Genomic DNA, 56530 nt, shown 5'->3' on the forward strand with positions numbered 1-56530 from the left:
TCGTCCCCCCCCCTCACCCCCCAAAGCTCCAGCCACCATGCTCCCCCCCTTCCCCCCCCCCCCCCCCCCCCCCCCGGCGGTGGCCGGCGGTCAGGAGGTGCCGAGGGCCGCCTCCTCCCGGTCGAGGTCCTGCTGCAGGCGGCGGCGGGTGGTGTCGCTGATGCGGTGCTCCTCGTAGAGGCGGTGCAGTTCCGTGCTCTGGACGGCGATGACCTCGTGCCTCAGCTGGCGGTAGGCGGCGTCGGCCGTGGTGCCGTCGGACGCCTCGGGGGTGCGGTCGAGGCGGGCGGTGAGGCCGCGGCGGACGCGGTCGACGGCGGTGTCGGGCATCGCCTCCAGGGTGGCGAGGTGCTCGACGTGGTCGAGGGCGGCGTGGTTGAGGGCGTCACGGGCGTCGTCCTCCTCACGGGCGGTGTGCTCGGGTTCCAGGGCGAGTCCGGAACGGTTGACCACGGCAGCCAGCGTGAGGCCCTGGACGACCAGGGTGAACACCACCACGGCGGTCGTCAGCACCAGCACCAACGGCCTCCCGGCGAGCGGCGTGCCGTCGTCGGTGACCAACGGGATGGACAGCGCGGCGGCCAGCGGCATGACACCCCGGGTCCCGGCCCAGGTGACCACCCCGGCCACGCGCCAGGACAACCGGCCGCTGGTGGGCTTGACCGCGCGGGTCAGCGGCAGCGTCGACAGCACCCGCACCGCGATCAGCACGGCCGCCAGGACCAGCGCCTGGAGCGGCCACCAGCCGGTGCCAGCCGGGAGGTCCCGCACCAGCGTCGGCAACTCCAGACCGACGATGCTGAAGACGACGCTCTCCAGCAGGAACACCACCACCGCGTAGACGGCGTACAGCTGCAGCCGGATGTGCGCGTCGGTGAGCCGGTGGCCGGAACGGCCGAGCAGCACACCCGCGACCACTACCGAGGTCACGCCGGAGGTGTGCACGGACTCGGCCAGCACGTACGCCGCGTACGGGGTGACCAGCGCGATCACCGTCTCCAGCACGGGGTCGGTGGTCCGGCGGCGGACCAGCCACACCAACCCGGCAACGGCGGCGCCGACCAGGCTCCCGCCGCCGCCGAGCAGCAGGAACTCCCCACCCGCCGCCGGCACGCTCACCGCGGCACCGACGGCCACGGCGATGCCGACGGCCACCTTGAACAGCACGAGCGAGGTGGCGTCGTTGAACAGGCTCTCCGCCTGCACGAGGACCTGGACCCGCCCCGGCAGCGCCAGTCGGCGCCCGAGCGCGGTGACGGCCACCGGATCGGTGCTGGACAGCACCGCCCCCAGCACGAAGGCCATCGCGGGCGGCAGACCCGCGACGGCGACGGCTGCGAAGCCGACAGCGGCCGCGGAGGCGAAGACCAGCCCGAAGGAGAGGATCGTGACCGGGCGCCACACCGTGCGCAGGTCCCGCAGGGACAGCTCCTCGGCGGAGGCGTACAGCAGGGGCGGCAGGACGACCATGGCGATCGTCTCCGGCGGGACGTGCAGTGCGGGGACGCCGGGTATCAGCGCCACCCCGACACCCGCCAGAACGAGCAACGAGGGCGCCGGCATGCGCAGGCGCCGGGCGAAGGTGGCCACGGTCGTGGCCAGAACCACCAGGACGAGAACGATCCCCACAACGCGCATCGGTGGAAAAGACCCCATCACGACGAACGGGGTCACTGCCGCCGATCGCTGCAGTCGTCCCCCGAGCCGACCAGGCTTCCCGGCACACCTGTGGTCATCTTATCGGGCCATTAGCGGAGAACGGCAGGGCATATTCGCGTGTCACCAGGAGGGCAGCCGACACGAGCAGCGCGTGACCACCCCAGCCTCATGCGGGGGCGACCATGGAAGGAACAGGTGGCCTCCCCTTGGGCCCGGCCCGGTGAAAGCAATCGGGCCGCACCGGCAGCCCTGCCGGGTGGCCGGAAAGGACGGCGGCGGTGCCTCGCGGTCGGTTGCGGGTCTACCTCGGGGCCGCTCCCGGGGTCGGCAAGACGTACGACATGCTCGCCGAAGGGCAGCGCCGTGCCGCGCGCGGCACCGATGTCGTGATCGCCTACGTCGAGGACTACGGCAGGCCGCTCACCCGCGCGATGGCCGAGGGCCTGGAGACCATGCCCCGCCGCGCGATGTCGTACCGGAACTGCGCCTTCACCGAGATGGACCTGGACGCGGTGCTGGCACGCCGCCCGCAGGTCGCCCTGGTCGACGAGCTGGCACACACCAACGTCCCCGGCTGCCGGCACGAGAAGCGCTGGCAGGACGTCGAGGAGCTGCTGAAGGCCGGGACCGACGTCATCACCACGGTCAACATCCAGCACCTGGAGTCGCTGAACGACGTGGTGGAGCAGATCACCGGCATCAGGCAACAGGAGACCGTCCCGGACGACGTGGTGCGCCGTGCCGACCAGATCGAGGTGGTCGACATGTCCGCCGAGGCCCTGCGGCGGCGGATGGCGCACGGCAACATCTACCCGCCCGAGAGGATCGACGCAGCGCTCGCGAACTTCTTCCGCGCTGGGAACCTCACCGCGCTGCGGGAGATCGCCCTGCTCTGGGCGGCCGACCGGGTCGAGGAGGCCCTGCTGCGCTACCGCGCGGACCACGGCATCCAGCAGCCGTGGAGCACCAGGGAGCGCGTCCTGGTCGCACTGTCCGGCGGCGCCGAGGGCGACACCCTGATCCGGCGCGCCAAGCGCACCGCGTCCCGCGGCGCCGGCGGCGAGTTCCTGGCCGTCCACGTCGCCCGCGACGACGGGCTGACCGGCGCCTCCCCGCGACTGCTGGCCCACCAGCGCACCCTGGTGGAGAGCCTCGGCGGCAGCTGGCACTCGGTCTCCGGAGGCGACCCGGCACAGGCGGTCCTGGCGTTCGCCCGGCAGGTCAACGCCACCCAGATCGTCATCGGCGCCACCCGCCGCAGCCGCCTCAAAGGCCTGTTCGCCCGCGGCACTGGGGAGACCATCATCGAGGGCTCCGGCGACGACATCGACGTCTACGTCGTCACCCACTCCGAAGCCGCCCACGGCCACCTCCTGCACCGCCGTCGACCGCCCGCGAGCGATGGCTGACCGGTCCTCGGAGGGTCGTGACCGCTGCCTCGACCGGCGCGCGCCGGGCAGTGCTCCGCCGGGCGGTCGACGCACAGGCAGAGGCGGTGCACCATGCCCGGCTGCGCCGGGAGCGAGCAGGCCAATGGCGGGGCGCACGGCGCGGGGAGCGGTATGGCCGACGCGATCCGTGGTCTCCATGACAGCCGTACCGCCCGGCGTACCCGTCGGCGTCGCCGTGCGTCCCTCCCCCTGTTTTCACTGGCCGCCGAACCATCCCGGAGGAACCCGCCGGGGCCGGGGTTCGGCAAACGGTTCGCCGCCAGGCCCCACGCCCGAGCGGCGAACCGTTTCCGCGCAGATCACGCTAGGTGCGACCGAGTCTCCGTCCGCCCGCCCTGACACGTCCTTGACGCGCTCGACGCCCGTCTTGACGAGGCCTTGGCGGTCGGTCCTGCCCGGCAGACCGCCGTGCCGTGATCCTCTACGGGCGTCGCGTCGCAGATGAGGCGCCCCGCCGGCCGAACGTCCCCGTCTTCAGCGGGTGATCATCCACTGCTGCTCCCTCTCCTCCTCAGCCGCTGACCACGCCCGTCCCTTCCAGCAGCACGCTGTACGCGGCCTCCGCGGCCCGTCCTGGGGAGAAGTCCGACGGGTGTGCGCGAGGAAGGAGTCCGTCGACCCGCTGTACACGATCCGGCCCTGGCTCAGGACGGTGACATGGTCGGCCTCCTCGGCGAGGTCTGCGACGTCATGAGTGGGCAGCAGCACCCGCACCTCAGCGGCCACCTCGGCCAGCAGGTCGCGGGAGACCCACCGCTGCCGCGGGTCCATGCCGGCGGCCGGCTCGTCGAGCAGCAGGACGCGCGCGTCGTGGACCAGCGCGGCGGCCACGCCGACCCGGCGCAGCTGCCCGCCGGACAGCTCGCTCGTCCTCGTCCCGGCCTGGGGGGCGACCGAGTACACGCCGGTGATCACCGCTTGGGAGGCGCTCACCGTCGCCACCGTGGCCACGGACGATACGCCGATCATGCACGCCGACCACCGGCAGCGAACACCGCTCGTCCCCGACCCGGTCCCGGCGCGCCGCAGCAGACAGAGAGTGTTGCAGTCGTTCGGCGACGTACGCGACCTTCCCGCGTTCTTCTCTGCCGGGCTCGCGTACGGAGCCCGCATGCGCCGCATACGGGCTCCGTCAAGAACCACCGCCCAGGAACCGTCTCCCCGTAACCTCGACCCCGAACGGGCACGACAACCGCACACGGGGGCACGGATAGCCGGCTTCGGTCAACATCGAGTTCCTCGCCGATCTCTCCCGGGACCGCGAGGGGCCGCGGCGACGAACTGGCACAACACCGTCATCGGCGGTGCCGGCATGGGCGGCGGCAAGGCGGGCGTCGCCGGTACCGCAACCGCCGTCGGGGGCGTCTTCGGCATGCGCGGATGGGCGGCCCGGAATTGACCAGCGCCACGCCCGCCCCCTCGCTCTGGCTCACCCTCCCGCCCGAGCGGTGGGACAACGTCCGAAAGGGGTTCGGGTGACCGGATTCACCGGCGGCCGGGGGTCCATCCCGCTGATGGTCGCCCTCACGCTCGGCGCGCCCTGCGCGGCCCTCGGGCTCGGCCTCGCGTACACCTACTGGGGCTGGCCGGCCACGCTGGGGATCGGGCTGCTGGCCGTGGTGGCGCTGACCGTCGGCACTGGCAAGCTGGCCAGCAGCACCGAGCGTGGCTGCTGGGCGGTGGTCCTCGTCCTGGCAACCGTGGTCTTCACCGCCGGAATGGTGACCGTCGTCCGCGACGACCTGCTGCTGACCCTCTCCGGCACCACGGTGACGGCTCGTGTGGTGGAGAAGGAACGGATTCCCGCCGACCGTGACTACCAGTTCCGGCACACGCTGAAGACCCGCGACGGCTCCCTCGTGCCCGGCGGGCAGCTCACCGCGAACGGTGAGAGGTTCCGGACCGGTGAGGAGGTGACCGTCCGAATTGACCCGCGCGGCCGGGCGAGGCCCCGGCTGCCCGAGGAGATCGACATCGGCAGCGACGTCGCATGGGGAGTCACCGGGGCTGCAGCCACCGTGCTCGCCATCCTGTACACGGGTTTCACGGCCCGCCCGCCGGGGCGGGCGCGGGTTCGGTTCCGCGAACGCTCCCGCACCGCCCGCCGGCGCGTCCGGCAGCGAGGGCCGCTCCGCCTCGCCACCGTCCTCGGCCTCCTGTCCGCACTCTGGCTGCTGGCCTTCGTCCTCGCCGACGCCCACGTCGGCGGTGCTCTCACCATCCCGCTGGGCACCGGGTACCTGCTTGCCGTCGTGGCCTGCGTCGCCTGGCTCCCGGAGAAGGAGGACGCAAACTTCCGCCTCGCCATCGTGCTGGTCGCCGCCCTCTTCGCGGGAGCCGGCCCATTCGTGGCCGCGAAGTTCTGACCGAACGTCATGGTGGCGCGGGTGGGGGAAGGCGGCCGGGCCGACTTCCCCCACCCGCCTACTCGCCCAGGCGCCCACGCGCCCAGCCGAGGCCGGCCTCGACGGCAACTGAGACGTGTCCTATGACGCAGCTGGTCAACCCCGCCGGGCGGTCTCGCCGCGTCAAGGACAGGCCCGTCGGTCCGTCAGAAAGCTGTCAAGGACGGGCGGCGTCACGCCAAGCCCCCGTCAAGATGCACGGGGAGTGCGGAGATCCGGTGCTTGGCTGTGCGGCGTCCCCCTGCCGCCCGATCCCCGCCGCCCCCTCACCCGGGCGGCCCGGAAGGTCTGACCACCGATGCGCCGTTCGGCCCTCACCCCACCGGACACCACCGACACCCAGGACGGGTTCCGCGACGTAGCCCCCACCCGGGAGCCTCGGCATCCGGGCCATGGAGCCGGTTCACCGAGGGGCGGCGGGCGCCGGCTGATCGATACCGGCCAACTGATCGAGGCGCTGCCGGCCGCGCTGCGCAAACTCCACCCCCGCACCATGGCGAGGAACCCGGTGATGCTCGTGGTCGAGACCGGCTCGGCGGCCACCACGCTGAGTGCGGTCCTCCACCCGGGTGTGTTCGCCTGGGTGATCAGCTTCTGGCTCTGGCTCACCGTGCTCTTCGCCAACCTGGCCGAGGCGGTGGCGGAGAGCCGGGGCAAGGCCCAGGCCGAGTCGCTGCGCCGGGCTCAGGCGGGCACCACCGCCCGCCGCCTGCTGCACTGGCGGGTCGGCATCCCCGACCACCGCCACGAGACCATCCCCGCCGAGCAGTTGCTGCTGCACGACATCGTGCTGGTGTCTGCGGGTGAGGTGATCCCCGGCGACGGCGAGGTGGTCGAGGGCGTGGCCTCGGTGGACGAGTCGGCGATCACCGGCGAGTCCGCGCCCGTGATCCGCGAGTCCGGCGGCGACCGCACCGGCGTCACCGGCGGCACCCGCGTCCTCTCCGACCACCTCGTGGTCCGCATCACCGCCCGGCCCGGGCAGAGCTTCATCGACCGGATGATCGCGCTGGTCGAGGGCGCGGACCGGCAGAAGACGCCGAACGAGATCGCCCTGAACATCCTGCTCGCCTCGCTGACCATCGTCTTCATTCTGTCCGTGGCCTGCCTCCAGCCGATGGCGATCTACGCCCACTCGCCGCAGACCACCATCGTGCTGGTGGCGCTGATGGTCGCCCTCATCCCGACCACCATCGGCGCGCTGCTCTCCGCGATCGGCATCGCCGGCATGGACCGCCTCGTCCAGCGCAACGTGGTCGCGCTCTCCGGCCGCGCCGTCGAAGCGGCCGGCGACGTCGACGTCCTGCTCCTCGACAAGACCGGCACCATCACCCACGGCAACCGCCGGGCCACCGCCCTGCACCCGCTGCCCGACGCCACCGTCGAACAGCTCGCCGAGGCGGCGCAGTTGGCCTCCGCCGCCGACGAGACCCCCGAGGGCCGCTCGATCACCGAGCTCACCGACCGCCAGTACTGGGTGCCGCCGCGCGCACCGGGCGAGTTGGGCGAGGTGACGTCCGTCCCGTTCACCGCGCAGAGCCGGATGAGCGGCGTCGACCTGCGCTGGCCCGACGGCACGAGCTGCCTGGTCCGCAAGGGCGCGGCGAGCTCGGTCGCGCACTGGGTGGTGCGCTCCGGCGGACGGCTGCCGATGGAGGCCAAGGGCATCGTCGACCGGATCTCCGCCGCCGGCGGCACCCCGCTGCTGGTCGCCGTCCACGACCGGCACGGCGCCCGGGCACTGGGCGTGATCGAGCTCAAGGACGTGGTCAAGGAGGGCATCGCCGAGCGCTTCGCCGAGCTGCGCCGGATGGGCATCCGCACCGTCATGGTCACCGGCGACAACCCGCTCACCGCGAGGGCCATCGCCGCCGAGGCCGGCGTCGACGACATCCTGGCCGAGGCCACCCCCGAGGACAAGCTCGCCTACCTCAAACGGGAGCAGGCCGCCGGCAACATGGTCGCGATGACGGGCGACGGCACCAACGACGCCCCCGCCCTCGCCCAGGCCGACGTCGGCGTCGCCATGAACACCGGCACCCCGGCCGCCAAGGAGGCCGGCAACATGGTCGACCTCGACTCCAACCCGACCAAGCTGATCGAGATCATCCGGGTCGGCAAGCAGCTCCTGATCACCCGCGGCGCGCTGACCACCTTCTCGATCACCAACGACGTGGCCAAGTTCTTCGCGATCATCCCCGCGATGTTCGCGAACGCCTATCCCGGACTGCGGCACCTCAACATCATGGAACTGCACAGCCCGACCTCGGCCATCGCCTCCGCGATCATCTTCAACGCCCTGATCATCGTCGCGCTGATCCCGCTCGCCCTGCGCGGCGTCCGCTACCAGCCCGCCAACGCCACCGACCTGCTCCGCCGCAACCTCCGGGTCTACGGGCTCGGCGGCCTGATCCTGCCGTTCCTCGGCATCAAGGCGATCGACCTGCTGATCCAGTTCGTCCCCGGCCTGGGCTGAGCCACCTGCGCCCGGCCCGCCCCCTCACAGAAGATGGCATGACCATTCCATGTGAGACCCTGATGCGGAACCCTCTGTCTTTGGAAGGGCGGACTTGAAAGGCTGATCTCCTCAACGCCCTTCACACTGAAGGGAATTTCATGGCATCCCGTGCTGCTTCCCGCATCGTCGCCGCCGCTCTGGGCGCCGTGACGACCGCCGCCCTGCTCGCCACCGGCGCCGCACCGGCCGGCGCCGCCACACCCGCCGCGCAACCGTCGGTGCCACCGGCCTCGCCGGCCAACGGCGGCGGCTTCCACGCCGTCCCCGCCGGCCGGAGCCTCACCGAGGAAAGCGAGAGCGCGGCCGCCCGGGCCGCCGAGGTCCACCTCCGCACCCCGGCCGACGCGCTCTGCACCGACACCTGGACGCATGCGGTCTCGACCGTCCAGGTCGCCGCATACATGAGGAGCTCGCCGGAAACCGCCCCGAGGAACGCATCGCCCTCCTGGTCAACCCCACCGCGGGCGATGGCAAGGTACTCGCCTTGTACGAGTCGTGGGGGTATGAAGCCATCAACGAGGTTCAGCCGAACCCGGACGCGCCTCCGCTGGTGGCCATGGTCCGAAAGTGCGTCGTCTCAGCGAGCGAACGAGCCCGCCATCAGCCTTCCACGCCCTGGACACGGAGCCTCAGGGCGCGTTCATGCGTTGGCGTGCCTTATCGCGCGAACTGCGTCGGGACATCCGGTGAGTTCGTCGACCTGCAAAGCTGCGGCAAGGTGGGGGCAGAAGTCCACGGTGCGGCCGCGCTTCGACGCCCCCGTGTGCCTCATCGGCCGTCAAGCTCCGCGCGGCGGGCAGGCCTCCGAGATCGGTTGCGCGGGCCCGGCCAGGCGGCGTAGGGCGACTGTCCTCCGATCCCCGGGGATCGGGGCGAGGAGCGTGGCGGTGCGGTCCGGGCCGGCCTCGCAGGCGGTCGCGATGATGGCGATCACCGAGCCAGCCTCGGCCCGCAGAACCACCGGCTCGATCCGGACGCCGGCCGGGTAGCCCCGGGAGGCCTGCTCGAAGGCCGCGTCGAGCCGCTCCCAGGCCGCCTGCTGCCAGAGCTTCACCGGCGGCGGACACGGGTGAGCGCGATAGGCGAGCCCACCACCTACCGGTGTCCAGGTGATCACCAGGACGAGCACGGCATCGCGGCGCACCGCCTTTCCACCACGCGGTGCAGGGCCGCCAGATTGCCCAGCGATGGCCGCAGAAGCGGCGCTTCGCCGACTTGAGCTCGCCTACCGGGCCGGGCCGGCCGGCTGGAGCGCCGGGCGGAGCGCGGCGGTCACCGCCCGCACCGAGCCGAGCAGCGTCTCCGCGGACGACCATCCGCCCGAGCCCCAGAGCAGCAGGTCCATGCCCTGGACCCGCCAGCTGAACGGCTCGGGCGCCGCCAGCAGCTCACGGACGGCGGCCTCCGTCAGCACGGCCCGGAGGTGGTACGGATCGGACGCGTAGGTCTCGTGGCCGCTGTCGAACCGTGCCACACCAGTGGCGAACCGGCCGTCGGGCACCGGCTCGGCGACCCGCGTCGAGTGGAACGCGCGGCCGTGCCGTACCTCGACCTGGGCGAGCGGCACGGGTAGCGAGACCAGGATGACTCCGTAGACGTGGGCCGAGCCGTTGTACAGGCAGCTGTAGCCGGTCGAGGTCAGCGTCAGGCCGTCGAGCGCACCGGTCACCTGGTCGGTCAATCGCTGCGAGGTGCCGTAGTGGAACGGCGGCCCGGCGAGCGCGAGCGGAATTCCCTCCATCGTGAGTTCGGTTCGGCTCCGGAAGCCATGATGCGCGGTCAGATCGGCGGCGGTCGCCGCGCTGCGGCGCCGGTCCCGGAACGCATCGATGCGCGGTGCGCCGAGCACCAGGGTGACCAGGCAGACGAAGAACACGATCGGGATGATGACGCCCATGGCGCCCTCCACTGGTTGAGGCCGTGTCGACAGCGCCCGCCGATGCCCGGCGGGGCACGCTCGACCGTGACGCCGACCAGACTTCCCGGCACACCACTACTGACGGTACCGGTCCGACGCCGAAGCGCAAGGGGGTGGGTCCCGCATTCGGCGCCCCGGCGCGACCCGGCGGTCGCGCGGGAATTCTTGACGCTCTCCTGACATTCGATCACGGAACCGCCTGCCGCGCCGGAAGCGTTCACCGAGCCGTGCCCCTTCCTTCCCACGATCGTCTTGATGCTCCGTCAGGCCACATGGTGGTGTGCGGCGACGACGGTCTCACCCACCGCCTCGCGTTCGAGCTCGCCATCCGGTGCGGCGAGCACGTCACGGTCGTCGTGCCCTCACTGCACGACGGCCACGGCCTCCAACTCGCCGCGCTGGCCGGCGACCCGCACGGGTCGGTACGGCTGATCGAGGCCCGTCGGCCGGACGACGCGACGCTCCTCGACGCCGGCGTCCGGCGGGCCTCCGCACTCGCCCTCGCCTACGGCGACGACCAGACGAACATCCACGCCGCGCTGAGCGCCCGCCGCCTCAACCCGGAGATCCGGCTGGTGATCCGGATGTTCAACCGCCAACTCGGCCGCCATGTCGAGAAGCTCCTCGACCGCGCGACGCAGGCACGCGACCCCGGCCTCGGCCGGTCCGCGGTGGACGTGTCCACCACGGTGCTCTCCGACATCGGCACCGCCGCTCCCGAGCTCGTCGCCGCCGCCTTCGACGGCTCGACGAACGTCATCGCCGCCGACGGCCTGCTGCTGCACCCCGCGGACCGGCCGGCCGGCACGCCGCCCCGCCTCACCGACCTCTGCGTCCTCGCCGTCATGTCCGGCGGAGCCGCCGACGACCCCGCCAGCGAGGACAGCGCCGAGTACCCCGGCGAGGGCGGCACCCAACTGCTGCCCGACGACCGCACGGTGGACCGTTCCCGTGCGGTTCGCGGCATGGTCGTCCTGGAGGCGATCACCGAGAACACCGAGCGGGACCAGTCCCCCGAGGGCGTGCCGGGCCGCCCCGGCCGGCTTCGGACAGCCCTGAACGGCCTCCTGGAGCGGCTCCCGCTGGACATCCTGTTCTCCCGCAAGGTGCGGAGGATCCTGGGTGCCATGGTGCTGCTCGTCCTGGTCATGGCCGGGATCACCTGGACGGTGCTGGGCGGCTCCGGCCTGCACGCCGCCTATCTGACCCTGCTGGACGTCTTCACGATGGGCGACCCGGCAACCGAGGCACCCGTCGGACGCCAGCTCATGCAGCTGTCGGCGGGCCTGGCCGGCGTGCTGTTCCTCCCCGTGCTGCTCGCCGCCATCCTCGACGCCATGGGCGCGTTCCGCGCGGCGTCCACCGCGCTCCGGCCGCCGCGCGAGCTCTCGGACCATGTGGTCGTGGTCGGCCTGGGCAAGGTGGGCACCCGTGTGCTCGGCGAGCTCCACGGCCGCAAGGTCCGCGCGGTGTGCATCGACCGCGACCCCGAGGCACGCGGCGTGGCCCTCGCCCGCAGCCTCAAGGTCCCGACGATCATCGCCGACGTCACCGAGCCCGGCGTGCTGGAGGACGCCGGCATCCGGCGCAGCCGGGCCATGCTGGCCCTCACCAGCAACGACTCCACCAACCTCGAGGCCGTCCTGGCCGCACGCGAGACCAGGCCGGACCTCCGGGCGGTGATGCGGCTCTTCGACGACGAGTTCGCCGCCACCGTCTACCGGACGCTGCGCGACTCGTATCCGACCGCTCTCACCCGCAGCCGCAGTGTGTCGTCGCTGTCGGCATCGGCCTTCGCGGCCGCCATGATGGGCCGTACCGTCCTCGGCGTGATGCCCGTCGAGCGCGGCGTGCTGCTGTTCACCGCCGTCGACGTCCGCGACCACCCCGAACTGGTCGGCCACACCGTCGCGAGCGCCTTCCGCGCCGGCCAGTGGCGGGTCATCGCCCGGGACACCACCGCCCCTGCGGAGCGTCGCCCGGACATCGCCTCCGCGTCCTCCACCACCTCCTACGGCTCGCTGCGGATCTTCCCGTCCGCACTGGACTGGCACCTGCGCCCTGGCTACGTGCTGCGCCCCGAGGACCGCGTGGTCCTCGCCACCACCCGGGCGGGACTGCGGGTCCTGCTCGCCCGCGATCAGCGCCGAGCAGAGGGTGAGGAGCGCGTCTGACAACGATGACTGTCAGACGTGCTCGGCGGGACTGGCCTGCCGCGCCGCGCCTGCTGCGCCGGCCACCAGAAGGTGCGACAAGCGCCGATATGCAGCCTCAGCCGCAGGTCACCGGATGCGGAGCGGCCGCCAGGTCACCTCGCCAACTGCCCCTCCAGCAGAACGGCTGCCACGGCCTTCCGGCCCCGGCGGCGGGCACGGACGGCCGCCAGCGCGCAGGCGAGCAGCACCACGGCGGCCAGCAGCCCGGAGAACGCCAGCCCCGACGGACCAGGCCGGTCGGTCCAGGCCCACCGCAGGAGGTTCGTGGTCCAGGCCGCGACCACTCCACCCGCGAGCCAGACGAGCCGGCGCAGGTTCCGGCCTTCGTCCGGCGCAGTCCACGGGAGCCCGCCCTCGGCGCGCGGGACCGGCCCGGTGCCGGGCGGCCAGCCCGGCGGGGTCCACCACGTGGCCTCGTCGGGCCGGTCCGTCCAGGGGACCGGGGCCGATGCGTCCAGGCGCAGGTCGGGGCGGCGCATCCAGTCGCCCCGCCGCCGTGCCTGCGGCTCCGGGTCGAGGACCAGCACGACCCGCGCGGCGGAACGGAACACCGCCGGTCGGTACTCGGCCGGTCGGTACCCGTACAGGTACGCGACCCAGAGTTCGCGGGCGAGCTCGGTGCCGCGACCGGCAGTCGGCACGACCACCCGGGGGCTGCCGTCGAGCAGGCCGGCCAACTGCGTGTAGTCCATGCTCTCCGTCCGCCTCGGTTTCCCGCCATCGAACCAGCAACCCCCTTGCCACGGTGACCCTTTGACGGCATCCTGACGCCGCGCCGCTACTCGGCGCCGGTGCCGGTCAGTTGCCGGTGGAGGCCCCAGAGGTCCAGCTGCGCCCACTGCCCGGTGACCCGGCCGTCCCGTACGTTGACGATGCGGATGGCGTGGAAGGAGACCCTGCGCCCGGTAGACGGGACACCGAGGAACTCCCCCACGTGGGTGGCCTCGACGCGGAACCGGATCGTGACGGCGTCCTGCCCTTCCACCACCTCTTCCTCGTGCATCTCCAGGTCCTCCCACGGCCTGACCATGTTCTTCTCGTAGTGGGCGAGGGCGACCTGGAAGTCGGTGAGCCAGCCGGTCAGGCCAAGGCACTTCTCGTTCCACCGGTCGGCGTCGATCAGCCTGGTCGCGCCCTCGATGTCGCCGGCCAGCAGGCAGTCGTTCCAGGCCCGGTAGACGGCGAGCGGTGCGGCGTTCACCGGGCGCCTCCGGCGAGGAAGGCCGCCGACTGCCGCCATATCTTTCCGTTGTCGAGCACCATCGTTCCTATCGATTCCTTTGTTTCGCCGCCGATATTCATGACCGACCGGTAGAAAATCGTGTCAACCCGCTCGGTGTACTGCACGAGTTCCACGAGTTCCGGCCGCAGAGCGAGATAGGCTGAGAAGGCCGCACGGATTTCCCGAGCCCCGACGAAAATCCTGTCGAACCGCACGAGGACCGCGTCCGAGGTGTAGTTCGCCAGGAGCGCGTCGATATCGCCGCCGGTCAGGGCCGCCAACTGCCCGTCGAACAGGGCACGTGCGGGGGTCGTTTCCGGTGGGGTCATTCGAGGTCCTCTCTTGTGGTCGGATTTCGGGCCACGGGAATGCGCACCGTCATCCAGGTAGCGCCGGGCACCGAGCTCGCGGTGAGCGATCCGCGGTGCCGCTGGGTGACGATGCGGTACGACAGGTGCAGCCCCAGCCCCGTCCCCTTGCCGACGTCCTTGGTGGTGTAGAAGGGCTCGAAGATCCGGGTGAGCGAGTCGGCGGGAATTCCGCAGCCGGTGTCGCCGATCTCGACGGTCAGGCAGCTGGCCTGGGAACGGGTGCGCAGCGTGAGCGTTCCCTTGCCGTCCATGGCGTCCACCGCGTTGTCGATCAGGTTGGTCCACACCTGGTTGAGCTCGGTCGGGTAGCCGACCGCGTCCGGGAGGTCCGGCGCGTAGTCACGGACGATCCGGATGCCGGCTAGCTTCGGCCTCAGCATGGTGAGAGTGGCCTCCAGGCCGTCCACGACGGGGAACCTCCCCTCCGGAGCGCCGCCGAGGTTGGCGTAGTCCCGGGTCGCGGCCACCAGCACCGAGATGCGCGGGCCCGCCGTCCGCAGCTCGTCCGTCAGTGCGCGGGCCTCCACGAGCGCGGACAGCTGGCCGAGGGCTGCCGGGAGGACGGCCGGGCACATGCCGGAGACCCGATCGGCCAGCCAGTCGCCGCCGTGCCCCCGCTCGGCCAGGGCCAGGGCGAGCGGGGCGGGCATCGGCGCACGCCGCTGCTCGGCCCAGTCGGCCAGCTCGTCCTCCAGGTCGGCGAGTGCGACGGGATCGGTTTCGGTCGTGAGAGGCGTCCGGCGGATCTCCGTCGCGAGGCTGCGGAGGGCGTCCGCCTCCCGCTCGTCTGCCGTGGCACCCCAGCGCTGTGCGGCGTCGGCGAGCCGGTCGATCACCGGGCCGAGGTCCTGCGCGGCGCGGGCCACGGCCGCGGCCGGGTTGTTGAGCTCGTGGGCCAGGCCTGCCGCGAGTGTCCCCAGGGCCATCACGGTGGCCCTGCCCCTGGCCTGGACCTCGGAGGCGGTGATCCGCCAGGCGAGGACGGGCAGCAGCACCCGGGCGACGCTCGGGCAGCGCGCCAGCATGTCGAGGAAGACGTGCTTCGGGTAGCCGAGAACGGCCGTGCGGCCGACTGCAGTGGCGGTGGCCACGTAGTTGCCGCCGGTCAGCAGCGGCAGTTCCCCGGTGAACCGGTGGGCCGCCGAGGGTTTGCCGTCGTGCTCGCCGCCGGTGCCCGGGCCGGCCCGGTGCCGGGTGAGCAACTCCTCGCGGCCGTCCACCACCTTGGTGACGGCCAGCTCTCCGTCGAGCAGCACGTGGAAGTGGGTCGCGGCATCGCCGTCGCGGAAAAGGACCTCGCCGTCGCCGAGCACCCGCTCCTCGGTCACCGAGGTGAGCCAGCCCAGCTGGCCGTCCGTCAACTCCGCGAAGAGTTCGATCTCCCGGAGCCGCTCGCCGCACGGCACGGCGGCGCCGCTCACCGGGACCCGATCAGCGGTCGCCGCTGCTGCGGCAGCGCCCGCCGCGGGAGCCTGGCCAGGACCGAGATCGCGTGCGCTATGGAGACGAGCGTGGCGTGGTGGTGCCAGCCGCGGAAGGAGCGCCCGGCGAAGTCGCGGATGCCCACCCCGTCGCAGACGTCCCGGAGGTCCCGGGAAACTCGCCTGGTCAGCTTGGCGATCCGGAACAGGGCCGAGGACGAGAGGTGGTCGAGGTTGGAGAGCCAGAACTCGCTGGGCCGCGGGTTGGCCGGGTCCGTCCAGGCGCCCACCAGGAAGAGCGGCGGCACCCCCGTCCCGCGTCCGGTACGGATCGCGGCCATGGGCAGCCCGACGCGCACGCCGACCACCCTGGCCACCCGGTGCCGGGCGTGCCCGCCGTCGCGCCACTCCACGGCTCCGCCCAGCTCCTTCACTCCCTCGACCAGCTGATTCGCAGGCAGCCAGCGCCCCTCTCCGGCGGGCAGCCGGAGGTCGGCGGGGGCCACCGGGAGGGAGCCGTCGACGCGCAGCACGAACGGAATCCGGCGCGGGGTGAACGCTCGGAAGACCTCGGCGAGGTCGCTCTCGCCGACCGCCATCACGACGGGTCGCGGGGTGAGCCGCCAGCCCTCGACCATCGAGACGACCGAGCCCACCGCGCACTGCACCGGGGTCTGCGATCTGACGTGGTCGGGGATCGCGGCTCGTCTTCGCTGTTCCGGGCCGGCCACCCAGGTGGCGGGCAGCGCGAGCTGCCAGTCCACCGGGCAGCTGGCGTCCTCCGACGCCAGCCAGACACCGGTGCTCTGCTGGCAGTTGGTCACGCGTCCGAGACCGGAGACGAACTGGCGCTCGACGCCGACCGAGTGCTTTCCGGCCTTGGGCACGGCAAGCGGTTCGACGATCCAGGCGAGCGGCTGGAGTTCGCGCTCTATGAACCGGGCCAGGGACTGGCGTACCGGCTTCCACTCCCACGGGGAAGTGGTGATGAACTGTTGGAGGCTCTGCATCGCGCTGCCGTCGGCGGCCTCGGCGATGCCCTTCATCGTCTTGCGGCCCTCTGCCCGGAGCAGCCCGCGGACGTAGAGCTCGCCCCAGCGCCGCTGATCACTGCGCGGCATCGAAGAGAGCAGCTGCCTGCACAACCGGTCCACCTGGTCCTGAGAAAGGTACTGCGGATTGAGGCCTTCGATTCCGGCTTCCACCACTCATCCCTTCTCGCAGCAACGCACGAATACCTTGCCCGGCGGCGCTTTCGCCATTCCGGGCATGGCAGAGCACGGGAAACAACCGTTCTGTGGCGCGTTTCCCCAAGGCGAACTGCACTGCTACGTTCGCCCGACATTAGACCAGACTGCCGCGGCCGGCCTGGCCTTTGGCCGACGATTTAGCGAGTTTCATATGCGGCGCACCGCCGACGGGCCGGTGCTGTGAAACGTGCGACTGAAACGCATTGTTGGCACAGCGTACGGACCGTTTTCTCTTCACCGGCCAACCGGAAAAGCCGTACAGAAAAATGCGCCTGCCGCCCGCCGGAACGGTGACGGCCGCCGTTCTGTCGACGGCGGGCACGGCCGCCCTGACCGCGGCCACTGCAATGGATGCCCTGGGTGGGGGTCTCCTAACCTCCGAGTTTCAGTTGGGGTTTGGCCGAGTCGGGTTGATCGTCGGGGCGGTGGTGCGTGACCTGTTCGCGGCGGGGTGGGCATGGCGAGGGCCCGACGCGCGGTCGGGTCTCCTTGAGTCAGGAACGCTTTGGCGCCGCCCCCGCGCTGTCAGCGCGGATGAGGATCAGGGGCCGTGGCGGTGGGCGTCGGGGATCTGCGCGAGGGCCTCGTCGATGACCGTGATGTGGTCGGCGGCGGTATCGCTCCAGCGTTGCCCGGTCGCAGGAGACCGGCCAGGGCCTCACCGGTGTGGTCGAGGAAGCAGAGTATCGGGTGGTAGCCGAAGCCGCGCTCGTAGGTGGCGGCGGCCTCCTCCTTCTCCGAGTGGCAGGTGACCGGGGTCGCGTCGATGTCCAGGACCAGGCCCGGCAGTTCGCTTCCTCCGGCAAGGGCCGGCGGTATCCCGTCCCTGGTCTCGACGCCTGCGACCAGGCGACCTCGCGGGCCCTGGCGCGGGCGGCCCGCAGCGCGTTCAGGGCTTTGGTGTCGATGCCGGCCAGAACGTGCCAGGCGGTGGGAGTGGAGGCGACGGGGCCGAACACCTGGTGCTGGTGCGCACCCGGGCCAGCACCGGGACTGCCTCGCCGGCGTCGGCGAGCATCACCGCCAGGTCGACGGCGACGCGGCCGGGGGCGCGCCCGGTCCCGCGTGGTCTGAGACGGCGGAGGGCGTCGGTGAAGACGCTGGTGAGCGTGGTGGCATCGGCCAGATCCGCCAGCAGGCGCGGTCCGGCGTGACTGACGACCCCGCGCCCGTCGGCGGTGACGACGAGCTTGGGGCTGGACCGCGCAGGTTAAGAGAACGTCAGCAGTGCCGTCACCCCGACCGCGTCCGGCCGGCACCCGGATAAGGTGATCAACTCCTGTAGTGACAGAGGACGAAGTTGAGGAAGATGCTGTTTTCAATCTCACAGTCTGGTTGGCAGCTGATCGCAGTCGCGGCAACGGTGTTCTTCGTGATCGGTTTGCGGGCGCTGATCCCCACGGGGGCAGGCCTCCCGGACGAAGTGCGGAGCGCCGTCGAGCAGCGGAACAAGGCGGGCAGGTGGGTGCTCTACGTGATGGCTCCCCTGCTCGCCACCGCCGTCCTGGCCACGAGCCTGGGTCGGCCCGGTGCGGCGCTGCCGATCCTGTTCCTGTACAGCATCGCGCTCGCCTCCGTCCCGGTCGCCGTGCTCCCGTTCCGAAGCTGGATGCCCAAGTACTACATCGCCCAGCATGAGAACCCGGGCGCCGAACTCAAGCCCGGCGGACTCATGATGGCTTGGTGCGTCGGTGTGCCGACGGTCGCAGTCCTGGCGTCCGTCATCGCGTTGATGACGACGGAGTACGGCATGCAGGCCAACTGAGCCCCACGGCGTGCTTTCCTGGTGGTACGACGAAGACCTTGGACAAGCCTCGTCGTCCCAGTTCAGAAGGCACTTTCGCGTTCCCGACCACGATTCGGTCCAGCCCCAGCTGAAACGCGCAGGCTAACCCTGTCCCTGCTACCGGCGGTCCCCACCGCGATGACCGGTCCGCCGATCTCTCGGCGTGCCGTCCGGGCGCCGTTCATTCTCGCGACAGCACCGCCTCCTCCAGGTCGAGTTCGTGCATCACCCGCCGCAGGACCTCGTCGTCGAGCTCCCCGTCCCGGCACAGTTGCACGAAGACGCCGCGCTCGGCGGCGAGCATCTCCCGGCGCAGCCGCCGGTACGCGGCGGTCGGCGGCTCCGCCTCCACCCCTACCCCGTCCGCCCGCAGCCGCTCCCAGGCGGTGGAACAGCGGTGCTCGGCCAACTCTCGGAGCCTGTCAAGCACATGCCCGGGCGGCGCCTCCCTGCCGCTGGTGACCAGCTCCTCCATCCGGGCCCAGGCCGTCCGGGCCGCGGTCTCCTGCGCCACCGCCTCCGCGAGGTCGTCCTGGTGCGCCTGTCGCTCGTCGCGCAGACCGAGCCGGCGGACGACGGCGGGGAAACCGAGGCCCTGGACCAGCAGGGTGGACAGGACGACGGAGAAGGCGAGGAAGAGGACGAGGTCCCGCCGGGGCATCGACGGCGGGACGGCGAAGGCGGCGGCGAGCGAGACCACTCCGCGGGTGCCGGCCCAGCAGATCGCGGCGGGGAACCGCCAAGGCGGCGAAGGATCGCGTTTCCTGAGCCGCGCCGACAGGCGACGGGGTAGGTACGTCGCCGGGAAGACCCAGGCGATCCGTGCCAGCAGCAGGGTGGCGAAGACGGTGCCGGCGTACCAGCCCAGAGCGAGCGGGTCGGTGGTGTGGAGGGAGTGCAGCACCGGTCGCAGCTGAAGGCCGATCAGCGCGAAGGAGACCGCCTCCAACAGGCAGCCGGAGAGTTTCCAGGTCGCCCTCTCCTGCAGCCGGGACTCGTGCGAGGCCCCGGTGGCGTGGTGGCCGAGGTACAGCCCGGCGGCGAGCACCGCCAGGACGCCCGAGGCGTGAATGGACTCGGCGATCGCGTAGGCCCCGAACGGCACGAGCAGGGACACCGCGTTCTCCGAGACGGCGTCGGACAGCCAGCAGCGCAGCCGGCGGACGGGCGGCGCGAGGAGCAGGCCGACCGCAACCCCGCCGAGGGAGGCGAACACGAACTCGCCGGCGCCTTCGAGGACGGTGGTGGTACCGCCCAGGGCGATCGCGATGGTCAGCCGGAAGACCGCCATGCCGGTGGCGTCGTTGACGATGCTCTCCGCCACCAGGATGGTGACGATCCGGCGCGGCAGTCCCAGCCGCCGGGCGATGGACACCGCGGCGACCGCGTCGGTGGGCGCGAGGATCGCGCCGAGGACGAAGGCCACGGCCCATGGCATGCCGGGGATCACCGCATGGGCCACCAGGCCGACGACGAGCGTGGTGAACAGGACCAGGCCGACCGAGAGCAGGCCGATCGGGCGCGCGTTGGCCCGGAGGTTCAGGAAGGAGCTCTCCACGGCGTCGGAGTACACCAACGGCGGGACGAACACGAGCAGGGCGAGTTCGGGATCGAGGTGGTAATCCGGCATGCCGGGAAGGAAGGAGACCAGCAGCCCGACGACGACCAGGGCGATCGGCGCCGAGACTCCGGCGCGGCGAGCCATGGCGGACACCAGGGTCGCACCGACGACCAGGAGCAGGACTTCAGCCATCCTGGCCTCCTGCCGCCTCCGGGCGCAACCAGAGTGCGCCGAGCGGCGGGAGCACGATCGCGGCGCTGGCGGGGTGGCCCTGCCAGACGAGTTCCTCGGCCCGTACGCCGCCGAGGTTGCCCACGCCGCTGCCGCCGTAGCAGCAGGCGTCGGTGTTGAGCACCTCGCGCCAGCCGCCGGGCCGGGGGAAGGCGAGCCGGAAGGGCCTGCGGACGACCGGCGAGAAGTTGTACACGCAGACCAGCGGTTCGCCGGCGGCATCGTGGCGGACGAAGGAGAGGACGTTCTCCGCCGCGGCGTCGGGGTCGATCCAGCGGAAGCCGTCGGGCCCGCTGTCCCGTTCCCAGAGCTCCGCCGTCCCGCGGTACAGCCGGTTCAGGTCGCGGACCAGGTCGCGGACCCCGCGGTGGCCGCCGGCCTCTTCCAGGAGGGCCCAGTCGAGCGAGCCGTCGTGCCACCACTCGGCAGGCTGGGCGAACTCCTGGCCCATGAAGAGAAGCTTCTTGCCCGGGTGGGCCCACAGGAAGGCCAGGTAGGCGCGCAGGTCCGCGAACCGCTGCCAGCGGTCACCGGGCATCTTCCCGAGCAGCGAGCCCTTTCCGTACACCACTTCGTCGTGGCTGATCGGCAGCAGGTAGTTCTCCGCGTGGGCGTACATCATCGGGAAGGTCATGTTGGTGTGGTGGTGCCGCCGGTGCACCGGGTCCTGGCGCAGGTAGGCCAGGGTGTCGTGCATCCAGCCCATGTTCCACTTCAGGCCGAAGCCGAGGCCACCGGCGTCGGTGGGGCGGGTGACGCCGTCCCAGGCGGTGGACTCCTCGGCGATGGTGACCACGCCGGGGCAGCGGCGGTAGACGGTGGCGTTGAGCTCCTGGAGGAAGGAGATGGCGTCCAGGTTCTCCCGGCCGCCATGGGCGTTGGGCAGCCACTGGCCGTCCGGGCGGGAGTAGTCGAGGTAGAGCATGGAGGCCACCGCGTCGACCCGCAGGCCGTCCACGTGGAACTCCTCGCACCAGTAGAGCGCGTTGGCGACGAGGAAATTGCGCACCTCGGGGCGGCCGTAGTCGAAGACCAGCGTCCCCCAGTCGGGGTGCTCGCCCCGGCGGGGGTCCGGGTGCTCGTAGAGCGGTGTGCCGTCGAACCGCGCCAGCGCCCAGTCGTCCCTGGGGAAGTGGGCGGGCACCCAGTCGACGATCACGCCGATGCCGTGCCGGTGCAGGGTGTCGACCAGGTACCGGAAGTCGTCCGGGGTACCGAAGCGGGCGGTCGGGGCGTAGTAGGAGGAAACCTGGTAGCCCCAGGAGCCGCCGAAGGGATGCTCGGCGACGGGCAGGAACTCGACGTGGGTGAAGCCCAGGTCCTTGACGTACGCGGACAGCTCGTCGGCCAGCTGCCGGTACGTCAGACCAGGGCGCCAGGAGCCGAGGTGGACTTCGTAGATACTCATCGGCGCCTCGTGCGCCGCAGGGGCGGTACGGCCGGCCATCCAGGCGTCGTCTGTCCAGCGGTGGCGGGACGAGTGGATCCGTGACGCCGTCCCGGGCGGGCACTCGGCGGCGAAGGCGAACGGGTCCGCCTTCTGCCGCCACGTGTTGTCCGGGCCGAGGATCTCGTACTTGTAGAGGTCGCCCTCGCCCGCCCCCGGGGCGAAGAGCTCCCACACCCCGGAGCGCCGCCGCATCTCGTGCCCGCGGCCGTCCCAGCCGTTGAAGTCGCCGATCACCCGCACCCCTCGGGCGTTGGGTGCCCACACGGCGAACGAGGTGCCCCCGGCGCTGGGGTGGGCCCCCAACACCTGCCAGAGCTGCTCGTGCCGTCCCTCACCGATCAGGTGGAGGTGGAGGTCGAGCTCTCCGATGGCCGGGCCAGCAACGGTCACGGCGCCTTCCTCGTCAGCGGGCGGATCGTGAAGATGTGCGCGACCTGGTCCGTGTGCGGGTCGAGCCGTATGTAGTTCTCGCGCTCCCAGCGGTACGAGGCGCCGCTCAGCTCGTCGCGGACGTCGAAGGCGGCGTCCGGCGCCAGGCCGAGCTCGGGCAGGTCGAGGGAGACGATGCCCTCCTGGGGCCGGTGCGGGTCGAGGTTGAGCACGACCAGCACCGTGTCCGCGCCCAGCCGCTTGGAGAAGGTCACGACCGACCGGTTGTCGCAGGAGTGGAAGCGCAGGTTGCGCAGGTGGTGCAGGGCGGGGTGCTCCTCACGGATCCGGTTGAGCGCGGTGATCAGCGGAGTGAGCGGCGCGGCCGACCAGTCCCGCGGCCGGTACTGGTACTTCTCGGAGTTGGCGTACTCCTCGCTGCGCGGCCCGGTGGCCTCCGCCTCGCAGAGCTCGTAGCCGGCGTAGACGCCCCAGGAGGGGCCGGCCGTCGCGGCCAGCACCGCTCGGACCGAGAAGGCCGCCCGACCGCCCTGCTGGAGGTAACCGGACAGGATGTCAGGGGTGTTGACGAAGAGGTTGGGCCTCAGGTACGCCGCCGACTCCTCACCGCCGAGGCCGGCCAGCTCGCCCAGGTACGTCTCCACCTCCTCGCGGGTGTTGCGCCAGGTGAAGTAGGTGTAGGACTGGTGGAAGCCGATCCGGGCCAGCGTGTGCAGCATCGCCGGGCGGGTGAACGCCTCGGCGAGGAAGAGCACGTCCGGGTCGGTGGCGTGGACGTCGGCGAGCAGCCGCTCCCAGAACCCCACCGGCTTGGTGTGCGGGTTGTCCACCCGGAAGATCCGCACGCCCAGGGCCATCCAGTGGCGGAGCACCCGCAGGCACGCGGCGTGGACACCGTCCGGGTCGGCGTCGAAGTCGATCGGGTGGATGTCCTGGTACTTCTTGGGCGGGTTCTCCGCGTACGCGATGCTGCCGTCCGCGCGGTGCCGGAACCACTCCGGATGCTCGCGCACCCAGGGGTGCTCCGGTGAGCACTGCAGCGCGAAGTCGAGGGCGACCTCCAGCCCGAGACCGTGTGCCGTGCGGACGAAGTGGCGGAAGTCCTCCTCGGTGCCCAGGTCCGGGTGCACGGTGTCGTGGCCGCCGGCCGGTGAGCCGATCGCCCAGGGTGAGCCGGGGTCGTGCGGGCCGGCGGCCAGTGTGTTGCCCGGGCCCTTGCGGTGACTGGTGCCGACCGGGTGGACGGGCGGCAGGTACACCACGTGGAAGCCCATCGCGGCGATCGCGGGGAGCCGCCGCGCGGCCGTGCGGAAGGTGCCCGAGCTGGGCGGCCGTTTGCCGGCCGGGTCGAGGACGGCGCCCTCGGAGCGGGGGAAGAACTCGTACCAGGAGCCGTACAGTGCGCGCTCGCGCTCCACGCGGATCGGAAACTCCGGCCCTGTGGTGAGGAGTTCACGCAGTGGACTGGCTTCCTGCGGTTCGGCGGCGAGCGCCTCCGCCAGCCGCTCGTGCGCCGGGCGGGTGGTGTCCCGGACGGCCGCCGCCGCCCACGCGAGGAGGGTCTGCGCGGGGGTGCCGACGGCGAGCGGTCCGAGTGCAGCCCGGGCCAGCAGACGGGCGCCCTCCTCCAGGGTCAGGTCGACGTCGGTGCCGGCCGCGACCTTCACCGGGGCCTCGTGCCGCCAGGTGGCCAGCGGGTCGCTCCAGGCCTCGACCCGGAAGGTCCACTCCCCCAGCTGGTCGAGCACCACCTTCGCCACGTACAGGTCGGTGCCGCGCACCCTCTCGGCCATCGGAATCCCGGGGCGCTCCCTTCCGTCCGGTCCGGTGAGCACCACCTGGGCCCCGAGCGCCCCGTGACCCTCGCGGAAGACCGTCGCGGAGATCTCGAATGGCTCTCCCGGCACGGCCCGGGCGGGCCGGCGGCCCTGATCGACCGTGGGCCGTACGTCGGTGATCGGGATGCGTCCGACAGAGGAGGGGAGTTGGTGCGGGCGCAGCTCCTTGGAGAGCATGCTCAGCTCGATCGTCATCGGCTCAGGACCTTCCCTTCGCGGATACGTAGACGTCATGGACCTGTTGGGCGACCGCCGCCCAGGAGAAGTGCTCCGCCGCGCGGCGGCGTCCGGATCGGCCCATCCGGCGGGCGCGCTCAGGGTCCGCCAGCAGCTCGTTGATCCGCAGTGCGAGGTTCTCGGCGAACACCTCGTCGTCCGCGAGCGGCACCAGCAGTCCGGTCTCCCCGTCGGTGACCACCTCCGGGATACCGCCCACGGCGGTGGCGACCACCGGGGTCTCGCAGGCCATCGCTTCCAGGTTGACGATGCCCATCGGCTCGTACACCGAGGGGCAGGCGAACACGTCGGCGCGGGACAGTAGTTGGCGCACAGCCACGCGGGTCATCGGCTCCTCGACGTGCACCAGGTCGACTCCGCGCTCCCGGACCTCCCGGGCCAGCGTGGCGAACTCCGCGGCGATCTCGGCGCTGTCGGGCGTGCTCACGCACATCACCAGCTGGGTACCGGGGGCTAGGTGCGGCGCCGCGCGCAGCAGGTGGAGCAGGCCCTTCTGGCGGGTCAGACGGGCCACGCAGGCGACGGTGGGCCGGTCGGTGCGGATACCCAGCCGGGTCAGCTCGCCGGTGGCGGACACCGGGGCGAACTCGTCGGTGTCGATGCCGTTGTGGATCACCACCACCCGGCCGGCGTCGAGCTCCGGGTAGCAGCGCAGTACGTCGTCCCTCATCGCACCGGAGACGGCGATCACCCGGTCCGCGCCGAGTAGGGCCGTCCGCTCGCAGAACGAGGAGAGCGCGTAGCCGCCGCCGAGCTGCTCGGCCTTCCAGGGGCGCAGCGGTTCCAGGCTGTGCGCGGTGACCACGTGCGGGAGCCCGTACAGCAGCTTGGCGACGTGGCCGGCCAGGTTGGCGTACCAGGTGTGGCTGTGCACCAGGTCGGACCCGCGGGCGGCCGCGGCCATGGCCAGGTCCACGCCCATCGCCTGCAGCGCCGCGTTGGCGCCGGCCAGCTCGCGGGGCGGCCGGTGGCCCAGGACGTCGGGCGACTGCCGCGGCCCGTCGAAGCAGTGGACCCGGAGGTCGACGGACTTCCCGAGCTGCCCGGCCAGTTGCTCGACGTGCACGCCCGCGCCGCCGTAGACGTACGGCGGGTACTCGCGGCTGAACAGGTCGACGCGCATCACGCCGCCCTTCCGTTCGAGGGCTGCCCGCCCAGCCAGTGCAGCAGGTCCTTCAGGCCGGAGAGACTGGCGCCGGCCGGTATGCAGGCCTCGCTTCTGATGTCGAGCCGGGGGAATACGTTCACCCCGCGCAGATGCGCCCCGGCGCGGACCCGCACCTCGTCACCCAGCGCGCAGAACTCCTCCAGCACCACCGGCCGTTCGAGCGTGGAACGGATGTCGACCATCGCGCCGAGGAAGGCGTCGGAGATCCGCGCGCCGGGCCCGATGATGCTGTGGTCGCCGCAGGCGACGCCGCGCAGCGAGCTGCCCTCGCCGAGGTCCACCCCGTCGCCGATGTCGGATTCGGCGAGGACCACGCCTGGGCCGATCTCCACGTCCCGGCCGATCCGCACGTTCGGCCCGATCAGGACGGTGCCGTCGGCGACCTTCTCCGCCAGCGTGCGGCCGGTGGTCTCGTCCTTCAGGTGCAGGCTGCTCTCGTGGATCCGGGCGCCGGCGAACGGGTTGACCGGCGGGTCGATCCGGCCGCTGAGCACCGGGTACTCGTCGCGGAGCACCTCCCGCAGGGTGGTCAGGTAGTCCCGGGGGCTGCCCAGGTCGCCGAACTTGGCGATGGGGTAGGAGGCGACCCGGTGGCCTTGGCCGACCAGGTACGGCAGCAGGTCGCCGCCCCAGTCCAGGCTGCGGCGGGCGAGCGCGGAGAGGGCCGGCTCGCGGGCGATCATCCGCAGCCGGTCGCAGTCGACCAGGTACATTCCGGCGTTGGTCTCGACCTCGCCGCCGATCAGCCGGGTGGTGTCCAGGTCCGGCTTCTCCAGGAAGCCCGCCACCCGGCCGTTCCCGCCGCGCAGCACCACCCCGTACTTGCCCGCCGCCTCCTGCGCCGGGCGGAGCACGGAGGCGAGGGTGACCACGGCGTCGTTCTGCCGGTGGGCGCGGATCATCCCCGCGAGGTCGAAGTCGAAGACCGAGTCGGAGGGGAAGACCAGCGCGAGGCCGCCGAGGTCCCAGTACTCCAGGCAGCGCAGAGTGGCCTCTCCGGAGCCGGTGTTGCTGCTGTCGAAGCGGGTCCGGGAGTACCGGACGGACACCCCGAGCTGCTCTCCGTGCTCCAGGATGGCCTTGGTCTGGGCGCGGTTCTCGCCGCCGTTGGCCGCCACGAAGAACCGGTCGACGCCTTGGCTCTGCAGGATCTCGACCGCCCACTCGATCAGGCTGCGGCCGGCCAGGCACATCGCGGCCTTGCTGCGCAGGTAGTCCGAGGAGTTCAGGGTCAGCGGCCGGGCCCGCACCCCCTGGCCTCCGACCAGGGCGATCGCGGACAGGCTCTCCATCGTTGCCGTCACCTCCGGCGTACCAGGGAAGGAATGATCTTGCGGAAACGTTCCATCAGCGGGTGATCGGGGTGGGCGTCGGCGAACAACCGGGCGCCGGCGACCTTGGCCAGCTCGGGCGTGTAGGGGAGCACGGTCTCCGCCGCCGATCCGTACGCCGCCTCGGCTCGCTCCCGGGACGCCTCCTCGGCCACGCCCGGCGGGACCATGTTGACCACCAGGGCCCGGCGCGGGCAGCTGAGCTGGTTGGCGAACTCGATGGTCTCGCCCGCACCGGTGAGGTCGAGCCGGCAGGACCTGGTCACCACGACCAGGGTGTCGGCACTGGCCACGGCGGTCACCGTCTCGTTGTTGATGCCCGCGTGTGTGTCCAGCAACAGGACGTCGAGGCGCAGCGCCTCGACGAGGCGGTCGAAGCCCTCACGGAGCAACCCGACGTCGTACCCCTGGGCGATGATCTCGTGGATCCCGGAGGCCTCGGCCCGGGCGGGCACCAGGAAGAGCTCGCCGCCGGGCGCCGTGGGCAGTGGCACCGCCGCGTCCTCGACCTCGCACCGGCCGATCAGGTAGTCGGCGAGAGTGTGTCCCGGCGCTTCGGCGTTGCCGAACAGCACGTGCGCCGCGGGTGACTGGATGTCGGTGTCCACCAGGGCCACCCGGTGCCCCTCGTCGGCCGTCAGCCTGGCGAGGTTGGCCGCGATGGTGGACCGCCCGGTGCCTCCTCGGTGCGAGTGCATTGCGATGATCTGTGCCATCTGTTCCCGTCCGATCGTCCTCGTGGTCCACGTGCGCCGTGCGCGTGCGCCGCCTGAGGCTGGTCAGCCAAGTACGGCCGTCCGGTGGACGGCCATCATGGTGATGTCGTCGTGCTGTTCGGCGGTGCCGCTGTGCTCGCGGAGCGCCGACTCCATCCGCTCCAGCAGCGCCCTGCCCGACGGCGCGGGCTCGCGCAACAGCTCCAGGACGCGCTCGTCGCCGAAGAACTCGCCCCCCGCGTTGCGCGCCTCGGGTACGCCGTCGGTGTAGACGAACAACGTGTCCCCCGGCCGGAGCTGCGCGTAGCCCAGCGCGAAGGCGCAGTCGGGGATGACGCCGACAGCCGGCCCGGTGGGCTCCAGCGGTGTCGGCTCGCCACCCTCCCGGGGGACCAGCATCGGCGGGTTGTGGCCGCCGTTGATGTAGACCAGGCTGCCGGTGGCCGGGTCCAGGACGCTGAAGAACATCGTCGCGAAGTAGCCCTGGCCGCTGTGGTTGCGGGTGAGGTAGCCGTTGGTCCCCACGACCGCGTTCATCAGCGGGGTGGCACCGACGACCGGAATCACATGCGCCGGGTCGGCCGCGCCCGGTGGCGAGTGCTGGGCGGTCATCAGACTCTGCAGGCCGCTGTGCTCGGCCGTGTGGCGCAGCAGACTGCGGATCAGGGCCATGAAGAGCGCGGCCCCGACACCCTTGTCGCAGACGTCGGCCACCACCAGGGCCAGCCTGCGCCGGTTGACCAGCTCGAACACGTCGTAGAAGTCGCCGGCCACCTTGCGGGCGGGCTGGAAGCGCACATCGAGATCCCAGCCGTCAGGCGTCGGCAGGCCCTCGGGCAGGAAGCCCTCCTGGATCTCCCGGCCGATCTTCAGCTCCCGTTCGTAGCTGAGCAGTTCCGCCTGTGCCTCGACCTCTTCCATGGAGCGGCCCAGCCTGGCCCGCTCGTAGCAGCTGCGCAGCCGGGCCCGCACCAGCGGCGGGAGGAACGGCGGGACGAGATAGTCGTGGCCGAGCCTGACGTGCTGCTCGATGTCGGCGAACCCGCTCTCTGCGTAGACCACCACGATCGGGGTCGGGCCGTTCTCGGCGAGCCTTCGGCTGAGCTCCCGCACGGAGCGCGGCGGCATCGCCGCCGGTGCCAGCAGGACCTCGGCGGACAGCCGGCCGTCGAGGGTCTCGTCCGGGGTGCGCACCTCGGCGGCCACGTCCTCGCTCGCGAGGGCGGCCAGCAGGTCCGGGGGCGGATTGCGCTCCTGGTCCACCAGGAGCGCTGTCACAGAGGGCATGTCGGCCTCATTCGGGTCGGGGGCGGTGTCGCCGGATCACGAGGGTGGAGGTGTTGTGACCGTCGGCGTAGCGGTGGCTGAAGTCGTCCAGCGAGGTGAGGGCGAGGTGGATCCCCAGCTCTCCGATGGGCCGCTGCGCGAGCGGGACATCGGGCTGGGGCGGCCGGCAGCCCGCGCTGGGATCGAAGGGCGGTGCGTCGTCCTCCATCCGGATCCAGACGGTCTCCTCATCCACCCCGCCCGCGAGCCGTAACTCCCCCTCGGCGCCCCGGTAGCCGTGCATCACCACGTTGGTGGCGAGCTCGTCGGCGGCCAGGCGCAGCCGGTATGCGGCCTCGGTGGAGAGCCCCGCCCGTGCGGCGAGGTCCCGGCAGAAGTGCGCGACGTCCTCGAGGGAGGTCAGCGCGGCAGAGATGCGCAGCGCGTTCATCCGCGTGGCCCGTCCGCTCTCACTCGTCGACGAGCGTGACGCTGCGGTCGAAGCCGGCCTGCCGGATGGTCCGGGCCACCGGGGCGCTGGGGCCGGCCACGGTGATCCGGACGTCGTCGCCCATCTTCTGCCGGGCGAAGACCAGGGAGCGCAGGCCGGCGCTGGCCATGTAGGTCAACTCCTTGGCCTGGATGACGACATGGGTGACACCCGCGGCGGCCGCCTGCTCGATGGTGTCGTGGAAGGCGGGCGCGCTGGCGGCGTCCAGCTCGCCGACCAGGCTGATGGTCGCGGTGTCGGTGGACGTGGTGACCGAGACGGTGAGGGCCATGACGTGGGTTCTCCGGCTTCTTCGGGGTTCAGCGGGCGAGCAGGATCACCGTCGAACGCGGGGCGATCCGGTAGTGCCGCGGGTCCGCCAGGGGCGGCTCCGCGCCGGGCTGGTGGATGTCGCACGGGGTGTCGGCGGTGGTGTCCGCGACGAGGTGCCAGGCCGCACCGGGCTGCGGCTCCGGCAGTTCGAGGTCGTGGGCCTCCCAGTGGGAGTTCATGGCGCAGTAGATCTGCTCGTCGCCCGAGCGCATAACCGCCAGCAGTCGGCTGTCGGCTGACCAGTCCGGCTCCCAGGCCCGCGTGCCGTGCCAACTCACGTCGTTGCCGGGGTGGTCGGCGCCGCGCAGCAGCGGGTGGGCGTGCCGGAAGGCGATCAGGGAGCGGACGAACCGGTGCAGCTCCGCGCCGGTGTCGTTCGGGCTCCAGTCCAGCCAGGAGAGCTCGTTGTCCTGGCAGTAGGTGTTGTTGTTGCCCTGCTGGGTGCGGGCCAGCTCGTCGCCTGCGAGCAGCATGGGCACGCCTTGGCTGGTGAGCAGGATCGCCAGGGCGTTCTTCATCTGCCGCATCCGCAGCCGCAGGATCTCCTGGTCCGAGGTCTGGCCTTCCGTGCCGCAGTTCCAGCTGTTGTTGTCATTGGCCCCGTCGGCGTTGCCCTCGCCGTTGGCCTCGTTGTGCTTGTCGTTGTACGAGACCAGGTCGTGGAGGGTGAAGCCGTCGTGGGCGGTGACGAAGTTGACCGAGGCGGTCGTCCCGCGGCCGGTGTAGAGGTCGGGCGAGCCGACCAGCCGGGTGGCCAGCTCGCCGGCGGTGTCCGGGTCGCCCTTGAGGAACCGGCGGACGGCGTCCCGGTACTTGCCGTTCCACTCCGCCCAGCGCCCGTAGTCGGGGAAGGTGCCCACCTCGTACAGGCCGGCGGCGTCCCAGGCCTCGGCGATCAGCTTGCAGTGGCGCAGGACGGGGTCGTGGGCGAGCTGTTCCAGTAGCGGCGGGTTGGCCAGCGGGGTGCCGTCGGGGGCCCGGTCGAGGATGGCCGCCAGGTCGAAGCGGAAGCCGTCGACGTGGTACTCGGACACCCAGTGGCGCAGGCAGTTGAGGATGAAGTCGCGCACCACGGGGTGGTTGCAGTTGACGGTGTTCCCGGTGCCGCTGAAGTTGTAGTAGTCCCCGGCCGGGGTGAGCATGTAGTACGTCGCGTTGTCCAGACCGCGGAAGGCGATGGTCGGGCCCTGCTCGTTGCCCTCGGCGGTGTGGTTGAACACCACGTCGAGGACGACCTCGATGCCGGCCGCGTGCAGGTCCCTGACCAGGGTCCTGAACTCGTCGGCCTGCATGCCGAACCGCCCGGTCGCGGCGTAGCCGGCCTTCGGGGCGAAGAACCCGACGGTGTTGTAGCCCCAGTAGTCGAGCAGCGGCTCGCCGGTTCCGGGGTTGCTGCGCGGGTTGTCCTGCTCGTCGAACTCGAAGACGGGCATCAGCTCGACGCAGTTGACCCCGAGCTCCTTCAGGTACGGGATCTTCTCCCGCAGCCCCGCATAGGTGCCGGGTGCGGACACCCCCGAGGACGGGTGGCGGGTGAAGCCGCGGACGTGCAGCTCGTAGACGACCAGGTCCTCGGTGGGGATGCGCAGCGGTGCGTCGTCCCCCCAGTCGAAGTCGTCGAAGGCCAGCCGCGAGCGGTACGGGCAGGGGCGGTCCCGGTCGGCCGGGGTGCCCCACTCGTCGCGCCCGGAGATCATCCGAGCGTACGGGTCGGTGAGCACCCGGCTCGCGTCGAAGCGGTCGCCGCGCTCCGGGTCGAAGGGTCCGTCGGCGCGGAAGCCGTACTCCACGCTCTCGTCGTCCAGGCCGAAGACGGTCATCGCGAAGACGCTGCCGATCCGGAACGCCGGCGGGAACTCCAGTTCGGCCAGCGGCTGCCGCGCGCCGGGCGCGAACAGGACCAGCCACATCCGGGTGGCCTTCTCCGAGTACACCGAGAAGTTGATCCCGCCCGGCACGGGCGTGGCCCCGAAGGGCAGCGGGCGGCCGGCCCGGACGCCGTAGCCCGCGATGGTGTGCGTGGGGAAGGCGTCGATGCGCTCGGTCATGCTCATCCGCGTTCCGTCCCGAGAACCGAGGCAGCGCTCTCCCGCACGTCGAAGAAGTCCAGGAAGCCGGTGGAGGCCATCACGAACCGGACCTCCTCCGCCAGCCCGACCAGGACCGGGCTGGTGGACTCGCGCAGCGCCCTGCGGTGGACGAGCAGCAGCGTGCGCAGTCCGGCGCTGGAGATGTAGGGCACCCCGCTCAGGTCGATGACGGTGGTGCCGCTGCGCCCGATGAGGGGCAGGAGGCGTTTCTGGAGCTCGCCGGAGGTCACGCTGGTGATCTCCCCTTCCAGTTCCACGACGGTGACGCCGTCCTGCTCGCGGGAGCGGACCTCGACCGTCATGACCGGCTCCTGGCCACCGGTTCGAGGCGGACCCGTACCTTGACCCGCGGCCCGCCCTGCGGGAGGCGCACGGTGAGCGCCTCGGCGTCGTAGTCCAGGTACGGGGTGCCGTCGAGCTCCACCTCGGAGATCCGCACGGCGCCGGCCGGCAGCAGGTCGGGCGAGACGCGCAACAGCCCGTCCCGGAGGCCGGCCGGGTCCGGCTTGAACCAGAAGTCCATCGGGCGGCCGTTGATCAGCAGGTTGTTGTAGACCGCGGCGAGGTAGCACAGCTCGGCGGAGTGGTACATGCTCATCGAGTGGCTGCCCTTGAGCCGCTCGGTGCCGAGCAGGTAGGGCAGGCCGCTCGCGAGCACGTTGAAGTAGACGGCGCCCTCGTCGTGGTCGAGGAAGAACGCGTTGTAGAACGCCTCCGCGTGCCGAGCGTCGCGCAGGAACTCCGTGCGGCCGGTGTACCCGTGCAGGATCAGGTAGGCGAGGATCGCCTGCTCCTGCTGCCACCAGGCCTTGCGGTCGTGCCAGGTGAAGCGGTGGGACTCCTCGCCCTCCCGACGGACCCGCTCGACGACGTCGTACCAGCCGCCGCGCTGCCGGTCACTGCCGGCCTCCGGCATCAGCTCGCCGATGCCGGCCGCCGCCTCCAGGTACTCGGGCTTCGGGCGCAGCGCGTGCATGCGCATCAGGTTCCACGCGATCTTGAGGTTGTGGCCGACCACCGCGCGGTCCTGCTGCCAGCCGTGGGTGGTGTCGTGCGACCAGTCGTGGTGGAAACGCTCCTGGACGAAGGGGCTGTTCTTGCCGTCGGGGCTGTTCTTGCTGCCGACGAAGTGCTCGACGATGGTGTCGAAGGTGTACTCCAGCATCTCGGCGTACCTGGCGTCGCCGGTGGCCAGGTAGAGGTTGATCAGGTACGCCGGGGCGTGGTCGCCGACCGAGTTCCAGTTCTTGCGGGCCTTGTTGGGGCCGAGCGACTCGTGATCGGCGCGGAACAGGATCGGGTCGATGTGCGAGAAGTAGCCGCCGTGCTCCGGGTCGAGGAAGAACTTCTCGAACAGCCGCAGGGTGGCGTCCGCATCGCGCCTGATCCGCGGGTCGCCCGTCACCCGGTAGGTCTGGATCGGGCCGGCGAGCGCGTAGATCTGCTCGTACATCGGGATCGCGTCGTAGTCGTCGGAGAACTCCGAGGTGAAGAGCTTCTTCTCGGTCTCCCCGTCCACGCTGAGCCCGTGGTACCAGTAGACGACGTCCTCCTCCGGGTCCACGACCCGCAGGTGCTCGCGCAGGTACTCGGTCCCGCGCTCCGCGACCTCCAGGTACTCCTCGTTGCCGGTCAGCATGAAGGCGGAGGCCATGCCGTAGACCAGTCGGGAGATGGTGTCCGTCTCCTGGACGTGGCTGGCCGTCTTGTCACCGCCGAGGCGCAGCTGGGTGCGGTACCGGGTGTAGTCCACCGGACCGTCGCCGAACTGGGCGCGGCGGTAGAAGCCCGCGATGGACTCCAGCTGGCGGATCCACCAGTCGGTCTCCTCGAAGCGGTACGCGTCCGGCCGGCGGCCGAGGAAGATCAGCCGCTTCGCCTCGATCCGGGTCGTGCCGCCCTCGGGGTAGAAGACCGCGTAGGCGAAGAGGAACCGGCCCGGCGCGAGCATCTCGTCGAGGTGGCCGCCGGCGTCGGCGTACGGCTCCTCCAGGTTGTGCAGGAGCTCCGCGGCGGGCTCGCCGGCGACGGAGACTTCGAACTCCCGACCGTCCGCGGTGGCCAGCCGGACGAGGCTGGTGTGCCGGTCGTAGGCCGTGACGTAACCGGCGATGGTGTCGGAGAACGTGAAGTTCACCGTGTCAGACATGAATTGACTTCCATTCACTAGAACCTGTGGCCTCCTGATCCCGGTATCCCTGGCCGACCTCGACGACGACGCCGTCCGGGTCGCGCAGCCAGACCGCCCGCCAGCCGTCCAGGACCTCGTCGAAGGCCAGCGGCCCGAGGGTCACGTCGGCCGCCTCGCCCATCTCGGCGAGCAGCAGGTCGACGCTGTCGGCCCGGAAGGCGAGGTGCCGCACTGCGCCGGGTGTCGTCGGGCCGTCGGCCTGACTCTGCCCGGCCGACTCGTCGCCGGCCGGGAAGAGTTCGAGGTAGGCGTCGCCGTTGCGCAGGAAGACGATCTCCCCGTCCCCGACCGGGACCGTCCGGGCCCGGCGGAAGCCGAACCAGCGGGTGTAGAACTCCTCGGTTGCCCGCTGGTCGCGGCAGTTGAGGCCGACGTGCGCCCAGCGCATCACCGCGCCCGCCGCTCGACGAGCTCCTCGATGAGGGTGCGGGCGAAGAGGTGGTGGTGTTCCCCGGTGCGTGCGGTGAGCAGGTCCCCGTCGAGGACGACATCCTGGTCCACGTACTCGGCGCCCATGTTACGGACGTCACCGATCAGGTTGTTGTGGCAGACGACCTTGCGGCCGTTGACCACCTGGGGGACGGAGGAGAGCAGCCACATGCCGTGGCAGATGATCCCCTTGACCACACCGGGCTCGGCGAAGGCCCATCGCAGCAACCTGGCGGCGGGGGCCAGGCCGTCGACGTCCTCGGTGTAGCGCAGCCGGTCCGCCACCATGCCGGAGGGCACGATGATCGCGGCGTACGCGCGCGGGTCGATACCCTCGAAGCTGCGATCGACGGTGAACGGCGCGCGGTGCTCGTGACCGGTGAAGGTCATCTCGCGCTGCCCCCAGAGCCGGGTCACGAAGTCGACCCGGGCGCCCTCCTCGGCGAACCGGTGCCGGTAGTAGAAGATCTCGGGCTCGTAGAAGTCGCTCTCCATCAGCACCGCGATCCGGGCCCCGGAGAGCGGTCCTTCCCTGACCGCGACGTCAGACATGGCTCACTTCCTGGATCAGGTCGGCCGCCCGCTCGGCGATCATCACGACGGCGGCATGGGGGTTTCCGGAGGGCACGGCCGGCATCACGCCGGCGTCCACCACCCGCAGCCCGCGCACCCCGTGGACGCGAAGCCGCGGGTCCACCACCGACAGGTCGTCGGTGCCCATCCGGCAGGAGCCGGCCTGGTGGTGGTAGCTGTCGGCGGTGCGCCGGACGAATGTGCGCAGCTCCTCGTCCGTCGTGATCGCCGGGCCGGGCCGGAACTCCTGCTTGTGCCAGGGCGAGAAGGCCGAGGTGTTGATGATCTCCCGGGCCAGCTTCACGCCCTGGACCAGCCGTTCCAGGTCTGAGCGGTCGCCGAGGTAGTTGGGGTTGACGAGCGGCTGGGCCAGCGCGTCCGCCTGGGCGAGCCTGACCCAGCCTCGCGAGGCCGGGCGTACCACGCCGGGCAGGACGCTCACCGTGTCCGGGTGCTCCTCGCCCGCCGCACTGTCGAAGGGCGCGTGCACGAAAGCGAGTTGCAGGTCCGGCGCGGGCAGCCCCGGGGCGGAGGAGAGGAACAGCACGCTCTCCGAGAGGTTCTGCCGGGCGGCCGGCACGGGGGTGCGCGACTCGCACATCACCGCGGTGAGTACGTGGTTGTGGAAGTTCTCCCCCACCCCGGGCAGAGCCGCGTTGACGGTAATGCCGAAGGCCCTCAGGTGGTCGGGGTTGCCGATGCCGGAGAGCAGGAGCAGCTTGGGCGATTCGATCGCGCCCGCCGCGACGATCACCTCACGGCCGGCATGGACCTGGTGGATGCCCGTACGGACCGGCTCGCCCTGCGTGTCTCGCACCGGCCGCCCCTTGAGGCCGGCCGGTTCCGGTCGTTGGAGGTACTCCACTCCGACGCAGCTGCCGCCGATCACGACGAGCCTGAGAGCCTGGGCGTTGCTGCGCAGCGTGAGATTGGGCCGCGCCAGTGCCGGTTCCAGATAGGAGGCGAGCGCTCCCCGGCGGCGGCCGTCGGCGATGTCCAGGCGGTGCCAGCCCACGCCGTGCACCGGGCCCGCGGGAAAGCCGGCCACGCGGGGGTGGCCGAGCTCGACGCAGGCGTCGATGAAGGCGCCGGAGGCCGGGTTGGGCTCGTTCAGGCCCGCGTCGGTGACCGGCCGCTCGGTCTCCATCCGCTCGAAGTAGGGCCGGACGTCTTGGTAGGACCAGCCGGCCGCTCCCTGGTAGGCCCAGTTGTCGAAGTCCGAGGCGTGGCCGCGGACGTGCATCATCAGGTTGAGGTTGCTCGTCCCTCCGGGCGCTTTGCCGCGCGGCTCCCGCGTCACCCGCCAGTCCAGGCCCCGCTGCGGAACGCTCCGGTACCGCCAGTCGATCCGACTGCCGAGCAGCCGCATCCACGCGGTCGGATCGTCCACCTCGGCCGGGATCCGGCCGGCGCCGGCCTCCAGCACCAGGACGCGGACGTCCGGGTCCTCGGTCAGCCGGTGGGCCAGCACGCTGCCGGCCGTGCCCGCGCCGACGATCACGTAGTCGAATTCCTCCCTCATCACACCCCCTGGCTTTGCGAGAGCACCTGGAACGGCGCCGTGTCGTGGAAGTTGGCCATGTAGGTGATCCGGCCGTTCCTGATGCGGAAGTAGTTCATGACCTCCGCCTCGATCGGCTTGCCGGAGGAGCTGCGGGCCGAGATGTGGGAGACCACCGCCGCCTCCTCACCGTCGGCATCGCCGTCGCCGTCGACCAGGAAGTACCGGGGCAGGTTCTCGAAGGAGGCGTACATCTCCCCCATGCCGGTCATCATCGAGCGAAGCCTTTCGCGCCCCTCGACGCGGCCGGCGAGCTGCTCGTCCATCACCATGTCCTCGGCGAACAGGTCGCACCAGCTGTCCCAGTCACCGTCGTTGGCGTGGACGTAGTAACTGGCCAGCACCTCACGGGTCTTCATCGTCTCTCTCCCCGGTCACAGGGCGGCGGAGCCTGGCATGGGCTCCAGCGCGTTGCAGGTGTAGGTCCTGATCAGCGGGGCCGAGCCGCTCTCGCCGGCCACCACGATCCACGTTTGATCGGCGTCGAAGCCGAGCCACTCGCTGTTGGCGGCCGGGGCTTTCCACACCTTGGCCTGCCAGTTGACGTTCACGTGGACCAGGGCCTCGGCGCCGTGGATGTCCGCCTGGACCTTGACCACCGTGTGCTCCTCGTCGAAGAACCGGTGGATGACGGTCTCGTACCATCCGGCGAAGCCGGCGTGACCCCGGAACGTCCCTTCCGGGAAGAACAGTTCGAGTCCGTCGTCGACCAGGAACCGCCTCATCGCGTCCACGTCGTCGTGGCGGTCCAGTGCGGCGTACCACTGTTCGGCGAGGGCCCGGACAGCCTGCTCGGTGAGGGGCGGGGCGAAGGTGCCCTCCGGCATTGCGAGACTCCTTGGCATGTCGTCAGACCTGGAGGTCGACCAGGAAGGGACCGGTGGCGGCGAGCATCCGCTCCACCGCGGCCGCGGCCTCCTCGGGCTTCTCCACCCGGATGCCGTCGGCACCCAGCGCCTTGGCCAGCTCGGCGAAGCGGATGTCCGGGCGGGACAGGTCGAAGGAGGACGGGAACTCGTGCGCCGGGATGTCCCGTTCCTTCCAGTACTGGGCGATGTTGTCGTCCAACAGCCGGTACTTGCGGTTGTTGCACACCACGAACTTTGCCGCGACCCCGTGCCGGGCGGCCGTCCAGAGCGCCTGGTAGGTGTACATCGCGCCGCCGTCGCCGGTGAAGCCCACAACCGTGCGGTCCGGGTGTGCCATCTTCGCGCCCACCGCGCCCGGGATGCCGACGCCGAGGGAGCCGCCCCGGGTGAGGAAGTAGTCGCCCGGCCGGTCCGGGGGCAGGTGTTTCACGACGGCCGGCGAGGAGGTGAGCGCCTCGTCGAAGACGATCAGGTCTCCGCCGGTCTGACGGGCGAGTTCCTGGACGAACCGCTCCAGCGTCGATTCCCCGGCACTCACCGTCTGCCGCTCGGCCTGACGCGCGGACAATCGCGACGCTGCCGCACTCTTCTGATGGAAAGTCAGTTCCTTGCGGAGCTCTGCCGTCAGGGCGGCCAGTGTCAGCTTGGGGTCCGCCACCAGGCCGAGGTCCACCGGGTGGTTCTTGGCGATCTCGTGCGCGTTGAGGTCCACGTGGACGATCCGCGCATCCGGCCGGAACGGATCGGTGAGCGTGGGGAAGACCTCGGGGAAGACGTAGGTGCCCACGATCAGCACGGCGTCCGCCTCCGCGACCACGGCCGCACTGCGCTCGCCGAACATGTGGCCGAGCTGGCCGCGTGACAGCGGGTGCGAGGCCGGCATGTTGACCTCGGAGGAGTCCACGCACCAGACGTCGGCGCCGAGGAGTTCGGCCACCTCGACGAGCTCCGCCTGCGCTCCGGCCGTCGATACTCCGTCACCCGCCAGGACGAGCGGACGCTCGGCTCCGGCCAGCAGCCCGGCGGCCCGGGTCACCGCCTCCCGCGACGGGGCGGAAGCGGTGACGGGCAGGGAGGAGGGGATGACCGGCTCGTCATTGGGCTCGTCGAGGACGTCCATCGGCAGGGCCACGAAAACCGGTCCGCGCGGCTCCGTCATCGCGATCTTCACCGCGCGGCGGACCACCCGCAGCACTGAGCGCGGATCGGTCACCCGGGTCGCGTACTTGGTCACCGGCCGCGCCATGGCGACGAGGTCGGACGCCATCTGCCCGTCCATCGCGTCGTAGCGCACACCGGCGTCGCCCGCGATGACGACCAGCGGGGTGTGGCCGCGCAGCGACTGGTAGAGCATGCCGATCGCGTTGCCAAGACCGACACCCGTGTGCAGCTGCAACAGCGCAGCCTTTCCGGTCGCCCGTGCGTAACCGTCGGCGATACCTGCCGCCACCGTCTCCTGGAGCGCCAGCACGTACCGGAATCCCGGAGCGTGGTCCGCCGCGTCGAGAAATCCCTGTTCGACCGTCCCGGGATTACCGAACATCACGTGGATGCCGTCGGCCTGGAATTGCTCGATGAGTTTGACGTTTCCTGACTTACCCGCCACCGAATACTCCCCTGCGGTTCTCTGGTGTGACCGAACGCCTTACCAGCCGTACCTGGTGAGTCCCTTCTCCAGCATTTCGACCATCTTCTGGCCGGTGAGGAAGGAATCCGGCGTGGAACGCCCGGTGACGAAGGGGAAGTCGACGATCACCGACAACGGCTTTCCGAAGTTGCCGTGGTAGGCGCCGTCCGGGCCGGTCGCGTCGCGCAGGATGTACTCCAGGGGGTACGGCGGCGGGCCCATGACGAAGTCGGTGCCGAGGAAGCCGGTGCCGTCCTTGTAGTCGTACTCCTTGCAGTGACCGGTGACGTGCTTGCCCCGGATGATGCTCCTGCGGTCGTCCCAGTCGCGGGCGAAGGCCAGGCAGGCGACGCCGTAGCACTCCGCACCGACCGGCTTGCCGGCCCGGGCGAAGGCCAGGACCAGGTCGTGGACTCGCTCGTTGTTGGCGAGGTCAACGATCGGGCCACTGCCGCCGACGATCAGCAGTGCGTCGTATTCCCGCAGGTCGGCGTTTACCTGCTCCAGCGAGCGGTGGTACTCCTCCAGCTTCCGTAGGTAGTCCGGCGCACTGGTGTAGGGGCGCTCGGCAAGCCAGGAGTTGAGGTTCAGCGGGTTGTCGAGCCGGTGGCCGCCGTCCACGGCCCGGCCGAGAGCGGCCACCTCGGCCGTGGTCACCGAGCGGCCGAGCGGCGGGTCGACGTACTCCTCGTCGAGGCTCGGCGGCAACGCCTGGGCACGCTTCCCGGTGGGCGTCGCGAAGGTGACGCGGTATCCGCGCCTGTCGAACTCACTGAGCGGGCCGACCAACTCCTCGGCCCAGTATCCGTATTCCGAGAGAACTATCAGAATGTTCTTGGGCACTTCCTTTTCCTCCTTCACTGGCTGGCGTTCGCCATTGAGACTGATGGAGCCGGAGGAACGCTGTCAAATGGCCCCGACCCAGTTTGTGAGGTCGCCGCGAGTTGGTCAGGTCACGCCGGGGAGGCGTCAAGACTCCGCAGTGGCGGCCGAGTTTGTTAGGTCGCCGCATGGACCGGCCACCGCCCGGATAATCTTCCGTCGCCGGCTCGGATCACAGAAAGCAGGCGAAGAGAGAAATGACGATCCCCGTACGCAAGGAATTCGTCGCGGCGGTGCACAGGGGCGACACCGGGGAGGTCCGGCGGCTGCTGGCCGCCGGCGCCGACCCCGGCACCCGCGACCGGGCGAGCGGGCTGACCGCTCTGATGGTCGCGGCGGGCCGCGGGAACGCGCCCCTCGTCCGGCTGCTGCTGGAGGCGGGCGCCGACGTCTACACCGCGGACTCGCGCGGCGGCGCCACCGCGCTGCACAAGGCCGTCCAGGGAGGCGACCCGGAGACCGTCCGGGTCCTGCTCGGGGCAGGCGCCTTCGTGGACGCGGTGGCGGCCACCACGGGGCACACGCCGCTGATGGACGCACTCTGGTACAAGTGGCCGGAGGTGACAGCCGTCCTGCTGGACCACCAGGCGGGCCTCAAGCTGTCGACGCACTACGGCTTCTCGATGCGCGAGCACTTCGAGTACGAGCTCAACGTCAACACCCACGGCAAGGACAGGCTGCTGGAGGCCGAACGCCTCCTGAAGGCCCGCACCGAAGCGGATGCCGGGGCGGCCCGGACGCAGCGACTGACGGCCGCGGTCGTCGCGGGCGACCTCGACGCGGTGCGCCGGCTGCTCGCCGAAGGGGCCGCGGTCGACGCCCGCTACCCGGTGGTCAACGACTTCAACGACGCGCACACCCCGCTCCTGGTGGCCTGCCGGGACGGGCACGAGGAGATCGCCCGCGAGCTCCTCGCCGCCGGCGCCGACGTCAACGCCACCGAGCCCACCTTCGGCGCCGTCCCCCTGCACAAGGCCGTCTACAACGGCCACGCCGCGATCACCGCCCTGCTCGTGGCGGCGCCCGGCATCGACCTGGACTTCCAGGGCATCACCAACGGCTACACCCCCCTGCACGACGCCCTCTGGCACGGCTACGAGGAGTGCGCCCGCATCCTGATCGACGCCGGCGCGCGACCGGACCTCATCGGCCACGACGGCAAGACCCCGGCCGACATCGCCCGGGAGAACCTCGGCGCCGAGCACCCGCTCGCCATCGCGCTCAGCACGGTCTGACCCGCCATCCGCAAGGAGAACACCCACATGCTCGTCTACGTCCAGATGAAGTGGAACCACGAGGGCCGGATCTCCCTCGACGACCTGTGGAAGGTCGAGGCCGAGGAGACCGTCCACGCCAAGGAGACCATCGACAACGGCATGGTCGTCGGCATCTGGAAGGTCGCCGCCCAGAAGCGCGTCATCGCCGTGCTGGACGTCGAGTCGGCCGAGGACCTGGACCGCACGGCGCTGGGGCGGCTGCCCATGCGCGAGTACCTGGAGTTCGAGACGGTCTGGCCGCTGCGCGACTACCTCGGCTTCGCGGAGGACGTCAACGCCGGCTACAAGGTCTGACCCTCCCCCAACACCAAGGAGCAACGACGTGATCCACCAGATCATCCTGGCCCACCCGAAGCCCGGCATGTCGGAGCGGGAGTTCCAGCGCTACTGGGTCGAGGAGCACGCGGTCCGGTACGCGGCCAGGATCCCGCAGATCAAGCGGTACTGCGTCGACACCCGCATCCCCCGGCCCGGCGACGAGGCGGACCCGCTGTGGAGCGGGGTCGCCGAGATCTGGCTGCGGAACGAGCAGGAGCAGCTGGCCTCGCTGCAGGCGCCGGAGTTCCTGGAGGGCGCCCGCCTGGACGAGCCCCGCTGGGCGGCGTTCTGGCGCACCGTGGTCCTGGACACCGACGCGCACGTGATCGTCCCCGGCGGCGGTGAGGCGCCCGCGACCAAGGTGATGATCCTGGCCAAGCGGCGCGAGGGCCTGCCGCTGGCGGAGTTCCGCGCCGAGAGCCTGACCCGGCACGCCCCGCTCGCCGAGAAGATCCCCGGCCTGCGCAGGTACGTCCAGAACCACACCCGGGACGCCTTCTACGGAGTGGGCGAGGCGGTGCTCGACGCCGCCTACCAGCTCTGGTTCGACGACGCGGCGGCCTTCGAGGCCGCCCGGGAGACCCCTGAGTACCGGGCGCTGCTCACCGACCTCGGCCGGTTCACCGAGCCCCGGTACGTCCACACACTCCTGCTGGCGGAGAACTGGATCCTCGGCCGCGAGGAAGCGGCATGACGGACATGGGCCTTCGCGACCGCCTCGACATCGTCGACGTGTGCACCCTGATGTGCTGGCACACCGACAAGCGCGAGTGGGAACAACTGCGTTCGGCGGTCTTCGCGGAGAAAGTGCTGGTCGACTACACCAGCCTGGACGGCGGGGATCCGGCCGAGCTCGCGGCGGACGAGCTGATCGCTTCTTGGCGCGCACTGCTGTCCGAACTCGCCTCCACGCAGCACCTGTTGACCAACCACCTGGTGCGGGCCGAGGGGGACGCCGCCGTCGCGACGGCGGACTTCCAGGCCACACACCTGCTCCCCAACGCGCTCGGCGGCCCGCTGTGGACGCTCGGCGGGCACTACCGGTTCACGCTGCGCCGCACGGCGGCGGGGTGGCGGATCGACGGACTGACGATGACCGCCGTGTGGGCCGATGGCAACCGGCAGATCTTGGACAGGCGCAGCCTGGAGAGGAAGAACTGATGAGCAGCACGCGGGAGATCGCCGCCGGCTGGTTCGACGCTCTCACGAGCGGCGACTTCGAGCGGGCACTGGGATACCTGGCGGACGACGTCGAGTGGATCAACTACGCGCCGGTGCCCGGCTACAACGACGCGATGCCCTGGATCGGCACCTGCCACGGCAAGGCCGCGGTGCGGGACAGCCTCAACGTCTTCACCGGCGTGGTCGAGGTCGGGACCGAGGAACTGGTGGAGCTGGTCGTCGACGGCGAGCAGGCGATAGGCGTGCTCCACGAGAAGTCCGCCGTCAAGCGGACGGGCCAGGTCTTCGAGATCGAGTTCATCCAGTGGCTGACCGTGCGCGACGGGAGGATCGTGCGGTGGAAGTCGTTCACCGACCCGTCCCAGATCCTGCGCGCCATCAAGGGGGCGGCGATTTGAGCGGCACCTTCACCACCGAGGCCGTCGCCTTCGACAGCGACGGCACCAACCTGGTCGGCACCCTGTACCGGCCCTCCCACCGCGGCCGCGGGCCCGCGGTCGTCGTCACCGGCTCCTGGACGACCGTCAAGGAGCAGATGGCCGCGGCCTACGCTCGGCGGATGGCCGAAGCGGGCTTCGTCGCGCTGACCTTCGACTTCGCCGGCTTCGGTGCGTCCGGCGGCGTGCCGCGCCAGCTGGAGTCGCCGGCCCGCAAGATCCGCGACATCCACAGCGCCGTCACCTTCCTCACCCACCACAGCCAGGTGGACCCGCGCCGGATCGGCGCCCTGGGTGTCTGTGCCAGCAGCGGGTACACCGCTGTGAACACGGCGAACGACCCCCGGGTGCGCAGTCTGGCGCTGATCGCGCCGTGGCTGCACGACGCCGCCCTGGTGCGCGACATCTACGGCGGTGCCGACGGTGTCCAGCAGAGGATGGAAGCGGGCCTCGAAGCCCGCAAACGGTACGAGCACGGCGAGCCCGTGGACTACGTGCCGGCCGTCAGCACGACCGACCCGGCGGCCGCCATGTTCGGGCCCTTCGACTACTACCTGGACGCGACGCGAGGGGCCGTCCCCGCCTGGGACAACCGGTTCGCGGTGATGTCCTGGCCGCAGTGGCTGACCTTCGACCCGCACCCCGCGGCGGCCAGGATCGAGGCACCCACGGTGATCGTGCACAGCCGGGACGGCGCCATCCCCCAGGGAGCCGAGAAGTTCCACGCCAATCTCGCCGGCGCCAAGCGCCTCGTCTGGACCACCGGCACCCAGTTCGACTTCTACGACCGCGAGCCGACGGTCGACGGGGCCGCCGCCGTCGCTGCCGGCCACTTCGCCGAGACCCTGGCCTAGCCCGTCGGTCACCGGGGTGGGGGGGGGGGGGGGGGGCCCCCCCCCCCCCCCCCCCCCCCAAAGCCCCCCCCCCCCCCCCCCCCCCCCCCCCCCCCCCCCCCCCCCCCCCCCCCCCCCCCCCCCCCCCCCCCCCCCCCCCCCCCCCCCCCCCCCCCCCCCCCCCTACCCCCCCCCCCCCCCCCCCCCCCCCCCCCCCCCCCGGGCCCGGAAGGAATCCCATGCCCACCTGCTCACACCTCGACCGGATCACCGCCGAGGCACCCGACCATGCTGCCCCGGCCGGCTGCCAGGAGTGCCTGGAGTCCGGCGCGATCTGGGTCCACCTGCGCCGATGCCTCACCTGCGGCCACATCGGCTGCTGCGACTCCTCCCGGAGCCGGCACGCGTCCCGCCACTACGAGGCCACCGGCCATCCGCTGATCGCCTCGCACCAGCCAGGTGAGAACTGGGGCTGGTGCTACCCCGAACGGCTCTTCCTGGACTTCGAGCGCGGCGAGGGGCCCGTATGAACGGGACATCGACCGACGAGACCCGCAAACCGGTGATCCTCGCGGTGGACGACGACCCGCAGGTGCTGCGCGCCGTCCGGCGCGACCTGCGGTCCGTCTACGCCGACCGCTACCGCGTCCTGGGCGCCGCGTCGGCGACGGAGGCCCTCCACGTCCTGGACGCCCTTGACGAGCGCGGCCACGATCCGGCGCTGTTCCTGGTCGACCAGAGGATGCCCGACATGACCGGCGTCGAGTTCCTTCAAGAGGCCGTCAGCCGCTTCCCCGACGCCAGGAGGGTGCTGCTCACCGCGTACGCCGAGACGGACGCCGCGATCACCGCGATCAACAAGGTGCGCCTCGACTACTACCTGATGAAACCCTGGGACCCTCCCACCGAGCGGCTCTTCCCCGTCCTCGACGACCTGCTCTCCGACTGGCTCGCCGCGTACCGGCCCGCCTATCGGGGCATCCGTGTCGTCGGCCGTCTGGTGTCGGCCGGCACGCACGCGGTGCGCGACTTCCTCACCCGCAACGGGAAGCCCTTCCGGTTCCTGAACGTGGAGACCGACCCGGAGGCCCGGCAACTGGTGGCGCAGCATCCCGGGGCGCTGCTGCCACTGGTCGTCTTTCCTGAGGGAGCCGTCCTCGCAGCCCCGGACAACGCCGAACTCGCCGACCGGCTGGGGCTCTCCACCACCGCGTCCCGGCCGCACTACGACACCGTCATCATCGGGGCGGGCCCGGCGGGTCTCGCGGCGGGCGTGTACGCCGCGTCGGAAGGGCTCTCCACGCTGATCCTTGACGCCGACTCGCCGGGCGGCCAGGCGGGCACCTCCAGCCTGATCGAGAACTACCTCGGATTCCCCGCCGGCCTTTCCGGAGGCGACCTCGCCCGCCGCGCCGTCAGCCAGGCGTCCCGGTTCGGCGCCGAGCTGCTGCACCCGGTGGAGGTGGTCGGGTTGCACCGGGCCGACCCCGCCCGGATCCTCACGCTGGCGGACGGCTCCGAGATCAGCGCCGAGACGGTGCTGGTCTCCACCGGGGTGTCGTACAACCGCCTGGACGTCCCGGGCGCGCGGCGCTTCGAGGGCGAGGGCCTGTACTACGGCGCCGCGATGACCGAGAGCAGCTCCTGCATCTCGCACCACGTCCACATCATCGGCGGGGCCAACTCGGCCGGCCAGGCCGCCGTACACTTCGCCAAATATGCGGCGAAGGTCACCGTACTGGTGCGCGGCGACTCGCTGGACGCCGGGATGTCGCAGTACCTCGTGGACGAGATCCACCGCACCCCGAACATCGAGGTGCGACTGAACACCCGGGTCCTCGCACTCGGCGGCAACCAGTGCCTGGAGCGCATCACGCTCGGCAACACCGCCACCGGAGCCGAGGCCGAGGAGGAGGCGAGGTTCGTCTTCACCTTCATCGGGGCGCGGCCCCGCACCGGCTGGCTCGGCGAGGCCGTGGACTGCGACGAGCACGGGTTCGTCCTCACCGGGCCCGATCTGCTGAACTCCGCCAGCCCGCCGACCTCCTGGCCCCTGGAACGCCACCCCCACCTGCTGGAGACCAGCATTCCCGGTGTCTTCGCGGCCGGGGACGTCCGCGCCCACTCCATCAAGCGCGTCGCCTCGGGAGTCGGCGAGGGCGCGATGGCCGTCGCCCTCATCCACCGCTACCGGGCATCGGCCTGACGCCCTGTCACCATTGGAGGATGCACACACCCATGACTCCGGGCGGCCTCCGCACCGCGCTCGTCACCGGCGCCAACCGCGGCATCGGCTTCGAGACCTGCCGCCTGCTCGCCGGGGCCGGACTGGACGTCGTCGTCGCCTCACGCGACCTCGACCGCGGCCGGGCCGCCGCGGAGCGTCTGGCCCGGGCCGGCCACCACGTCCGGGTCGAGCAGCTGGACGTCGCCGACGCGGCGAGCGTCCGGGAGTGCGCCGACCGGCTCGCCGCCGACGGCATCACTGTGGACGTCCTGGTCAACAACGCGGGCGTCTACCCGACCCAACCGTTCTTCTCGCTCAGCGAGGAGACGTTCGCCGAGTCTCTCCAGGTCAACCTCCTGGGCGCCTTCCGTACCTGCCGGGCCTTCGTGCCCGGCATGGTCGCCCGCGGCTACGGCAGGGTCGTGAACGTCTCCTCCGGCGCCGGAGCGGTCACCGACAACATCCCGTCGCCCCCGGCCTACGGCGTCGCCAAGGCCGCGCTCAACGCCCTCACGCTCGTGGTCTCGGCCGCCGTCCCCGCGTCGGTCAAGGTCAACGCGGCCTGCCCCGGCTGGGTCCGCACCGACATGGGCGGACCGGGGGCGCCGGTGGGTGTCGAGCAGGGCGCGGACACGGTCGTCTGGCTGGCGCAGCTCCCGGCGACCGGCCCCACCGGCGGCTTCTTCCGCAACCGCCGGCAGATCCCCTGGTGACCCGACGCGATGGGAGAAGATCCCTACGCCGGACCACTGCCGCACCCGAGATCGGCAAAGCCCGCACGCGCTCGGCACCGGCAACCCTGGCCCTGGGGGACTTTCGCAACCGGCACCGCCGGACTCGCCGTCGTCGGCGTGCTGGGCCTGATCGCCGACGACCTACGGATCTCGGTCAGCAGCAATCCTTGAGTCACCGGTATCGAGGTTGGTCCGCAAAGCCCACCGGGCCGGGCGAGTGCCCGAAAAGGCAGACCTCTCGACCTTGTCGTATGGATGCCGTAAGGAGTCGCGAGACGGAGGTTTCCGGGGTCTATCGTCCATCTTCGTCGAGACGAAATATGTCTCGAGCCTAGAAGAAAGACGATTCTGACATGAAACCCCTGTCCCGCCTGAAACGCGCCCTTGCCTGCGGGGTCGCCGCCTTCGCAATGCTCTCCGGCCTGACCGTGCAGGCCCAGGCTGCGCCGAACGCCCCCGTGGACAAGACCTGCGGAACCCCGGCCGTGCCGGGCGGCGGCAACTGCATGTCCTCGCTGATCAGCGCCGCTTTCGACACGATCAAGCTCATGCGCAACGCCGCCAACCTCAACAAGCTGGACAACGCCGAGTTCACCCAGAGCACCGCGTCGAAGTTGAGCGCGAAGTTCCCGGGATTCAACGTCATGGTGTTCAAGACCGTGGGCACCGACCTGTATGACACCGAGTGGTTCACGAACGAGCACAAGGCCGATATGAAGGGGGTGTTGCTCGACACCACCTACAAGCTCAACCATTTCCTGGACGCGGAGAAAAAGGAACCCTCCGGCTATGACAAGTTCCGGATCTGGGTCTTCCAGGGGGACTCGACCTTCCGCAACCGCGGCGACGGCGGCTACATGAACTGGGCGTTCGTCGGCAACGACGGCGACACCGTCAAAAAGGAGCCGTGGACCTGCCGGATGGGCACCGCGCGGCCCTACAAGTGCGACGGCGACGTGCGCACCATCCACTTCCCCGCGCGGTCCGGCTACGGCAGCAAGACCGGCAGCCTGACCCCCGACTCCAGCAGCCCCGGCTACCACGCATGCCTGGACGTCAGCGGTAACGGCACCGCGAACGGTACCCCCGTGCAGATGTGGGAGTGCAACGGCGGCGACGCGCAGAAGTGGACCTACAACGGTTACAAACTCCGGGCGGCCAACGGCAAGTGCCTGGACCTGGCGGACAACAACGCAGCGAACGGGGCCAAGCTCCAGGTCTGGGACTGCCTGGAGATCCCCGGTCAGCGCTGGAACATGTCGGCCAGCGGCGGTTTCCGGCACGTGACGGACCAGGACGACCGGTCCAAGGACGTCTGCATCGACGACTTCAGCGGCCGGACCGCCAACGGCAGCACCGTCGCAGCCTGGGCTTGCGGGTCCGAGGACAACCGGGACGCGCCCAACCAGAACTGGGCCTGGGGCGGCACCCCGCCGACCACCACCCCGACCACGCCTGCCAACGGCGCCGATGTGTACCTGAAGCTCTCCAACGGGCTGGGCGCCGTCCCGCTCAGCGGCTCCGCCGGCGCGTCGGTCGTCCCCGGGATCCGGGGTGGCAGCGAATCCAAGTGGAAGGTCGCCTCAGTGGGCGGCGGCCGCTACCGGATCACCAGCTCCTACGGGCTGGAACTCACCGAGAACAGCAACTACATGGCCGAACTCCAGCCGTGGAGCAACTCCTCCAAGCAGAAGTGGGAGCTTGTCAGCGTCGGCAACGGCAAGTACCAGATCCGGATCTCCGACGACGACTGCCTCACCCACGACGCCGACTTCAAGCAGCTCGGTGTGTGGACGTGCAAGCAGGGCTGGCAGCAGGAGTGGATCCTGGAGTCCAAGTCCGGCGGCGTGATCACCCCGGCCGAACCGGGCACTCCGACGAAGCCGAAGCCCCCGACGGACCCGAAGCCCGGAGGCGGTTCCGGCATCCCGACCGAGCGGCCGCTGTTCCTGAAGCTCTCCAACGGGCTGGGCGCGTCGGCACCCACCGAGACCGCGAGCTGGGGTTCGCCGATCGTGGGCGGGATCCTCGGGTACAAGGGGTCCCGCTGGACGATCAAACCGCTGGGCGGGGATCGCTACCGGATCGTCAACGACCTCGGGTTCAACCTCACCGAGAACCCTGACACCTATGTCGCCGAGCAGCAGGCCTGGGGCGACACCTCCAACCAGAAGTGGGAGTTCGTCAGCGTCGGCAACGGCAAGTACCAGATCCGGATCTCCGACGACGACTGCCTCACCCACGACGCCGACTTCAAGCAGCTCGGCGTGTGGAGCTGTGAGGGCGGTTGGAAGCAGGAGTGGTCCTTCCAGCTCCTCTGATCGGCAAACCCTGGCAACACTCGCCCGCACATGAGGCCGAGGACGCCCGCTCCTCATACCGGCCGGAGTCAGGGCGTTGGGCGCCAGCCGTACGGCTTGCGCCCAACGCCATTCTCAGCGGGCGGTTCACGAGTCTTTGACCGGTTTTTTTGCTATCGCCTGATGGTGTGGGCGCGGGCGGAGTTCGCCGGATGCCGCTGTGGCTTTGGTGGTCACGCACCGCTGCCACTGCTGCCGACATCGACCTGGCAGGCGTACCTGCGTCGCACGCCTACCGGCGATTGCGCCATGAGATCGGTATCGTCCGCCCCGAGGCACCATGCCTGCAGCAGACCAGCCCGCGCGGAGGAGGACCACCATGGCCGATCGCGGTCCCGCACCCCGGCCGCCGGCGGCCCGCCGGCCGAGCACCCAGGACACGACCCGCCTCGCGCTGGTGATCGGCGCTCTCGGCGTGGTCTTCGGTGACATCGGGACCAGCCCCATCTACACCCTCCAGACCGTGTTCAACCCGAGCGACCCGCACCCCGTCCCGGTCAGCACAGAGAACGTGTACGGGGTGGTGTCGCTCGTGTTCTGGTCGGTGGTGATCATCGTCCTTGTCACCTACGTGCTGCTGGCGATGCGCGCCGACAACGACGGCGAGGGCGGCATCATGGCGCTGATCACCCTGTTGCGACGGTCGGGCTCGCAACGGGGCCGCCGGACCACCGTCGTGCTGGCCGCGCTGGGCATCTTCGGCGCCTCGCTCTTCTTCGGCGACAGCATGATCACCCCGGCGATCTCGGTGCTGTCCGCCATGGAGGGGCTGAAGGTCGTCGACTCCTCGTTGGAGGAAGCCGTCGTGCCGGGCACCGCAGCGATCATCGTGCTGCTGTTCCTGGTACAGCGCAGAGGAACCGCGGCGGTCGGCCGGGTGTTCGGACCGGTGATGATCGCCTGGTTCGTGGCCATCGGAGCATGCGGCGTGGCCGGCATCGCCGACCATCCGGAGATCCTCAAGGCTCTGTCACCAAGCTATGCCGCCGGCTTCCTGTTCGGCCATTTCGGCACCGCGTTCTTCGCCCTGGCCGCGGTCGTGCTCGCGGTCACCGGCGCCGAGGCGCTCTACGCCGACATGGGACACTTCGGCCGTCGGTCGATCACCCGCGGCTGGCTGTTCCTCGTCTTCCCCGCATGTGTGCTGAGCTACCTCGGCCAGGGCGCGCTGATCCTCGACGATCCGGGCAACATCAGCAGCCCGTTCTTCCTGCTGGTCCCCGACTGGGGACGGCTGCCGATGGTCGTGCTGGCCACAGCGGCAACGGTGATCGCCTCCCAGGCGGTGATCACCGGGGCGTACTCGGTCGCCTCCCAGGCCGCCCAGCTCGGCTACCTGCCGAGGCTGCGCATCGCGTACACCTCCGAGTCCACCATGGGCCAGATCTACGTCCCCTGGATCAACTGGCTGCTGATGGTCTCGGTCCTCACCCTGGTCTTCGCCTTCCGCAGCTCCACCGCGCTGGCCTTCGCGTTCGGCATGGCGGTCACCGGAACCATCACCATCACCACCCTGCTGTTCTTCTACGTCGCCCGCGCGAGGTGGGGCACCCCGGTGTGGCTGATCGCCGTCGGCGCAACCGTCCTGCTCTCCGTGGACCTGCTCTTCGTGGCGGCCAACGCGACCAAGCTCCTCCACGGCGCGTGGCTACCGCTGCTGATCGGACTCACCGCATTCACCGTCATGACCACCTGGCAGCACGGCCGCGAAATCGTCACCGCGGAGCGCGCACGACACGAAGGCCCGCTGCGCGAGTTCGTCGACCACCTCCACACCGGGGAGGTGCGCGCGCTCCGGGTCGCCGGCACGGCCGTCTTCCTCAACCGCGGCAAGCAGACCGCGCCCCTGGCCCTGCGCGCCAACGTCGAACACAACCACGTCCGCCACGACCAGGTCGTGATCCTGTCCATCGAGACCGAACCCGTGCCCCGCGTCCCGGCCGACCGGCGCATCCTCGTCGACGACCTCGGCTACGCCGAGGACGGGATCATCCACGTCACCGCCCGGTTCGGCTACATGGAAACACCGGACGTACCCGGCACCCTGGCAACGCTCACCCCGGCCGAGACCGAGGGACAGCTGCAACTCGACCAGGCCTCCTACTTCCTGTCGAAGATCGAGCTCCGCCGCGGGAAGACACCCACCATGGCACCCTGGCGCAAGCGGCTGTTCATCGCCACCTCCTACATCACGGCCGACGCCGCCGAATACTTCGGCCTCCCCCGCGACCGCACGATCATCATGGGGTCCCACATCGAGGTATAGGCGCGCCATCCTGCAAGTCACCGCGACCACAGCAAGGCGCGCCGCATCTGTTCCGGTCCGCCCGGATTCGCACCCATCGCCGGGCAACGTGCGATGGCCCGGCCCGAAGCCATGAAGTTCACTGCGCCGGGACGAGCGAGGCTGTAACGACGGAGGCCGCCGCCCCGGGCAGGGGTGACGGCCTCCGGTGCCGCGGTGCTCGGCTTGATGCCAGGTGTCACCGAGTGCACGCGGTACCTGGCCCACGTGGGACGGCCCGACGGGTTGCGGCGGCGGGATGGGGAGGTCAGTAGGCGCAGGTGGTGTTGCCGCCGAGGCTGGTGGTGACGCTGGCGAAGCCCTTGCCGAGGATGTCCTCGCAGCGGGCGGCGGCGGTGCCGTTGCCGAGCTGGTACGGCGCGCGGCGCTGCGCGCCGCTCAGTCGGGGTGATTGCCCAAGGCCGACGGCTCGGCTGCCGCGTCCGCGCGCCTCTGCAGGAGTTCGCGGTGGCGCTTCGCCGGCAGGTAGGCGGCCAGGCTGCCGACCGCGAAGAGCCCGAGGAGTAGGGCTCCAGCGGGGCGGGCGTCCGCGATGAGCACCGCCAGCACCGTGAAGAGCGCAGCGAGGAGCAGCAGGAGGGCCGGGTCGTTCTGGGCACGGATCCGGTCCGCGGAGGGTCCGGGCATCCGGTCGGGGGCGGGGCGGAGCGGGGTGTGACCCTGGGGCCAGCCCGGTGGTGTCCACGCCCACGGAGTGCCGGCTCCTGCGGCGCAGGTCCACGGCACCGGGGAGTGAACGCCGGGGGTCAGGTTGGGCCTGCGCATCCAGGCGCCCCGGGCGCGCGCGGCCGGGTCCTGGTCGACGACGGCCAGGAGTTCCGTGTTCGGCCCGGCGCGGCGCTCGCTCGCTATCCGGTAGCCGTAGAGTCGGCAGACCCAGCGGGCTTCGGCGTCGGTGGCGCGGAACAGGTGGGGCCGCAGAGTCACGGCAATCCGGCCGTCGAGTTGCTCGGCGAGTTCGGTCAGGTTCACGGCCTGCGCTTCCGGCTCGATCGGTCAGGCGGCCGGGTCCGGCCGGCCTGCGTCGAGTGCGGTCGAGGCGTCGGTGACCGCTCGGTCCACCTCGTCGGTCCGCCAGTGCCACCGGTTCAGCGCCACACGGAGCGCGTTCCCCGTGGCGAACCCCTCGAGGGCGGCCACTGCGGCAGTACCGGACCGCTCACCGAGCGCTCGGGCCTCGGCGTTCTGGTCCGCGATCTCTCTCAGCACGGCCCTGACCGACGTGGGGCTCCCGCCAGAGCCGGTCTTGCCCTCGTTCTTCGGCGAACCACTCACCGCTGATCATTCCCCCTGGGTCGGCAATTCGCTCAAACTAGCTATCGGAGAGCCGAGTTAACAACTCGTCAACCGCTCCGAACGCCTTTCCTGACGGCTTCCTGACGCCCTCGGTAAGAGCTTGATAAAATACGATCACGGTGTGCCGGGAAGCCTGGTCGGCCGGGGGACGGACCGCGGCAGTCGGCCGCGGCGCCCCCGTGAGCGAAGTCCGGGGTTTCCGCAGATGCGCGCGGTGGGCACGGTTCTCCTTCTTGTGGTGCTGGCGACGGCGGTGGCCACCGGTGCCCGCCGATGGCGGGTGCCCGCGCCGTCCCTGCTCGTCCTGGCCGGGCTCGCGGTCGCCCTGATACCCGGGGCGCCGGCCCTGCACATCGCGCCGGAGACCATCGGCCTGGTCGTCCTGCCACCGCTGCTCTACGCCTCCGCCGAGGAGTTGTCGCTGCGCGACCTTCGCGCGGTTTGGCGTCCGGTGACGGTGCTCGCCTTCGGCCTGGTGCTGGCCTCCGCCGCCACCGTCGGCCTGCTCGCCGCCGCGCTGACGCCGCTGCCCGGGTCCATGGCGTTCGTTCTCGGCGCGGTGCTGGCCAGCACCGACCCGGTCGCGGTGACGGCTCTCGGCCGGCGGCTCGCACTACCCGGGCGGGTGCAGGTCCTCGTCCAAGCGGAGAGCCTGTTCAACGACGCGACCTCGCTCGTGTTGTTCCGGGTCGCGGTGACCATCGCGGTGGCCACCGGCGCGGTCGGCTGGCAGTCGGCCGGGGGCCAGTTCCTGCTGCTCGCGGGCGGTGGCTGTGCGATCGGCGCGGCGGTGGCCGGCGCCGTCGCGCTGATCCGCCGCCGCACCACCGACCCGGTGCTGGAGACCGTGATCGCGCTGGTCACTCCATACGGTGCCTACGTCCTCGCCGAGTCCGCGCACACCTCCGGGGTCACCGCCGTGGTGGTGGCCGGAGTGCTTCTCGGTCACTCGGGGCACCGGCTCAGCGACGCCCGGATCAGGCTCCAGCTGCACGCCGTCTATGCGGTGGTGATCTTCCTGCTGGAGAGCGTGGTGTTCAGCATCATCGGGCTCGAACTGCCCACCCTGGTCAAGGAGCTGCCCGGCGGCAGCGGGCTTTGGCCACTACAGGCGCTCGCCCTGGCCGCGGTGCTGATCGGGCTGCGAGTGGTCTGGATGCTGCCGCTGTCGGCGGCGGTCAAACCGACCGGGGGCCGGCCGTCCTGGCGGGTGGCGAGTGTGGTCGCCTGGGCCGGCACCCGGGGTGTGATGCCACTGGCTGCCGCCCTCTCCATCCCGCTGGCCGCCGATGACGGACAGCGACTGGACGGGCGCCCACTGGTCCTGGTGCTGACCACGGCCGTGGTCGTCTTCACCCTGGTCGTGCAGGGGCTGAGCCTGGCCCCGTTGGTCACCCGGTCCGGGCTGGCCCTGGCACCGGAGCACACGGCGCGCGAGGAAGCGCAGGCCCGGGCCGCCAGCGCCCGCGCCGGACTGTCCCACCTGGACCAGCTCACCGACCTGGAGTCCGTCCCCGACCACGTCCTGGACCGGGTCCGCCGGGGCCTGGAGGCCCGCCTGCGGCACGCCGACGAGCCGGACGACTCGGCTGGTGCCGACGTCCTGGCCTCCTACCGGGAGGTCCGCCGCGAGGTCATCGCCGTGCAGAGCGAGGAGCTGCACCGCCTCTACGACGACCACCGGATCAGCGACACCACCCTCCGGCAGCTCCAGCGCGACCTCGGCCTGGAGGAAACCGGCCTCGGCGGGCGGTGAAGGCGGCGGCCGACGATCCCGGGGAGTCCCGCGCGGCGGCCGGTCCGAGGCGCTCGTGCACCCGCCGTGGAACCTTGACGCAGGGGTAACGTCACGCCCGGTCGGCGACGGCGATACTGACAGGGCCGCGAGCGGTGGATCCGGTGGACGGCACGGCCCGAGGACGGGAGGAACCGTGGGAACGACGACCGGGATCACGGCCGCGCTGGCGGTGTTCGCGGGTCTGGGCGGCCTCGTCGCCTACCTGGCCGGACTGGCCGGACTGCGCGACCTCCGGCGGCTGCGCCAGGTCGGCGTCCCGGTGCGGGCACTGGTACGCGAGCGCATCCCCGGGCCGGAGGACCGCTCGGCCGCCTCCCGCCCGCTGCTGCAGTTCACCACCGAGGACGGCCGCGTGGTCGAGGTCTTCTCACCGGTGCCGGCGAGCCGGCGAGCACCCCTCGTCGACGGCTCGTACGTCGCCATCCGCTACGACCCGGCGGACCCCCGCCAGGTCCTCGTCGCGGGTTGCGAGCGCCGCCGGCTGGAGTACGCCTTCCTGGGGCTGGGCGTCGTCATGGCGCTCGCCGCACTCACCCTGGTGCTCCTGGGCGGGTGAGTTCACTTCGGCCTCAACCGGAAGCGGGCATGAGCATTCCCTACAACACCCTGACGCCGACGGGCCTTGTCGCCGACCTGGCCGCCTTGCCAGGGTGGAGAGCTCCAACGACCGAGGCTCCGAGGGGAATTCCGTGATTTCTCGCATCACTTCCCGACTCTCCGCAGCGGTGGCCTGCGCCGCGACGGCTGCCGCACTCCTCGCCACGGGCGCCGGATCCGCAGGCGCCGCCACCGCTGCCGCGCAGCCGCAGGAGGCGAACGGCGGCGGATTCCACTCCGTGCCGGCAGGCCAGGGGATCGCCGACGAGAGCGCCGCTGCAGCCGCCAGGGCGGCCGAGGTCCACCTCCGTACGCCGGGAAACACCCTGTGCACCGGCACCTGGACGCACGCCGTCTCCACGGTGCAGTTCCAGCGGTCCCCCGGCGGCACGCTGGCCTGGAGCTTCCACCTGTCAAACGCATCGAAGTCCACCCTGGGAGCGACGGTCACGGTGACGATGCCGTACGCCTACGTCAACGGCCGGGCCATCAACCCGCCGTACGGCCCGCACCCCGAGCCGAACTGGTACAACTTCCACGGCAGCCTCAACAGCTACCAGTTCATCGGCGGCGGGGGCGGCACCATCCAGACCGGTAACAAGGTCACCTTCTACTGGTTCCTCAAGGGTTCGAACCCGAACACCGCGGCCGACCGGTACATCACCTGCCAGGTCCCGACACCCGGCAGTGCCTGAGAGCACGGGGGACGGAGCGATGAGCGCGAACGGCACCACCGGCGGCGGGCAGCGCCTCCGAATCCTGGACGGCCACCACGAGCTGACCGTTCACACCCTGACGAGGACCACGGAGGGGTTCACCGTCACCTATTCCGTCACCCCACCCCTTCCGGGTGATCTTCGCCCGGTCGCCCCCGACGCACCGCCGTTGTTCCTCTGGCTGGAGGCCGTCGACGACCGCGGCCGCCACTACCTCGACTACGGCGGCGCCCACGGGCTCAGCCCCGACGGCCTGCGGACCGACGGCACCATCTCCGGACGACCCGCCGTGCCGCCGGAGGCCGGCGCGCTGACGGTCCGGCTGGTCTTCCTGCGCGGCGCGACCGAGCAGGCCTACGAGATCGCCTTCCCGCTGCTGCCGCCCCGCTGAGCTGCGGCCCCGGCCGGATTCAGGTCAGCGCCGTCCCGAACGGGTCCGCACCGGACGGGACCGGCTGCCCCTCGGCGGTCGGCACGTCCGGAGTACGGAAGCGGACGCTGCGCAGGAAGGCGACCAGCAGTGGCGCGTAACCGTCCGCCCAGTGGTCCGCGTCCGGGGTGGTCAGTTCGGCGATCAGGACGCCCGGCAGCGGCGGGGGCAGCGGGACGTGGGCCTTGGCGGAGAGCAGCGGAACGTTCTGCTCGCCGGTGAGCTGCCAGCCCGAGGTCTGCTCCAGGGAGACGACCACCGGACCGGCCGGGGCTTCGAAGCCGCGCACCAGCCGGTGCGGTCCGTGCCCGTCGGCAGGGGCCGGCACAGGGGCGAGCATCTCCATCAGGGCGGCGGCCACCGCCTCCTGCGGCGCGTCACCTGCCGTCTCCAGCTGCGTGACGGTCAGCGTCGCCAGGGACAGCCGCCCGTCGACGGTGCCGACACAGGCGCCCGACCAGATCGCGTCGAGCTCGTTCAACGCAGCCGAGCCTGCCAGGTAGAGGTCGGTCAGCGCTCTGCGCCGGTCGGCGCCAAGCTCACCGGCCTGCTCGCCGAGCAAGCCCAGCA

General features: G+C 71.1%; 50 protein-coding genes and 2 pseudogenes (1 of these 52 running past the window's edge). 20 read left to right on the forward strand and 32 right to left on the reverse strand.

Going from position 1 to position 56530, the window contains the following annotated elements; all coding sequences use genetic code 11:
* Positions 1-90 precede the first annotated feature (90 nt).
* Positions 91-1638 carry a Na+/H+ antiporter gene (locus ACZ5WK_RS32010; RefSeq protein WP_465552661.1) on the reverse strand — a complete coding sequence of 516 codons (1548 nt, stop codon included), beginning with the start codon at positions 1636-1638 and terminating at the stop codon, positions 91-93.
* Between the two features lie 299 nt (positions 1639-1937).
* Here ACZ5WK_RS32010 and ACZ5WK_RS32015 point away from each other — a divergent pair, with 299 nt between their 5' ends.
* A complete protein-coding gene (locus ACZ5WK_RS32015; protein ID WP_465552663.1) occupies positions 1938-3068 on the forward strand; it encodes a universal stress protein in 1131 nt (376 codons plus the stop codon).
* Positions 3069-3621: 553 nt separating this feature from the next.
* Here the strand turns inward: ACZ5WK_RS32015 and ACZ5WK_RS32020 are convergent.
* A pseudogene (locus ACZ5WK_RS32020) lies at positions 3622-3992 on the reverse strand (ATP-binding cassette domain-containing protein); the annotation flags it as partial.
* Positions 3993-4585: 593 nt separating this feature from the next.
* Here ACZ5WK_RS32020 and ACZ5WK_RS32025 point away from each other — a divergent pair.
* On the forward strand, positions 4586-5476 hold the full coding sequence (locus ACZ5WK_RS32025) for a hypothetical protein (RefSeq protein WP_465552665.1): 891 nt from the start codon (positions 4586-4588) through the stop codon (positions 5474-5476).
* A 337-nt stretch (positions 5477-5813) separates the two neighbouring features.
* Complete coding sequence (gene kdpB / locus ACZ5WK_RS32030) at positions 5814-7991, forward strand: potassium-transporting ATPase subunit KdpB (protein ID WP_465552667.1); 2178 nt, start codon at positions 5814-5816, stop codon at positions 7989-7991.
* Positions 7992-8811: 820 nt separating this feature from the next.
* Here kdpB and ACZ5WK_RS32035 read toward each other — a convergent pair.
* The gene (locus ACZ5WK_RS32035) at positions 8812-9177 is read right to left on the reverse strand and encodes a hypothetical protein (RefSeq protein WP_465552669.1); all 366 of its coding nucleotides are present in this window, start codon (positions 9175-9177) and stop codon (positions 8812-8814) included.
* A gap of 81 nt (positions 9178-9258) precedes the next feature.
* Entirely contained in the window at positions 9259-9930 is a 672-nt protein-coding gene (locus ACZ5WK_RS32040; protein ID WP_465552671.1) for a hypothetical protein, read from the reverse strand.
* 293 nt (positions 9931-10223) lie between these two features.
* Between ACZ5WK_RS32040 and ACZ5WK_RS32045 the strand changes: the two genes are divergently transcribed.
* The gene (locus ACZ5WK_RS32045; RefSeq protein WP_465552673.1) at positions 10224-12125 is read left to right on the forward strand and encodes an NAD-binding protein; all 1902 of its coding nucleotides are present in this window, start codon (positions 10224-10226) and stop codon (positions 12123-12125) included.
* Positions 12126-12259: 134 nt separating this feature from the next.
* Here ACZ5WK_RS32045 and ACZ5WK_RS32050 read toward each other — a convergent pair whose 3' ends face one another.
* The 6 genes and pseudogenes from ACZ5WK_RS32050 to ACZ5WK_RS32075 all read right to left on the reverse strand — a co-directional run.
* Positions 12260-12859, reverse strand: coding sequence for a hypothetical protein (locus ACZ5WK_RS32050; RefSeq protein WP_465552675.1), 600 nt, complete (start codon positions 12857-12859; stop codon positions 12260-12262).
* Positions 12860-12945: 86 nt separating this feature from the next.
* On the reverse strand, positions 12946-13368 hold the full coding sequence (locus ACZ5WK_RS32055; protein WP_465552677.1) for an ester cyclase: 423 nt from the start codon (positions 13366-13368) through the stop codon (positions 12946-12948).
* Positions 13365-13718, reverse strand: a complete 354-nt coding sequence (locus ACZ5WK_RS32060; protein ID WP_465552679.1) for a hypothetical protein — start codon at positions 13716-13718, stop codon at positions 13365-13367. The genes ACZ5WK_RS32055 and ACZ5WK_RS32060 overlap by 4 nt, the downstream gene beginning before the upstream one ends.
* Positions 13715-15181, reverse strand: coding sequence for an ATP-binding protein (locus tag ACZ5WK_RS32065; RefSeq protein WP_465552681.1), 1467 nt, complete (start codon positions 15179-15181; stop codon positions 13715-13717). Before ACZ5WK_RS32065 ends, ACZ5WK_RS32060 begins: the two co-directional genes overlap by 4 nt.
* Positions 15178-16386, reverse strand: a complete 1209-nt coding sequence (locus tag ACZ5WK_RS32070; protein ID WP_465552683.1) for an IS701 family transposase — start codon at positions 16384-16386, stop codon at positions 15178-15180. Before ACZ5WK_RS32070 ends, ACZ5WK_RS32065 begins: the two co-directional genes overlap by 4 nt.
* Before the next feature lie 554 nt (positions 16387-16940).
* Positions 16941-17626, reverse strand: a pseudogene (locus ACZ5WK_RS32075) (transposase); the annotation flags it as partial.
* Between the two features lie 114 nt (positions 17627-17740).
* On the opposite strand from ACZ5WK_RS32075, the gene ACZ5WK_RS32080 reads away from it, so the two are divergent.
* Complete coding sequence (locus ACZ5WK_RS32080; protein WP_465552685.1) at positions 17741-18196, forward strand: hypothetical protein; 456 nt, start codon at positions 17741-17743, stop codon at positions 18194-18196.
* Between the two features lie 202 nt (positions 18197-18398).
* Here ACZ5WK_RS32080 and ACZ5WK_RS32085 read toward each other — a convergent pair whose 3' ends face one another.
* The 19 genes from ACZ5WK_RS32085 to ACZ5WK_RS32175 form a co-directional block, all read right to left on the reverse strand.
* The gene (locus ACZ5WK_RS32085; protein WP_465552687.1) at positions 18399-19970 is read right to left on the reverse strand and encodes a Na+/H+ antiporter; all 1572 of its coding nucleotides are present in this window, start codon (positions 19968-19970) and stop codon (positions 18399-18401) included.
* On the reverse strand, positions 19963-21849 hold the full coding sequence (gene glgB / locus ACZ5WK_RS32090) for a 1,4-alpha-glucan branching protein GlgB (RefSeq protein WP_465552689.1): 1887 nt from the start codon (positions 21847-21849) through the stop codon (positions 19963-19965). The genes ACZ5WK_RS32085 and glgB overlap by 8 nt, the downstream gene beginning before the upstream one ends.
* Positions 21846-23882 carry an alpha-1,4-glucan--maltose-1-phosphate maltosyltransferase gene (locus ACZ5WK_RS32095; RefSeq protein ID WP_465552691.1) on the reverse strand — a complete coding sequence of 679 codons (2037 nt, stop codon included), beginning with the start codon at positions 23880-23882 and terminating at the stop codon, positions 21846-21848. The genes glgB and ACZ5WK_RS32095 overlap by 4 nt, the downstream gene beginning before the upstream one ends.
* Positions 23883-23886: 4 nt before the next feature.
* A complete protein-coding gene (gene glgA / locus ACZ5WK_RS32100) occupies positions 23887-25047 on the reverse strand; it encodes a glycogen synthase (RefSeq protein WP_465552693.1) in 1161 nt (386 codons plus the stop codon).
* Positions 25047-26384 (reverse strand): nucleotidyltransferase family protein, encoded by a 1338-nt coding sequence (locus tag ACZ5WK_RS32105; protein ID WP_465552695.1) that lies wholly within the window; start codon positions 26382-26384, stop codon positions 25047-25049. The genes glgA and ACZ5WK_RS32105 overlap by 1 nt, the downstream gene beginning before the upstream one ends.
* An 8-nt stretch (positions 26385-26392) precedes the next feature.
* On the reverse strand, positions 26393-27139 hold the full coding sequence (locus tag ACZ5WK_RS32110; RefSeq protein ID WP_465552697.1) for a MinD/ParA family ATP-binding protein: 747 nt from the start codon (positions 27137-27139) through the stop codon (positions 26393-26395).
* A 63-nt stretch (positions 27140-27202) separates the two neighbouring features.
* Positions 27203-28426: a PP2C family protein-serine/threonine phosphatase gene (locus ACZ5WK_RS32115; protein ID WP_465552699.1), complete on the reverse strand. Its 1224-nt coding sequence runs from the start codon at positions 28424-28426 to the stop codon at positions 27203-27205.
* Between the two features lie 7 nt (positions 28427-28433).
* The gene (locus ACZ5WK_RS32120; RefSeq protein ID WP_465552701.1) at positions 28434-28856 is read right to left on the reverse strand and encodes an ATP-binding protein; all 423 of its coding nucleotides are present in this window, start codon (positions 28854-28856) and stop codon (positions 28434-28436) included.
* A gap of 19 nt (positions 28857-28875) precedes the next feature.
* On the reverse strand, positions 28876-29187 hold the full coding sequence (locus ACZ5WK_RS32125; RefSeq protein WP_465552703.1) for an STAS domain-containing protein: 312 nt from the start codon (positions 29185-29187) through the stop codon (positions 28876-28878).
* Between the two features lie 28 nt (positions 29188-29215).
* The gene (gene glgX / locus ACZ5WK_RS32130; protein ID WP_465552705.1) at positions 29216-31282 is read right to left on the reverse strand and encodes a glycogen debranching protein GlgX; all 2067 of its coding nucleotides are present in this window, start codon (positions 31280-31282) and stop codon (positions 29216-29218) included.
* Positions 31279-31620, reverse strand: coding sequence for an STAS domain-containing protein (locus tag ACZ5WK_RS32135; RefSeq protein ID WP_465552707.1), 342 nt, complete (start codon positions 31618-31620; stop codon positions 31279-31281). Before ACZ5WK_RS32135 ends, glgX begins: the two co-directional genes overlap by 4 nt.
* The gene (locus tag ACZ5WK_RS32140; RefSeq protein ID WP_465552709.1) at positions 31617-33467 is read right to left on the reverse strand and encodes an AGE family epimerase/isomerase; all 1851 of its coding nucleotides are present in this window, start codon (positions 33465-33467) and stop codon (positions 31617-31619) included. The genes ACZ5WK_RS32135 and ACZ5WK_RS32140 overlap by 4 nt, the downstream gene beginning before the upstream one ends.
* Positions 33460-33897, reverse strand: coding sequence for a VOC family protein (locus tag ACZ5WK_RS32145; RefSeq protein ID WP_465552711.1), 438 nt, complete (start codon positions 33895-33897; stop codon positions 33460-33462). The genes ACZ5WK_RS32140 and ACZ5WK_RS32145 overlap by 8 nt, the downstream gene beginning before the upstream one ends.
* Positions 33897-34490 (reverse strand): DJ-1/PfpI family protein, encoded by a 594-nt coding sequence (locus ACZ5WK_RS32150; RefSeq protein ID WP_465552713.1) that lies wholly within the window; start codon positions 34488-34490, stop codon positions 33897-33899. The genes ACZ5WK_RS32145 and ACZ5WK_RS32150 overlap by 1 nt, the downstream gene beginning before the upstream one ends.
* A complete protein-coding gene (locus tag ACZ5WK_RS32155; RefSeq protein ID WP_465552715.1) occupies positions 34483-36033 on the reverse strand; it encodes a GMC family oxidoreductase in 1551 nt (516 codons plus the stop codon). Before ACZ5WK_RS32155 ends, ACZ5WK_RS32150 begins: the two co-directional genes overlap by 8 nt.
* Entirely contained in the window at positions 36033-36431 is a 399-nt protein-coding gene (locus ACZ5WK_RS32160) for a nuclear transport factor 2 family protein (RefSeq protein WP_465552717.1), read from the reverse strand. The genes ACZ5WK_RS32155 and ACZ5WK_RS32160 overlap by 1 nt, the downstream gene beginning before the upstream one ends.
* 15 nt (positions 36432-36446) lie before the next feature.
* Positions 36447-36899, reverse strand: coding sequence for a YybH family protein (locus ACZ5WK_RS32165; protein WP_465552719.1), 453 nt, complete (start codon positions 36897-36899; stop codon positions 36447-36449).
* Between the two features lie 22 nt (positions 36900-36921).
* Positions 36922-38547 carry a thiamine pyrophosphate-binding protein gene (locus ACZ5WK_RS32170; protein WP_465552721.1) on the reverse strand — a complete coding sequence of 542 codons (1626 nt, stop codon included), beginning with the start codon at positions 38545-38547 and terminating at the stop codon, positions 36922-36924.
* A gap of 39 nt (positions 38548-38586) precedes the next feature.
* Positions 38587-39411 (reverse strand): type 1 glutamine amidotransferase domain-containing protein, encoded by an 825-nt coding sequence (locus ACZ5WK_RS32175; protein WP_465552723.1) that lies wholly within the window; start codon positions 39409-39411, stop codon positions 38587-38589.
* Between the two features lie 236 nt (positions 39412-39647).
* Here ACZ5WK_RS32175 and ACZ5WK_RS32180 point away from each other — a divergent pair, with 236 nt between their 5' ends.
* From ACZ5WK_RS32180 to ACZ5WK_RS32230, 11 genes are all read left to right on the forward strand, one after another.
* Positions 39648-40685, forward strand: a complete 1038-nt coding sequence (locus tag ACZ5WK_RS32180) for an ankyrin repeat domain-containing protein (protein WP_465552725.1) — start codon at positions 39648-39650, stop codon at positions 40683-40685.
* Positions 40686-40712: 27 nt separating this feature from the next.
* Complete coding sequence (locus ACZ5WK_RS32185) at positions 40713-41021, forward strand: muconolactone Delta-isomerase family protein (protein WP_465552727.1); 309 nt, start codon at positions 40713-40715, stop codon at positions 41019-41021.
* Between the two features lie 28 nt (positions 41022-41049).
* Positions 41050-41739, forward strand: coding sequence for an EthD domain-containing protein (locus tag ACZ5WK_RS32190; RefSeq protein ID WP_465552729.1), 690 nt, complete (start codon positions 41050-41052; stop codon positions 41737-41739).
* Complete coding sequence (locus tag ACZ5WK_RS32195; protein WP_465552731.1) at positions 41736-42206, forward strand: nuclear transport factor 2 family protein; 471 nt, start codon at positions 41736-41738, stop codon at positions 42204-42206. The genes ACZ5WK_RS32190 and ACZ5WK_RS32195 overlap by 4 nt, the downstream gene beginning before the upstream one ends.
* On the forward strand, positions 42206-42625 hold the full coding sequence (locus tag ACZ5WK_RS32200) for a nuclear transport factor 2 family protein (RefSeq protein ID WP_465552733.1): 420 nt from the start codon (positions 42206-42208) through the stop codon (positions 42623-42625). The genes ACZ5WK_RS32195 and ACZ5WK_RS32200 overlap by 1 nt, the downstream gene beginning before the upstream one ends.
* Positions 42622-43518 carry an alpha/beta hydrolase gene (locus ACZ5WK_RS32205; protein ID WP_465552735.1) on the forward strand — a complete coding sequence of 299 codons (897 nt, stop codon included), beginning with the start codon at positions 42622-42624 and terminating at the stop codon, positions 43516-43518. The genes ACZ5WK_RS32200 and ACZ5WK_RS32205 overlap by 4 nt, the downstream gene beginning before the upstream one ends.
* Positions 43519-43736: 218 nt before the next feature.
* Entirely contained in the window at positions 43737-44027 is a 291-nt protein-coding gene (locus ACZ5WK_RS32210) for a UBP-type zinc finger domain-containing protein (protein ID WP_465552737.1), read from the forward strand.
* Positions 44024-45703 (forward strand): FAD-dependent oxidoreductase, encoded by a 1680-nt coding sequence (locus ACZ5WK_RS32215; RefSeq protein WP_465552739.1) that lies wholly within the window; start codon positions 44024-44026, stop codon positions 45701-45703. Before ACZ5WK_RS32210 ends, ACZ5WK_RS32215 begins: the two co-directional genes overlap by 4 nt.
* Positions 45704-45723: 20 nt before the next feature.
* Positions 45724-46437, forward strand: coding sequence for an SDR family NAD(P)-dependent oxidoreductase (locus ACZ5WK_RS32220; protein ID WP_465552741.1), 714 nt, complete (start codon positions 45724-45726; stop codon positions 46435-46437).
* A gap of 374 nt (positions 46438-46811) precedes the next feature.
* The gene (locus ACZ5WK_RS32225; RefSeq protein WP_465552743.1) at positions 46812-48779 is read left to right on the forward strand and encodes an RICIN domain-containing protein; all 1968 of its coding nucleotides are present in this window, start codon (positions 46812-46814) and stop codon (positions 48777-48779) included.
* 358 nt (positions 48780-49137) lie between these two features.
* Positions 49138-51084: a potassium transporter Kup gene (locus tag ACZ5WK_RS32230; protein WP_465552745.1), complete on the forward strand. Its 1947-nt coding sequence runs from the start codon at positions 49138-49140 to the stop codon at positions 51082-51084.
* Positions 51085-51501: 417 nt separating this feature from the next.
* Here ACZ5WK_RS32230 and ACZ5WK_RS32235 read toward each other — a convergent pair whose 3' ends face one another.
* Positions 51502-52095 (reverse strand): hypothetical protein, encoded by a 594-nt coding sequence (locus ACZ5WK_RS32235; protein WP_465552747.1) that lies wholly within the window; start codon positions 52093-52095, stop codon positions 51502-51504.
* Positions 52096-52119: 24 nt separating this feature from the next.
* Positions 52120-52398, reverse strand: a complete 279-nt coding sequence (locus ACZ5WK_RS32240) for a hypothetical protein (protein ID WP_465552749.1) — start codon at positions 52396-52398, stop codon at positions 52120-52122.
* Positions 52399-52624: 226 nt separating this feature from the next.
* Here ACZ5WK_RS32240 and ACZ5WK_RS32245 point away from each other — a divergent pair, with 226 nt between their 5' ends.
* The 4 genes from ACZ5WK_RS32245 (at position 52625) to ACZ5WK_RS32260 (ending at position 55921) form a co-directional block, all read left to right on the forward strand.
* A complete protein-coding gene (locus ACZ5WK_RS32245) occupies positions 52625-54175 on the forward strand; it encodes a Na+/H+ antiporter (protein WP_465552751.1) in 1551 nt (516 codons plus the stop codon).
* Positions 54176-54350: 175 nt separating this feature from the next.
* Complete coding sequence (locus ACZ5WK_RS32250; protein WP_465552753.1) at positions 54351-54773, forward strand: DUF3592 domain-containing protein; 423 nt, start codon at positions 54351-54353, stop codon at positions 54771-54773.
* Between the two features lie 133 nt (positions 54774-54906).
* Complete coding sequence (locus tag ACZ5WK_RS32255; protein WP_465552755.1) at positions 54907-55509, forward strand: hypothetical protein; 603 nt, start codon at positions 54907-54909, stop codon at positions 55507-55509.
* A 19-nt stretch (positions 55510-55528) separates the two neighbouring features.
* Entirely contained in the window at positions 55529-55921 is a 393-nt protein-coding gene (locus tag ACZ5WK_RS32260; protein WP_465552757.1) for a hypothetical protein, read from the forward strand.
* Between the two features lie 19 nt (positions 55922-55940).
* Here the strand turns inward: ACZ5WK_RS32260 and ACZ5WK_RS32265 are convergent, their stop codons facing one another.
* Positions 55941-56530, reverse strand: the 3' portion of a protein-coding gene (locus tag ACZ5WK_RS32265) for a hypothetical protein (protein WP_465552759.1). Its footprint extends 94 nt past the window's final position; only the last 590 of its 684 coding nucleotides appear in the window; the start codon falls outside the window, past its right edge; the stop codon is at positions 55941-55943.

The organism is Kitasatospora sp. NPDC032757 (genome assembly GCF_055579305.1).

What these genes read in the sequence shown, in the direction of transcription:
- ACZ5WK_RS32080 (WP_465552685.1), top strand. Translation starts at nt 17,741, where the DNA reads ATGCTGTTTTCAATCTCACAGTCTGGTTGGCAGCTGATCGCAGTCGCG.
- ACZ5WK_RS32045 (WP_465552673.1), top strand. Translation starts at nt 10,224, where the DNA reads ATGGTGGTGTGCGGCGACGACGGTCTCACCCACCGCCTCGCGTTCGAG.
- ACZ5WK_RS32040 (WP_465552671.1), bottom strand. Translation starts at nt 9,930, where the DNA reads ATGGGCGTCATCATCCCGATCGTGTTCTTCGTCTGCCTGGTCACCCTG.
- ACZ5WK_RS32180 (WP_465552725.1), top strand. Translation starts at nt 39,648, where the DNA reads ATGACGATCCCCGTACGCAAGGAATTCGTCGCGGCGGTGCACAGGGGC.
- ACZ5WK_RS32140 (WP_465552709.1), bottom strand. Translation starts at nt 33,467, where the DNA reads ATGTCTGACACGGTGAACTTCACGTTCTCCGACACCATCGCCGGTTAC.
- ACZ5WK_RS32160 (WP_465552717.1), bottom strand. Translation starts at nt 36,431, where the DNA reads ATGAAGACCCGTGAGGTGCTGGCCAGTTACTACGTCCACGCCAACGAC.
- ACZ5WK_RS32200 (WP_465552733.1), top strand. Translation starts at nt 42,206, where the DNA reads ATGAGCAGCACGCGGGAGATCGCCGCCGGCTGGTTCGACGCTCTCACG.
- ACZ5WK_RS32105 (WP_465552695.1), bottom strand. Translation starts at nt 26,384, where the DNA reads ATGGAGAGCCTGTCCGCGATCGCCCTGGTCGGAGGCCAGGGGGTGCGG.
- ACZ5WK_RS32145 (WP_465552711.1), bottom strand. Translation starts at nt 33,897, where the DNA reads ATGCGCTGGGCGCACGTCGGCCTCAACTGCCGCGACCAGCGGGCAACC.
- ACZ5WK_RS32260 (WP_465552757.1), top strand. Translation starts at nt 55,529, where the DNA reads ATGAGCGCGAACGGCACCACCGGCGGCGGGCAGCGCCTCCGAATCCTG.
- ACZ5WK_RS32125 (WP_465552703.1), bottom strand. Translation starts at nt 29,187, where the DNA reads ATGGCCCTCACCGTCTCGGTCACCACGTCCACCGACACCGCGACCATC.
- ACZ5WK_RS32010 (WP_465552661.1), bottom strand. Translation starts at nt 1,638, where the DNA reads ATGCGCGTTGTGGGGATCGTTCTCGTCCTGGTGGTTCTGGCCACGACC.
- ACZ5WK_RS32165 (WP_465552719.1), bottom strand. Translation starts at nt 36,899, where the DNA reads ATGCCGGAGGGCACCTTCGCCCCGCCCCTCACCGAGCAGGCTGTCCGG.
- ACZ5WK_RS32230 (WP_465552745.1), top strand. Translation starts at nt 49,138, where the DNA reads ATGGCCGATCGCGGTCCCGCACCCCGGCCGCCGGCGGCCCGCCGGCCG.
- kdpB (WP_465552667.1), top strand. Translation starts at nt 5,814, where the DNA reads ATGCGCCGTTCGGCCCTCACCCCACCGGACACCACCGACACCCAGGAC.
- ACZ5WK_RS32150 (WP_465552713.1), bottom strand. Translation starts at nt 34,490, where the DNA reads ATGTCTGACGTCGCGGTCAGGGAAGGACCGCTCTCCGGGGCCCGGATC.
- ACZ5WK_RS32245 (WP_465552751.1), top strand. Translation starts at nt 52,625, where the DNA reads ATGCGCGCGGTGGGCACGGTTCTCCTTCTTGTGGTGCTGGCGACGGCG.
- ACZ5WK_RS32185 (WP_465552727.1), top strand. Translation starts at nt 40,713, where the DNA reads ATGCTCGTCTACGTCCAGATGAAGTGGAACCACGAGGGCCGGATCTCC.
- glgA (WP_465552693.1), bottom strand. Translation starts at nt 25,047, where the DNA reads ATGCGCGTCGACCTGTTCAGCCGCGAGTACCCGCCGTACGTCTACGGC.
- ACZ5WK_RS32050 (WP_465552675.1), bottom strand. Translation starts at nt 12,859, where the DNA reads ATGGACTACACGCAGTTGGCCGGCCTGCTCGACGGCAGCCCCCGGGTG.
- ACZ5WK_RS32215 (WP_465552739.1), top strand. Translation starts at nt 44,024, where the DNA reads ATGAACGGGACATCGACCGACGAGACCCGCAAACCGGTGATCCTCGCG.
- ACZ5WK_RS32225 (WP_465552743.1), top strand. Translation starts at nt 46,812, where the DNA reads ATGAAACCCCTGTCCCGCCTGAAACGCGCCCTTGCCTGCGGGGTCGCC.
- ACZ5WK_RS32135 (WP_465552707.1), bottom strand. Translation starts at nt 31,620, where the DNA reads ATGACGGTCGAGGTCCGCTCCCGCGAGCAGGACGGCGTCACCGTCGTG.
- ACZ5WK_RS32155 (WP_465552715.1), bottom strand. Translation starts at nt 36,033, where the DNA reads ATGAGGGAGGAATTCGACTACGTGATCGTCGGCGCGGGCACGGCCGGC.
- ACZ5WK_RS32195 (WP_465552731.1), top strand. Translation starts at nt 41,736, where the DNA reads ATGACGGACATGGGCCTTCGCGACCGCCTCGACATCGTCGACGTGTGC.
- ACZ5WK_RS32095 (WP_465552691.1), bottom strand. Translation starts at nt 23,882, where the DNA reads ATGACGATCGAGCTGAGCATGCTCTCCAAGGAGCTGCGCCCGCACCAA.
- ACZ5WK_RS32220 (WP_465552741.1), top strand. Translation starts at nt 45,724, where the DNA reads ATGCACACACCCATGACTCCGGGCGGCCTCCGCACCGCGCTCGTCACC.
- ACZ5WK_RS32110 (WP_465552697.1), bottom strand. Translation starts at nt 27,139, where the DNA reads ATGGCACAGATCATCGCAATGCACTCGCACCGAGGAGGCACCGGGCGG.
- ACZ5WK_RS32060 (WP_465552679.1), bottom strand. Translation starts at nt 13,718, where the DNA reads ATGACCCCACCGGAAACGACCCCCGCACGTGCCCTGTTCGACGGGCAG.
- glgX (WP_465552705.1), bottom strand. Translation starts at nt 31,282, where the DNA reads ATGAGCATGACCGAGCGCATCGACGCCTTCCCCACGCACACCATCGCG.
- ACZ5WK_RS32120 (WP_465552701.1), bottom strand. Translation starts at nt 28,856, where the DNA reads ATGAACGCGCTGCGCATCTCTGCCGCGCTGACCTCCCTCGAGGACGTC.
- ACZ5WK_RS32115 (WP_465552699.1), bottom strand. Translation starts at nt 28,426, where the DNA reads ATGCCCTCTGTGACAGCGCTCCTGGTGGACCAGGAGCGCAATCCGCCC.
- ACZ5WK_RS32210 (WP_465552737.1), top strand. Translation starts at nt 43,737, where the DNA reads ATGCCCACCTGCTCACACCTCGACCGGATCACCGCCGAGGCACCCGAC.
- ACZ5WK_RS32085 (WP_465552687.1), bottom strand. Translation starts at nt 19,970, where the DNA reads ATGGCTGAAGTCCTGCTCCTGGTCGTCGGTGCGACCCTGGTGTCCGCC.